Source organism: Sphingobacterium alkalisoli (assembly GCF_005049105.1).
Lineage (GTDB): Bacteria > Bacteroidota > Bacteroidia > Sphingobacteriales > Sphingobacteriaceae > Sphingobacterium > Sphingobacterium alkalisoli.
This window is the reverse complement of the sequence record NZ_SUKA01000002.1, coordinates 634387-692057: the sequence shown is the minus strand read 5'-3', so window position 1 is coordinate 692057 and position 57671 is coordinate 634387. Positions and strand designations below refer to the sequence as shown.

Genomic DNA, 57671 nt, shown 5'->3' with positions numbered 1-57671 from the left:
CCTCCGGATCACTTTGGTTGGGTTTTTTCCCCGCAAAAAAATTCCGGGCCTGTTGATAAATTTCTCGCGTAATACCGCGATCATCTCCGATAGCCGTGGCAAAATCGATAATAAACTCCAAATAACGTAACACATCATCATCCCAAACGGCTGTATTACCAGAGGTCTGATAAGCAACATGGACATGATGACCTTGGTCTGCTAATCGAATGAAAGTACCTCCCATCGATATCACGTCGTCATCGGGATGGGGAGAAAAGAGTAACACATTTTTGTAAGCAGGCGTCGCTCTTTCCGGTCTATTGGAATCGTCGACATCGGGTTTTCCTCCCGGCCATCCTGTAATCGTTCGTTGCAATTCATTGAAAACGCGAATATTAATGGTATAAGCTGGACCTTTTTCAGTGATTAATTGTGCCATCCCATGTGTATTATAATCATCGTCTGTCAGTTTCAAAATAGCTTTTCCAAGATGCAACGACAGCCATAACACGGCTTTTCTAATCAATTGGTCGGACCACAGGACATCTTTAACGAGCCACGGTGTATCAAACCGTGTCAATAATGATGATGCTTCTCTATCTAAAACAAACTCAGCGTGATTTGACAACTGCAAATATGATGCTGGAACTTCCGTCGAAACATCGCTTTCCACGGCTTGCTTCACGATGTCCGCTTTATTCGCTCCCCAAGCCATCAAGATAATTTCTTTCGCCTTGAAAATCGTTCCGATTCCCATCGTGATGGCTTTTTGGGGTACATTTTCCTTACCACCAAAATAGGCCGACGCATCCCGTCTTGTCAAATCGTCTAACGTCACTAAGCGCGTTCCTGAATTCGGTGCGGATCCAGGTTCATTAAAACCAATATGACCGGTACGACCAATACCTAGCAGTTGGATATCCAGTCCTCCATACGTACTTATCTGTTCTTCATATTCTATACAAAACCGATGCACATACTGTGCGGTCCCGTCAGGAATATGGATATTTTCCTCAAGAATATCTACGTGATCAAACAGGTGTCTGCGCATAAAAGCTACATAACTCTGATCCGCTGCAGGTTGCATAGGATAATATTCATCGAGATTGAAGGTAACCACATGTTTAAAACTTAGGTTTTCCTCTTGATGAAGCCGTACAAGCTCCCTGTAGACAGGAATAGGAGTAGCACCTGTTGCGAAGCCTAGAATAGCCTTTTCACCTTTCTCCTTTTTTTCGAAGACAAGTCGAGCAATGCGCGCCGCTACAGCTAGAGAAGCCTGCTCTGAAGTTTCAAATACCTGCAAAGGAATTTTTTCGAAACGTGTCTCTTCCAACAAATTAAGCCTTTTCATTACTATCTTTTTATTGCGGTACAAATTGGGGTTTCTTGTAAAACAGAATACACTTTATGCAATGCACGCGGCACGTGGAAACAACCTTTCCATTTTCCGCCTTTTAACGTTAATAAAGGTTCACCTTGGCGATTGAGATACCCAAACCACTCACCATAGGTTGGGTCGGAAAAATTAGCAAAAGAATAGGCATCTAACTTTTCAAACCACACTCTACATTTCTCATTACCTGTGTAGGCATATGCTTTTGCCATACAAACCAACGCCTCTGCATGCACCCACCACAATTTTTGATCCCATTCAAGTTGCTGAGGTGGTTTATTGTGAATATCCTTAAAGTATAGAATACCCCCATATTGCTCATCCCAACCAAATTCTAGAGCCTGTAAAGCGATATCGATACATCTATCCATCAATCCCTTATCAGATTTGCGATCGGCGATATCCATCATAAACCACATTGCTTCGATAATATGTCCAGGATTAACCAATCTCCCTTCAAATGAATCAGAAAAAGCTCCGTTAAGCTGTACATTTTCCATGATGAGACCGGTATCGGACTGATAGAAAACCTCCATCACTTCATACACGACTTTGTCAATCAACGATTCTACCGTAGTAACATCCACAATATGCTCTAATTCCAACGCTAAATTGCTCAATATCATGGGCAAAGAAAACCCTTTTAAGGAACGTGTACCCGGGTATATCTTATTGTATTTTCCCTTTGGATTATCTTGCCGTGCTAGAATACGCTTGAAAGTATCAAAAGCTACTTCTGCATGCTCATCCTTTCCCGTTACTTTATAAAGTGCTCCTAGCCCCATGCTAGCGAAGCAGTCGGAGAAGATATTATAAGACTGCATTAATGGACGTCCACTCCTATCCAAAGAAAAATACCAATCGCCCTGTGCGTCGCGGCCATTTTTCAACATAAATTCTGCCCCCTGTTCGGCCATTTCCTTCCACACTGGCTTTTGTTCCATTTGATTATACAGCATCGAAAGTGTCCACACCTGTCGTCCTTGTAGCCACATGAATTTATCGGTATCAAAAACTTTTCCATCGCGCTCCAAACAGGTAAAAAATCCACCATGCGTCTCGTCCTTTGAGTTCCGCACCCAGAATGGCATTACATTATCCACCAATTCTCTCTTATACCTTTCAGCAAACTCTTTCATTACTTTTACTACTATTTCAACGTTTCTAAATATTCCTTGTATCTATTATATAAATGACCTGCTTGCAGATAGGCAGATTGTGGACTCATAAAGTGAGAAAACTCAAAGGTTATTGCCTTGTCGTACCCCGCTAGACGGGCTGCTTCCAACTTTAATCGCAGTTTTTCAAACTTGATTGGTAAAAATTTGATAGGCATATCCCGATCGAAGGATTCGGCATTAGTCCAGCATGCTAATCCATATTGATCGGCCAATTTCTTATTGACTTCAAAAAATGCGGGCAATTCATCATAATCGATATGTCCGTCTTGAAAGGCAACGGCGTCCACTGCTCCCGATATGCCTTCAAAAATTTCGCTCCATTCTCTTTCATGTTCGATTACTGATACCGCATCCGTCTTATTCAATTGAGCAGATGAGGCCATCACTGCTTTCTTTCCATCAATCCAGGGAGATATAAATGTGGGTAAACCTCCACTCACAGCTTTACATTGCATGCCCAAGGTTCTGAATGCATGCGTTGCACCTTTCGTTTTCCTACTGATTTCCGTGCTGATATACCAACCTCCAAAACTTTTCCAATGCCCATACTTTTGCCAGACCTCCTCAATCACGAATTGATTGGCATCGATTTCGTGTTGCAGATTACCCGTATCCCAATAGAAACCACTATCGTACAAACCAAAATAAAATTTCATTTCGTATTTCAACGCCAGTTCAAGGTATAGTTCGACCAGATCGACTGGCGGCTTGTAACAACCATATTTATCCATCAGATATACCGAGGGATACGTAATAAACTTACGATAGCCACTTCGTATCATGATGACGGTATCGATACCGACTGCTTTCATATACGCAAAATCTCTATCCCATTCTTCCTTGCCCCAATTTTGATGAGGAATATCGTGTGATATTTCGTCAATAAAAGTTCCTGTTATCTTCATAAATATTTCTTGTCTTTTAACAATTTCACCCATTTGATATACGCAGTAGGTATCAAGTGTACACCATCTACAGTATATTCTTTACTTAGTCTTCCTTCATCGTCCTGAAACAAGGGACATAGATCGATGAAGACAACATCTTCCTCCTTTGCAAGTTGTGATAGTTTTTTATTAAGCTCAGGCACTAGCTCATTCCGCCCCCTAGTGTAATCTTCCGTTGTGATCATTTCATTGATTGGTAGCGCGCTTTGGATATAGATTTTCGTGCGCGGAGATTTCATTTTTATCTTTCGGACGATGCGGCGATAATTCTGAATAGATACCTCATGTGGCAATTTTCGGAATTGGTCGTTAATACCATCCATAAGAAAAACGGCACGCGGCTTATTTCGCACTACATCGTCTATTCGCGCCAGTATACCGAAGGAATTGTCGCCCCCTATACCCCTGTTTAGCACCGGATAACGGTAATCAGCCAGCAGTTCCTGCCACTCTGCGCGTTCGGTAATACTATTACCTAAAAAAATTACAGCTCTCTGAATGGTTGGCAATTTTTCAAAATATGCCATACGCTGCTGGTAATACCAATTGGCGTAACTGCTATCTATCTTGGCCTGTTGTGCAGTAATCCCGCCAACAGAACCAGTTAAAAAAATAAAAAAAAGGATGTATCTATTCATTTTGTACAGATTGTTAAGTGTGTTTAAATCACCTTTATCTTCTTTAAATAGTCTCCCCAAAGAATATAACTGACTTGCCAAAGATGGAGTCCATCTATACTTAATTCTCTTTTCATACGACCCTGACTGTCTGCAAAAATCGGATACAGGTCGATATAGGTTACCTTTTTCTCACGACATATTTGCTTTAACAGATTATTAAAAGCCTTAATTTTGGGATTGTTCAATTCTTTATACGATGTGGGAAGCATCTCCTCGTTGACAGGTAGCAAACTCTGTACATACAATACGGTGCGAGGTGATTCCAGTTTAACGCGCATGATGATACGCTCGATATTCCGAAGTATCGTCGCATTGGGGATGCCCCTCTTCATGTCATTTATTCCGCACAGCAAAAATATTTTCCGAGGTCTTGCTGTTAATATCTCCTCTAATCGAGCTAGTATTCCATATGTTACATCTCCACTTATACCTCTATTCACGACGTGGTTTACCTGCAACAATTCCTGCCATTTCCCTCCTTCCGTGAGGCTATTTCCCACAAAGACAATTTCCTTCTTTCGATTGGGCATAGCGGTAAAAAAATCGAGTCGAAGTTTATACTGTTGGTTCATATAACTCGAATCAACAATAGCATGCTCTTGGGCGGTGCAGGGCGAACACGCTGCATGACCGAACGACAGCAATAAAAAAAAACCGTTTACAACTATTTTTTTCATCATTTAATTTTTCTGTTCTTCTTTAATTTCTTCTTTTCCTTTCAACGGTACGAGCCACGAGACAACAAAGGCAGGAATAGTGGCAAATAATACCCAAATAAAGAATTCCTTATAACCTAAATAGTCACTTAGCACACCGCTGATCATAGAAGGAATCATAAATCCTAAGTTCACCAAGCCACTTCCAAAAGCATAATGGGCCATTTTGTATTTACCAGGAGCAATATTTTGCATGATAAACAAGATGATTCCGATAAAGCCGAAACCATATCCAAAATATTCGATTGCTACGGCAGCGGCAATGATCCACAGCTGAGTTGGCACGAAAATGGCCAGAAGCGCATAAGCTACAAAAGGTATATTGAAAAAAGCACATAAGATCATCAGTCTCGTTCGATCCAACCCCTTTTTCGAGACAAAATGTCCCGCTACTATGGAACCTAAAACAAAAGCTACTGCACCAAACACACCATAAAGCAGTCCGATCTCCGAGGTGCTTAATCCTAATCCTCCCTCACTTCTAGCTGCTTTAAAAAAGAGTGGGGTGATCTTGATTGCCTGTCCTTCTGCGAATCGATAAAAAATGATAAAACAAAGACTGAACACAATATTCTTTTTTTGAAAAAAAGTAACAATAACATCCTTCAGTGTTGCTAAACCCTCCTTTAAAGAAGTTTCCTTAAGCCCTTCTTGATTTGAAGGCAGTATTTTAATACTATATAGACCGATGCACAACATAATGAGTCCGTAGACAAACATGACGATCATCCACGCGGACTGTATTCCAATACGTTGCTCAAGTTCGCCGGCCAAGTAGACCAGCACGCCGCCCGAAAAAACCTTGGCTATATTATAGAATGCACCTTGCCAACCAACATATTTTGCTTGTTGTGTAACATTTAATTCATTGAGGTAAACACCGTCGGCTGCTGTATCATGTGTAGCACCACTTATAGCTATAATCATAAACAGCGCAATAGAGGTTGAAAAAAACTGATCAAGCTGTAATGTTAACCCAATCATGCCAAAAACAAGACCGGTAAATAGCTGGGTGGTGTACACAAAAAACTTTCTTGTTTTATATAATTCTAAAAATGGTCCCCACAACGGTTTTAATGTCCAGGGTATCATGATTATCGAGGTCCAGAAGGCGATTTGTGCATCCGATACTCCCAGATTTTTATACATGATTGAACTGGCGCCCGACAGGGCCACAAATGGCAGTCCCATAGCAAACCATGTTGTTGAAATCCAAAAAATAGGATGCAAAGGTGCCATATTGCCTTTCGTCATGTTCCCTTCATCTAAAGTATACTTCATATGTTGTTTTTTCTTATTCGTTACCCACTAATGCAGTCGCGTAGTAATGTATTATTTCTTCGCTTTATCGCTTAAGTAGGGTGCGATCAAGGGTTGCCATATCTGATAGCCCTTTTGGTTGAGGTGTACCATATCTTCAGCAAACAGTTCTTTACGCAACCTTCCTTTCTGGTCGTACATCGATTGGGTAACATCAATATAATGTACTTGTGCTTTTGTATCGGCGAAGTCGCGCATCATCCTATTAGCTTCCAGATATTGTGCCTCCCATTTCATCCGCGCGGGACTTGGCTTGATAGACACCAAGGCGACTTCCGTGCCAGGAAGTTTTATCTCCACCATCCGGACAAACGTAATCACATCTTGCAAATATTCCTGCGTCTTCATTCCTGAGGGAATATCGTTGTCGCCTTCATAAAGAAAGATCTGAACAGGGCGATAGGGCACAACTAAAAGATCAAAGAACTGGAGGACATCGTATAGGTGTGAGCCCCCAAATGCGCGATTGAATACCTTATGATTGGGAAAAGCATCTTTGATACGATCTCCCCATATCCGAAAGGACGAGCTCCCGATAAATAAAATTGCTCCCGTATCGGGCATATTCACAGCATCCGACTTAAGGTAGGCATCAACTTGTGATTGATATCTATCCATTCGTTTTAGATGGGCTTCGTGCCATCTCTGCCCAAAAGAAACCGTACTAAATACGACCAAAAACAAACCCAACGTAAAAATTCTCTTGTACATTAAACTTAATTTTATGTTAGCAAACTATGATATCCAAACCCATTTCTTATTCTTGGCGTAATTCGCTATCAAATGTGTAGCCTGATCCATTAATCGTAATTTCCTCCGCACCCCTTGCCTTTTCGCGATCTGACACGATAACCAAAAAGAATGCTGTGGTCGGACAATTCATTTCTGTATATCTACCACTATGAAATGGAACCTTCAATATGTTACCGTTTTCCATACGCAACAAATCAGTTCCTAACCATTTACCCCCACTTACTTTTGTTTTGGTAACCTGTACGGGCTTCCCTTCATTGCCCATTTGATCTATCGCATTCACCCTTTTAAATTCGCCTTTCGTATCCAGCGCATAGCCAGCGCAGGCAAAAGTTGTTTTATACTGCTTGCCGGCACCTTTCACAATAAATTCTACCTGCCCTTTCGCGATTGTTTTCAATGACATGAACACCTCTTCTCCTGGATACCAATAGAATTCTTCTTTAGCAGGTGCGTTGAGAAACACGGCCTGCTGCCCTGACTGATGTCCTGTTCGGCGTAGAAAAGGTCTAAAGGCCATACGTGCCTTTGATACTTGACCTTGCTTGTCTCTTATAACTTCCCAACTTAGCCCAATATCTGTTTCTTGTCCTCCCATAAGGCCACCTAAATAAATCGATGGATTGTCAAGGTACTGCGCACTATTTTTTGGATTTATTCTCGTTTCGTCAAAGCTGAGCTGAGGTAATACAACTGTTCCACTGATGCCTACCCAGGTATCTACACTCGAAACCAATTTCCGATAGTAGGCACCTTCAAAACACGGTTTAGAAGCCACCGGACGAACTTCATGCGGAAAATGAGCAACATGCTTTTTTATTAAATTGGTTGAAACACAGCCTAACGTAAAGAAAGACAGTATCGTATATAAAACAATTTTCATCTTACTTTAAATCGATAGGTACTAAAATTAACGGTGTGGGTAAGCATGATGCTCCCGGCGGAGAATAGGTGAAATGTATCTCTTGAATCTCTTTTGTAGAATCAGGGTTGAATATTCCAATTAAAATAGCCTCGGGTGCTGCTTTAGTAATCAATGTATCCGTAGGCAATTGGCGGATAACTTTATTTCCGTTATCCTCAAAAAGCTCCATTGTTAACCCCATTCCACCACACCACTGGTTGTCAGCGGATCGCGAATTCCAAGTAATCAAAGCAAGCCCTTTTCCTTCCGTACTCTTCCATTTAATCTTGGTGTCATAGAGTACTCCATAATTACCGGCATTTCTTGCATAGGCTTTATCGGCACCTATTGTTCCTTCTATCCATGGGTCATCTTTTCCATCTGCTATGATTAATTGCGAAATACCATTTTTTGTATCCACCACATCTGTACTCTTAATCGCATAATTGGATACGCCGAATAAGCCACGACCGGCATTGCCATGACTATGTGGAATAACCTGTGTGATTTTAGAAAGCGCGACGGGTCCACTTCGTTCAGGAGCAGTCTGTAACACGCTGATCTGTGCGGGCTGATCGATAACAAACTCATAAAAACCATGAACCAATTCATCATATTCGACTACATTTGTTTCCAATTTCGGATCAATTGCAATCACTTCTCCTGGCTTTACAATACGGACATCGTTGGACACTTGTGAAGCAAAATAATCTGCTAATCCCTGTTTACCGACCTGAAAATAGTTGGTACTCGGCTTTTGTGACGAATATTTCAACATGCGGAAAGACATATTTTCTTTCCCTATATTTTTGATCACAGCCGTGATCTTTCTCCTGATCTTTTGGGGTTCTTTTACGCCATTTACATTATACACATATAACCTCACCGATCCCGGTACCACCTCTTCCTGCAAAGCGACAGCTTCAGGTACGCGGATATATTCAGGATCATCCGAGATAATAAACTGAGGTCCGGGCATTACGGTCTTCGTAAAATCAACCTTTGGAAAATCCGTACGCAAGAAGTCGTCTAATACGACAATACCACCAATCTTGGTTTTCCTTAGCAGATCCTGTTGCTCGCTATTTGCGACATATCTTGATCCGTTTTGTGCATACAACGCTGCTCCTTGCGACAGCAATATAGCTATGGCAAAAAAAGAACTAATTAATTTGTTCATCATATTACTCTACTGTTACTTTCACTGTTTTAATTTGTTCCTTAGCTCCCTTATAGTTACCATTTACAAACACAAAACTCACCTCATACTCCCCAGGCTCCGAAAAAGCATATTTATAAATCGACATATCATCATCAGGGTATTTTTTGATGGCTACACCGTTGTCCGGAGACACCCTATTAGGATCAAATCTCTTCGTGACAATCCATTTTTCAACATCTTCTAAATTACTTTCAGGATTATAATACGTCATGGTGGCATTGGTTAAAAACCAGATACCTTTATTAGCAGGATCGTTGATGGTCACTGCTGTCCAACCGGCATTAATACGATCTGTAACCGGAATAATTTCAGTCTCCGAAAATTTATTCTGTACATTAAACTGATAAATACGCCAAGTCCTCTGCTGCGCGGCCCCTGTGGTAGATGGTAGGCCTACGTATCTAAATGCAAAATAAACAGGCTTACCTGCTTCTACAAGATCAGCTACGCTGGCGTAGTCGGATATTGTCCTTACCCCTACCCCGCCAGCATTCGCCGTTCCAAATGTCAGTCTGTTGCTAATGTCCGTCCACGTGGCAGACTCCATACCTTCTTTGTTATATTGTCCTGAAAAATCCGTGGACATAAATAATTTTAGATTGTCGGCTTGAATTCCGTACAGCACCTGAGTTTCTATATTTAAAATAAGGTCTCCTCCTTCGAGCTCAACCCGATTGCGATGCTTGTATTCTTGCCCGCTCTCGCCCGAATAGAACGTGATCATATCCGCATATCCCGAGAATCGAAATTCCACAGAATCATTAACATTATACGTCTGTTTGTCCGTCGTGACCTCTACAACAGGATCCATCAATGTGTCCCGGGAGCAGGCACAAAAAACTATTCCCAGTACCGCTACCAATAGTATTGGTATTTTTGTCAATCTTTTCATAAACATAAAATTTTAATTACCAACCCGCATTTTGTTTCATCAATTTGTTTACGATCATCTCATCCCTCGGTATGGCATAGAGCGTATCCCGTTCACTAATATTTTCTGCCGTCCTAAAGCCATATTGGTAGTTGGCATTAGCAGAAGCCTTATAGGAAAGCAAATTCTTCATAGTCAGTATATAATTGTTCCATCGTGTCAGATCAAATCTCCTTAAACCTTCAAAAGCCAACTCCCACGATCGTTCCTTTTGAATGGCTTCTTGAAATTCCAGTTCGTCCAAACTAGAAGACAAATCTGCCTCTTGGATATCGGTAGCACCAACTTTCAACTTTCCAAATGCTCTCCTACGCACTAGATTAATGTATTCATCTGCTTCGGCACTACGCGCTCCGGGCAGCATATTATCTGCTTCGGCATACATTAATAACACATCTGCATAGCGTACCAAAGGGAAATTGACAACTGTGGTATTGGTACTTTTGACTGGTGTTACTTCAAATTCCCTTCTGAATTTGGACGCATATCTATTGTAATAGATTGTAGCCGTACTCCCTGTATACGGAACTCGCTCCGTGCTTGGAGCCGCTGCATACGTATAATCATTAATATTCCAATCGCGACGCTCGTCACCAGTAACAAAAGAATCGTAATACGGTCTCATAACACGCATCGCACCATAACTGTAGCCAACCGTCGTGTTGGATGTACCTATTCCATTTATCGATCCCACCATACCTTCTTCATACTGATTACCAGATTGATAAGAAAATTCGACTTCCCATATTGATTCTCTCGTATCGTATACCTTCTGTGCGTAGTTCTTGAACACTTGACTATAATCTGGATTCAATCGATGATAACCGTACGCGATAACTTTTTTCGCCCACTCCTTAGCCTCCGCATACCGAGCTACATCACGGAGCGGTGCACCCGCCATTTTCAAATTGACGCGAGCCAATACTCCCCACACGGCAGATTTGGATATCCTTCCAGCATTTGTGTAGGTCGTTACATCGGCAACTTTTTCAGCGGCAGCCTCCATATCCATCACGATCCGTTGGTAAATATCTGCATACGTCGATGGTACCATATCCACTTCGCTTGGCGATTTGGTGGATTCCAAACGCAGTGGAATCTTCCCCCAATTGGAGGTCAATACAAAATAGTAGTACGCTCTCAAAAACAAAGCCTCTCCTCTGTAGACTTCTCTGGCCCCATCGGACATATCCGCCTTATCGATGTTTTCCAACAGCATATTCGCACGATTAATTCCTTCGTACAATATTGTCCATGTGTTCAGCAACTTGGTATCACCAATATCATAATTATATAACGCGATATCCTGTGTATTGCTGGATAATCCAAAAAAGCCTTCGTCACTGATATCCATTTCAAAAAACAGGTATCTGCCGTAAGCAGAAGTTTTTCCAAGTACATCATATATACCAGCGACGGCTGCAGATACATCTTTTTCATTGGTGTAATAGTTGACAGGGGCCACAAAATCTGTCGGCTTCACGTCCAAAAACTTATTGCAAGCGCTTAAAAGAAGTATTGTCCCTATAAATCCGCTTAATATTATCTTTTTCATGTTCTTTCTTGATTAAATATTAAAATGTGATATTTAGACCAAAAGTGTATGTTTTTGCTCGTGGATAAGCGGAGTAATCAAAACCAGAGACCAACGCACTCGCACGAACAGAAACTTCCGGATCATAACCCGAATAATTGCTCCATGTATGTAAATTCTGGGCGGTAAAGTACATCCTCACTGTAGAAATCTTAGCTTTCTTAAGTAATTCACTAGAGAAGTTGTAACCCAACGAAACTGTCTTCAACCGCAAGAAAGAACCGTCTTCTACAATCCTATCCGAATAGGTTTTGTAGATTGCACCTCGCGCAGCAGGCAAGGTACCTTCTGGATTACTTGGCGACCAACGGTCTCGATAGGATGCAAATTGATTCGTATTATACTTGTACCCCGACTCCATAATGATCCTGTTAGCATTTAAGATGTCATTGCCAGAAGACCATTGAAGAAAGACATTTAGATCAAATCCTTTGTACGCGAAGTTATTGGACCAGCCACCAAAGTACTTTGGTATCGGATTACCGATCACCACCTTGTCATCATCGTTGATCTGCCTATCGCCGTTGAGGTCTTTATATTTGATGTGTCCGGGCTGTACAGCAGTTGTCCCATTAGTTGTTAGTGTAGGTTTTAGCGTATAGTTAACCCCATCGAAGTCAAAATCGTCATAGTTGTATACACCATCCCAAATCAAACCATAAAATTGGGATACAGGCTGACCAATTTTCGCTACATAGCCCGGTACGGTTCTCCAGTCATCTCCCCATCCAACAGAAGTAAGCCTAGAAGTTTGATTGTCTACCAGTGCGAGCACCTTATTGCGGTTAAAAGAAATGTTGAAATCAGATGTCCATGTGAAGGCTTTTTTTACCGGGACAAAACCCAACGTCAACTCAATACCATCGTTCTGGATTCTGCCAATATTCTTTATTGCCGAAGAATACCCTGTGGATGGCGACAGTCCGGCATTCATCAATAGATCGTGGCTCTTTTTACGGTAGACGTCTAGCACCATGGTAATCCGTTCGTTAAAGAAACCTAGATCGATACCAAAGTCCGTCTGTTCCGAAGTCTCCCACCTCAAATCATAATTACCTAACGAAGTGGGTATGACGCCACGAATAATAGTACCTCCAAAGCCATATCCCGAATTCGTTAGGCTCTGAAGGGCGGAATGCGCAGCAAAATTACCAACGGCATTATTTCCTGTACGACCCCATGAAGCTCTGATCTTTGCATTAGAAAGCCAGTCTGCCGTCTCCATAAACTTCTCGTTATTGATACGCCAAGCCGCTGCGAATGACGGAAAGAATCCGTAGATATTGTCGCCCAAAAATCTGGACGAACCGTCTAATCGGTTAGTTACTGTAAACAAGTACCTAGAATCATAAGAATACATCACACGTGCCAAGAAGCTAGCCATTGTAGCTTCTGTAGTGGACGATCCGATGCTACTAGGTTCTCCTTCATCTAGTCCAGATAAACCTAGATTTTCGTTTTGCAGTCGTATGGCCGATGCACCAAAGCTCAGCCCCGATGTTCTTTCAGCCGTAAAGCCCGCCATCGCATTAATATAATGTTTCTTGGCCAAGGTCTTGACATAGGTGAGTTGGTTGGATATATACCAGCGGTCCGAGTCGTAGAATGTGCGTGAGCCATTTAGCTGTGAATTGGTAAATTCATGACCTGTGCGAGAATTTGCACCGTTATACGTATCATATCGTCGATTTCCTTTATAAAATGTACCAGACAATTTATACTTGAGGCTTTTTAGTAATTCATATTCCGCATAGCCGTTCACTGTAAAAGTCGTCCCATAGTTTTCTCGCAATTCATTCTGCGTCGTCATAATAGGATTGAAACGATGCTCTTGGGACTGTTCGATTTCTGGATCTAACCCTTCTTCCAAAAGGTTTGTATTGGTCACTGACACAGGTCTAAAAGCCCAAACACTGAACAGCAGGTTTACTTCATGATTATAGCTTGAACTGGATGAAGGGGTACCGTAGTTTTTGTAATTGGAGTACGAAGCATCTAATCCCACTTTGAGCTTCTTATTTATCTGCTGATCCAATGTCATCCTACCTTGGGTTCGGTTAAATCCAGAGTTTAGAATAATACCTTCTTGATTAATCCGCGATAATGAGGCACTATATTTAGTTTGAGCAGTCCCCCCTTTGAGCGACAAGTGATGATTGGACATTGGAGCGACACGCATCACCTGATTTTCCCAATTGATGCCGTCCAAGAGTTTATAATCTTCTATATCGACACTGCCCCCCTGTAAATACAGTCCGCTCGTCCGAACTGGATCAATATCCCATTGTAGTTTTACAAATTCATAGGGGTTCAATACCTCCTGTCTTTTAGTGCTACTTTGCCAACCATAATAGGTATTATAAGCAAGTTGTGGGGCAGATAAAGCACCTCGCTTTGTTGTGATGATGACAACACCGTTACCTCCTCGAGCACCATATATAGCTGTTGCTGAAGCATCCTTCAGGATATCGATAGACTCGATGTCAGCCGGATCCAGAGCATTGATAGGATTAGCAGCCATATTGCCATCATTAGGACTTTCGACAGGCATACCGTCGATTACATACAATGGCCCTACATTCTGCGTGATCGAACCAATACCCCGAATCACAATATCAATCGTCGACCCAGGCTGCCCTTCCGAAGATGTAACCTGCACACCCGCCACACGACCAGCCAACGCCTCGTCGAAAGACTTTACAGGAGCCTTTTGAAGATCTTCCATCTTAACACTGCCTATAGAACCAGTGAGGTCGGATCGCTTTTGCTCGCCATATCCGATGACAACCACGTCTTCCAACATAGAACCACCTTCCAGTAAGGTCACCTGTATATTGGATTGATCCTTTACTTCGACCGTCTTCGTCAAATAACCCAAATAGGAAAACACTAAACTCTGTTGCTCCCCCTCGACTGTGATGGAGAATTCACCTTTATTATCTGTGCGCGTAGCCATGGTGCTACCGGCGACTTTTACGGTCACCGCCTCTAATAGTTCTCCCTTACTATTGGACACCTTTCCAGCTACTTGCCGACTTTGTCCATACACTAACGATACGGAGCAGGTGATTAACAAGCAACTTAATCTCAATGAGACCCATTGAACGATTCTATGCATAATCAAAAATTTAGGTTAAAAATTATCTTTTAATATTTCCGTTAAAATCTACTTCTAGGTTGAATAACTGCAAATGCGCATCGATCAAAATTGCCGCTAATCTTCTATTCAAAGCAGTCGTACCATTTATTTGATCTTTTATACCGGCGCGATGTAATATTTCGATTACCCGTGCCAGCGATATCTCTTTCTGTGCTGCCGCAAAAATTTCTTGTAAACTTTCCACCGTCAATGGCGCCCCCGAGGCGGTCCAATTGTCCTTCAGCATGGGATAATAATCGCGCAGTCCAGTCAATAACTCAAATTCACTAATCTCTCGTTCAGGGTAGAACCAGGTCTGATTAGCCCATTTGTAGGGAACACCGAAACCTTTTAATACGCCCGTAGCTCCCATCTTATGCAAGGTCTTAAAATGTGGGTCTGTTGGCGGCACATCGATATATGGCATTACATACGCCTTGTAATCGAGCAGGGTCGACTGTACATCTCGGATGGATACCTGAGACGGTGGTATATTTTTCCGCACAGCTAACGCCGCGAGTACGCCCGAAGCCTGTCCGATCCCCAGCACAACAGGTTGTAATCGAGTGGCGCCGTTGACAATATTACTCACACCTATACTTTTCTCGGCAACAATCAAGCCTTCAAAATCTTTCGGAATCAAGCTACCCATTGGCACATTGTAAGAGGGCACACGAATCTTAACAAAGTCTATCTCAGGCACATTACCGTATTTATAATGATGATGATCGATCGTATAATCTCCTACGATGACCCCCGTTCGGTAGTATGCCTCCGGGGTCTCGAAAGGCATCATCACATGCTGCAAGGCAAATAATGATTTAGCGTCAAGACGTCGTGATTCACGGTGATAGGGTATCATCGGAAAACCATCCTCGGTCGGGTATTCGTCGTAATCTATTCCTAGGTTCTTATAGCCCAACTCTTTTTGGATGTAGTACACAAACCGTAGCGTCATCTGTTTAGCTTCTTCCAACATCTTCATGCGCTCGGTAGGCGTCTTTTCAACAATATTCAAGTAGATGTCATTGCCTTTCTTCGGCCAATTGATCATGAATTTATTATTGGGTAGACGACCATAGGTTAACATTTTAAAGCAATCGTTATTATCTTGGTTGAAGGTAGCGGGATCTGACACATCGCAACAACCCGCAAATTCGGCAATATCGTAATTTTTAGGCTTCTTGATCGTCTTGTCCACTCCTTTGCCAAAATCTTTGAGCGTAATCACGTAGGTAAGGTCTTGCAAAATATCATTTCCTTCCGTCAAAGCATAAGATTCCTTTGTCAATGATTTACTATCCATACCTAAATAATAAGGTATTTTCAAAGCGGCCATTACATCTCCTAATTCTGTTGCGTCGATCAACACGTTACCTTCTATAAGGGAGTTTTTGCCCGATTTGGATTTGATCCCCACTGACCAACCATCTTTATGCTTCTTAATATTTTCCCATCTTGTTTCATAAAGCACCTGAATATTGCTCTCATTAGCAACCATCTGCTGCAAGATGCTATTACCCACCGAAGGTTCGAAGAGCGTATTGCTTACCCACCCTGTCTCAACGTTCTCGGGACCACCATAGTGTTGGTACAGATGTTCTCTAAATTCTCCCCACAAACCTGAAGGTAGTCTATGGTTTCCGTCTATTGCGGAGACACCTGCAGAAGTCAACATACCTCCCAACCAAGCTGTTTCTTCGATCACAACTACAGTTACACCTAAACGGGAAGCCTGGATAGCCGCCATTGTTCCGCTGGCGCCTCCGCCAACTATAATGACATCAGTTTTGATTTGGGCTATGCTTATACATTGAATGATAACAACCAAAGCCAATAAACAATAATATCGCATATATACTATCTCTTTTTTACGATTAATGCACTCACAACATTTCTTTCACCAGCAGCATCGGATGGTACGACTGTCTTTTGACCATCCACCACCAACGAGGTCGATCCTCCACCATCTAAGTTAACCGCACCCATGCAACCGACAGCTAACATTTCCTCAGCCAGCTCCTGCATTGTTAAGCCAGGTATTTCTGTAGATCCACCCTGAGCAGCTACTATCACCACGTTACCATTTTTCAGATAACCTATAGCTGAACGCGGTCTAGCGGATGAAGGTGTTGCACTTGCAGTCACCATCTCCGCTACATCTGTAATATTAATAACGGAATCCATTACCAACATGGGAGATCCACCAATCGACGTTTGTTTGTCCCAAAGTACACCGCCGGCAGGAAAGGCATTAGAAGGTCGCGCTTGTGGTGGTGCACCCTCAGCATTAGGACTAGGTATCGAATAAGCATAAAGCCCCCCGGCCCCAGCCGTGACATTATACACCCAAGCCACTGAAGGTACATAACTACTGCTCAATCCGAAAGCGGCCCGAGTAGGATAGTATGGAGTTGACACGCCGTTATAACTGCGATTCAGTGAGGCTACGTTCGTCGCATTCACAACCCCATTGTACTGCACTAAGCTCAGACTACTTGTTCCAAAGAAGTATCCACCATTGATACAGGCATACACATCTCCAGATTCATCGTTATAAAAAGCGGTAGGTGTTTTAGCAGAAGAGGACAACACTGGCTTCAGCTCAATATTTAGCTTTGGATTGAACGCCAACAAGAATAAGCTCGCTCCCTTAGCATTTATTGCAGCAGTTCTTTTATAGACTTCAATACCTTTCGGAAAGGTGGTCATCAAATTGGATTGTTTCTCCCAAACCGTGGGATCCAATTCGATTACAGGTTTATCCTGTTTATACTTATCCAATTGATAGATGGAATAAAGTCCGACTTCTTCGGCTTTTTGACATGCATACTGCGATCCGATCAATAGACTAGTAATTGCGATCGTATAGAGTTTTCTAATCATAATTATTGGTTTACTCATACAAATTAGGTAAAACGTTAAATTTAGTGTCGCTGTAACCCATTGACGACACTAAATTATTAAAATATTTTAATAACGTAAACTTTTTAATAATTTTTTTTAAAATTAACATTTCAATATTGTGCAATTATCTATATACTCATGTTATTTTATATATAATATTCACAACTTAAACCTATATTAACAATATTATTGTTATACTTGTATTACAACTAAAGCCTATTAGGCCCGTTTATATATGACTTTTTTTGAAGATCTAGGTGCTGAAAACGTTTCTGGAGTTGCTTACAAAAACAATTCTATTAAAAAGGAAATTGTCGGCATACTCTCGATTTCTAGTAACACAACAATTTCTGAGTTGAGTAAACAGCTAAAACTTAGTGTTCCGAAAGTGACCAATTTGATAAACGAGCTTATTGAGGAGGGATTAGTAAAAGATTTTGGAAAATCAACTACCCTGAGTGGAAGAAAGCCCAATGTCTATGGCCTTGTACCTACTTCTGGCTTTTTCATCGGGGTAGACGTTAAACACAACCATGTAAATATAGGTCTCATTGATCTTAACAAGCAAATTGTTGCTATAAGTGAAAATCTGCCTTATAAATTAGATAATAACCGTGAGTCGCTTGAGGAGTTGTGCTCCATTATTAAGTCATTTATAAAAAAAACCTCGGTACCTCGAGAGAAAATATTGGCTTTAGGCTTAAATCTTACAGGTCGAATTAATTATAAAACGGGCTACAGTTACAGTTTTTTTCATTTCAGCGAAAAACCATTAAGCAAGTATCTGGAAGATACTTTACATATCAAGACTTTTATTGAGAACGATTCCCGGGCGATGGCCTACGGTGAGTTTATGGCAGGTGTCGTGAAGAATGAAAAAAACGTCCTCTTTCTGAACCTTGATTATGGCATTGGTATGGGCACTGTGATAAACGGTCAGATATATTACGGAAAATCTGGTTTTGCTGGTGAATTCGGGCACCTTCCACTTTTCGATAACGAAGTAATTTGCCAATGCGGCAAAAAGGGTTGTCTTGAAACCGAAGCATCTGGCCGGGCGTTGACCCAACTATTTGCACAAAAAATCAAAAACGGCTATACCAGTAGCTTGACAAATTACATGCAACCTGATCAAATAAAACTTAAAAATATTATTGAAGCAGTCAACAATGACGATGTGCTTGCCATTGATCTCATAGCCGAGATTGGCGAAAAAATAGGTAGAGGCATCGCGCTTTTAATCAACCTATATAATCCAGAGCTAATCGTTCTTGGTGGTCCGCTATCCCAAACCAACGACTATATCTTATTGCCAATAAAGAGTGCTATAAATAAGTATTCGCTTAATTTGGTTAATACTGACACTCAGATAAAGCTATCTGTACTTCAGGAGAAAGCAGGCGTTATTGGTGCTTGTCTTTTGGTAAGAGACCGCCTATTAGACATCAAATACGCGTAATACAAAAGAGGAACTCCCGCCCTTGGAGAAAAATCAGAACAACTAGTCGTTCGTTCAGACAACTATATGGAAGGCTTTGGTTGCTAGCAGTTATGGAAATGGTGACCTAATGTAGACGCAAATCATGAAATAATAAGATATATGATCAATTATTTTTTTTATTTTAGTTCCGTAATTAATCTACACTATGAACGTCCAAACCTCTCCTAGCTTTAAAAAAGAAGCAAAAAAAACGGTTTTTTCCATTCTCGTTTTTGCCTTCACCTATCTTCTGTTATTTATTCTTAGCATCGGCCTCACCGCAGCCTGTGTCTACGCAGGGATCGCACTCATCGCCTTCACACCTTCTATCCCCACGCTTGGATTAGGATTGGCGTTAATCGCTTCGGCATTTACCATACTCATTTATCTAATCAAGTTTATTTTTGCGTCATCCAAAACCGACTTAAGCCATCTAACCGAGATTAGCGCTAGCGATGAACCTAGGTTATTCACACTCATTACCGAAATTGTCCAAGAAGTGGACACCAAATTTCCGAAGAAAGTGTACCTATCACATGATGTAAATGCATCCGTCTTTTACGACTCTAATTTTTGGAGCATGTTTTTACCGATTCAAAAGAATCTTCAGATTGGAATGGGACTAGTTAACTCCGTAACACAGCAAGAATTAAAAGCTATTCTCGCACACGAATTTGGTCACTTCTCCCAAAAGAGTATGAAACTAGGCAGCTATGTATATAATGTCAATCAGATCATATACAATATGCTATACAAAAATGAGTCCCTGAATAAAATGAATGAGAAATGGGCATCAATAAATGGATATGCAGTGATCTTCATTGGCGCATCAGCTTTTGTTATCAAAGGAATCCAAAAAATTCTTCAGCAGCTTTACGCCTATATTAACATCAATTATATGGCATTATCCAGAGAGATGGAGTTCCATGCCGATGAAATTGCTGCAAATGTTGCGGGATCTAAAGCACTATCAGAGTCTTTACTGCGTCTGAGCTTTTCTAATTTTGCGCTGGAGAATGTGCTAAGCTTTTACGATGAACGTGTGAAATTAAACGTCAAAAGTCAAAATTTATATACTGAGCAGCAGTTCGTTATGCAATTTTTAGCGACAAAGAACAAATATCCCTTTCGTGGAGCATTCCCCGTCATAGAATTAGAACAAATTAAAAAATACAACAAATCTAAACTAAACATTGAGAATCAATGGGCCTCACATCCCTCCGATGAGGATCGGATCAATGCCCTCAATAGGCTGAATATTATCAAAACCAACACCGACGATTCGCCAGCAATTACCCTATTTGAAAACAATGGTGCAATTGCCAAACAGATTTCGAATGCATTATTTGCCCATATACAATATGCGGAGACGCCAAATGAATTAAATCCCGAAAAGTTTACCGAAGAATTTATCGCTGATTTTGAAAAAAACGCATTCGATGAGTTGTACAATGGCTTTTATGACAACAATAACCCGGTAATTGAAGGTCTGCCCATGATCGATAAATCAATTTTTGAAATCGAAGTACAGGAATTATTCAACGACGAAAAAGTCGAAGCGATATACGAGTTAGTTGCACTGAAAAATGACAAAGAAATACTTCTAGCAATCCAAAAAGATGAGATTAAAATAAAAACCTTTGACTACAATGGCATCAAACATCGAAAAGACGAAGCATATCTTGTGCTACAAAAAGTCGAAGAGGAGATTGCAGAAAAAGAAACGGAGATCAGAAACAATAATATAGCAGTTTTTCGATTCTTTTACACACTTGCTCGACTACAAAATAGAGAAGGAGAATTATATACACTTTATTCTGAATTTGTAAAAATTGACAAACAGTACGACGAAAAAATCAATTTTTACAACTCGTTAATAGAAACGACCAATTTTATTTTTCAGACCACTCCATTTGATGAAATAACGGCGCACCTAGAAGATTTAAAAAAGCTAGAACCAAAATTAAAAAATGAACTTACCGCACTACTAAAAGCACCTCTGATCGCAGAGAAGTTGGATGAAAGTGCAAAAATTTCGCTCCAAACATATACACAAAACACCTTGCATTATTTTAATGTAGATGCCTATCATGATGACAATCTTGCTCATCTCTTCTCGGCCATCAACTATTATCACCAACTGATGGCAAGACAGTATTTTCTCAAGAAACAAACAATATTAAGATTTCAGAAAGAATTGTTATCCAGTGGAGGTTTAACGTAAAAAAACGGGCTACCGATATTACATTTTGAAAATTGGAGTTGGCAGCCCGCTAGGTTATCAATAATAAGTATATCTTCTTACTCCGGCTATATGCCGAGCTAGTCGCATGACTTGATGCGTATAACCATACTCATTGTCGTACCAGATATATAGTACAATATTTTTACCATCGCTGGAGACGATGGTTGCTGGAGCGTCTACGATAGAAGAAAAGGTAGTCCCTATACAGTCGGACGATACGAGTTCATCATTATTTGAATAGTTAATCTGTTCTACAAGATTTCCATGTAAGGCGGCATTTTGCAGTAAGCTTTTGAGTTGCTCAATGGAAGTTTTATTTACTATTTCCAGATTTAGAATAGCAAGAGATCCGTTTGGCACGGGCACGCGAATTGCATTTGAGGTTAGCTTTCCGGCCAAAGAAGGAATCGCTTTTGCAACGGCAGTACCTGCCCCCGTTTCTGTAATCACCATATTAACAGCTGCCGCACGCCCGCGCCTTGCCTTCCTGTGCATATTGTCAACCAAGTTCTGATCATTCGTGTAAGAATGAATAGTTTCTACATGGCCCTTTATAATTTTCAGTTCGCTTTCGATCAATTGAAGGATCGGCGCAATAGCATTTGTGGTACACGAAGCCGCAGAGACGATACGATGTGAATCCATCGTTACGGATTGTTCATTAACACCAAATACCACATTCGGAATGCCCTTTCCCGGCGCAGTAAGTAATACCTGCGCGATTCCCCCAGAAATTAAATGCCGTGACAGTTGCTTTTCGTCCCTAAATGCTCCGGTGTTATCAATCAATAAAGCATCCTGAATTCCGTACGCATAATAGTCGATATGCTCAGGTTCCTGTGCGGAGATAACATGAACCGTAATCCCATTAACGATCAACGCATTACGAGACACATCTACTTCTACCTGTCCATCAAACCGACCATGAATAGAATCATTCCGCAGCAACGCTGCCCGTTTTTCCAGCGTTTTCACATCGATATTATCACGCGTCACAATCGCACGCAATCGTAGTTGTTTGCCAGCCCCAGCTTTAGCAATAAGTTCACGTGCCAACAAGCGTCCAATTCGTCCAAAACCGTATAGCACCACATCACGTGGTACGAAGGAATTATGCGGCTTGGCAAGTTGTAACTCTCCTATCAAGAAATGCACTATGTCGGTATCCTCTACCGATTTTTCGCGCAACCTTAGTATCAGTTTTCCAATATCTATCCGAGCAGGACATAGATGTAACTCCATCAAAACTTTAACGATTTTAACAGAGTCAAATACAGAAATAGATTGTCCGGTTAATTCTTGGGAAATGCTGTGTACATTCAAAATATGACTGACCCTGCGATCGACAAGTTGGTTCCTAAATAAAACCAATTCGACCGCGTGGTTATACCATAGATTGCTGACCATTGCCACCAATTTGGTTGCAGCGTTTTGCTTTGTCGTATATGTTTTGATTTCCTGCTCTAAAACAGCGTTAGTTGACATCTTCGTTTACAATTGATAATCCGGATGCAAACATATATAATTATTTCAATACAAAATTGTAAAAATTATAAAAATAATAATCCATAGAGATAAATACGGTATTTTATTGCCATATTTAAAATTTTACACAGAAAAAAATATAATTATTTCAAATTAATTTTCAACCAAAAAAGAAAGAAGAGGATTTAACCTCCTCTCCTTTACTCTTCTTTAGCTGGTACTTCTTCCTTTTTAGGTTTTTGATTTTTCGCTCCGGGTCGACTATTACCATATGACCCCATCACTATTTTACCTTTCCTGGTCTTTTTATCACCTTTTCCCATTATGTTATGTTTTTGTAAATTAAAGATTAACTACTATAACCTCACAACAAGAATAGACGAACAATGTTTGTTTTATTTTTATTACCACCGTCCGCCTGCGCCTCCACCTCCAGAGGAGCCCCCCCCGAAACTACCACTACTACTTGAAGAACCACCGCCTGATGATGATCCTCCTCCCGAAGAACTTCCGGAAGAGCTACGCACGCGCATCGGAATCACATAGGTCCCTTTTGAATCCTCATAAGAACAATGACGGCAGATGTCTTTCTGTTCACCCTTACCTTCTGATGAGTAGGTAGCCGCTCGAAGTTCTACTTCAACGCTAGTCTCTAAGGTCTTGTATGCACAAGAAGGACAAAGTGCATAACGATTACTCCCGTCCCACCCTATAATACGTGATTCATTTGTATTGGAATTAAGCCATATTTCATAAGTCTGGCTATTCAGTTTCTCTTCCTTCTGTTGTCCTTTATCCAAATATTTAGCCAACTTGACGTTACGCTCATCCCTATCCACCCGAGTCCAGTTGCCACTATCATCGGGCGGGTTTAAGCGGGCCTTATTTTGGCCAGCACGTTTCCATATCATCCCCAAATCATAGTATGCAAGCGGTGCCAATAACGCAGGGAAAAAACCCCAAAGCATGAATTTGTTAAGCGCTTCACCTCTATTCCCTACATCTTTATAGGAATCGGAGATAGCTGTTCTACTGGCATGGAATTTCATCGCTAGAACAAGGCTTCCTAAGATCGCAATAAAATAAGGCAGATTTGCAAATTGGTATACCTGGCCTAAATTATTGAAGATAAAAACAAATACAAATAAGGAAAGAAACATCAGCAACCCCATACAGCCGCAACCGCTGATTATCGGATGCAGCTGTCCTTTCTTTTTCTTTACTTTCCCTCGCAGTCTGCGTGTAAGCCACTCCAACCATATATATAACCCGGTGAACAAAGACAGGATTAAAAGTGTATTTTTGGTGTATGGCTGTTGGATACTCCAGAACGGGACAGGTTTCGGCATCATACGTTCTAGTTCAGCTCGCGCATCTGGAGATTGTAAAATATGATGCACAAACCGAGAAGCTTCCAATATGCCACTATCGTATTCACCTTCCCGAAAATGAGGAACCAAATATTTTTCTCCAATCCGCTTAAGATAAGCATCGGGCAATATACCTTCCATTCCATAGCCTGAGATAAATCGATATTCCCGTCTGTCTGTTGCGACAAATAAGAGCAGACCAGTATTACTTGTCTTCTTTCCTATCCCCCAATGATTAAATATACTTAATGCAAATTCAAAATCACTATCCCCTATGTAGTCATTTACTACCACAATCGCATATTCTGCCGATGTAAGGGAATCCGTCTCTTGTGCTAATCGATTTAAATCTGCAACCGTACCTTCTGACAGAACAAAATCAGGATTACTCACGAAATACTGCTGTCCATGGTTCTTAGGATGGGGTATATTTTCGACGTTATATTGACCGTGGACGGGAAGCGTCCATACTAAGAACAAGAAAAACAACCAACTATTCATATGGTGGGCGGGTTTGCGGAAGATTAAAAGGTTCATAAAAAAAAACACTCAAAATTTAAGCCAAAAAGCCTTTTTCGTCCTTTTATGCTACGATATTTTCGAACTCCGTATCGGAAAAACGACACGGGCTCTTGTGAACAAACACCAAGTTACCTAAGTTTGCAAAAAAAACAGATGCCGGATTATAAATCTACTTCTCAGCGTATTTTTAAGTTCATTTCAGGAGAAAACAGCGGAGACGCCCTACGGAATGTCTTAACAAGTATCGTACCCAGCATCGTAATCTTTTATTGGGGATATCTCGATATTGCCATAACTGTGGGGATAAGCGCCTTGTTGTCCTCATTGACAGATCTACCAGGGAATCGCAAAGATAAATGGAAGTCTGCATTCTGGTGTATTCTCTTATTTTTTGTCGCATCGATGGCTACAGCTTATGCACTTTCTTCTCCTTGGCTACTTCTACCCCTCCTTATTATAGGGGCTTTTATCTGTACGATGCTTTCGGTATTTGGCATGCGCATGGGAATCATCGGCACGTTGGTACTCATATTAATCAGTTTTACCATCGGCTTATGGCCCGCGGATCCTATGACATTTAGTGTACAAATCACATTAGGAACAATGTGGTACTATGTAGTCAGTATCGTTCAGGTCTACATTTCTCCCTATCGTTCATTACGTCATGCCATGTCTGATGGCTTTCGAAGCATCGCGGCTTTACTCCGTGCCAAAGCACTTTGCTACGATGAACGTATCCCGATAGAGGCGGCATATAACGAACTTGGCAGGTTGCATATACAGGTAAGTGAGCAACAAGAGACTATTCGATTTTTGCTCCTGCGGGAAAAGAACTTGATGAAGGCTGAAGACGGAAAGTTTTGGCTCAATCAGGCATATGGATTAATCGATCTATACGAATTGCTAACCGCACTGGATTACGACTATGAATCAATTCGCAAAACCTTGGGTCCAGTTGGAGGACTGAAAGAGATCCGACAGTTAATTGGAATGATTGCCGATGAAATAGAATCTCTTACTAAAAACTACAGAAATAAAACACTTAACAATGTATCGCATAAATCCAGTATCGACCAAGCTTTAAATCAACTTATCGCGGTGCGGGACCAACAGGATATAGAAGCCACATCCATTCTAAGCGCCATAATTGAGAATATTCGGTCCATCCTTGATTTTATCTTTCAGATCCGCACCGCATTTAATACAGGTACAGTGCTTCAAAATGTAGTCAAGCAGCACGAACATAAGTATTTTCTATCCCTGCCGCCCAAAGGATGGAGAGCACTGAAAAAACAGATCACCTTTCATTCGACCATATTTCCCTTTGCCTTACGCTTAGCGGTTTTATTTGGTGTGGGTGGACTAGTGGGATTAGCCTTTCCCGAATACAGGTATACCTATTGGATCCTTCTAACTATTGCTATTGTAGCCAGACCAGGCTTTGCTACTACTCAAAAACGAAACTATCAACGTATAATCGGTACACTGACTGGGATTTTATTGGGTCTACTTCTGTTATACACGATAGCCGACGGAGCTACCCTACTTATTGTTGCTGCAGTTTGTCTTTACGGTTTTTTCCTATTTAACAGACCCAACTATCTTATCAGCGTTTTATTTATCACCGCCGCAATTGTAATCGCATTAAACAGCTACGAAGGAAATATCGACGATATCTTAGGAAGTCGGATCGCATTTACGCTAATTGGATCACTATTGGCTGCGATTGGCTATTTTTTTATCCCGACACGGCAAAAAAAAGGAATGCTAAATTTAGCGGGATCAGTAGTACGTAGTAACAGTGCATATTTTCAGGTCGTAATGGCGCTGTTAAAAGCATATACTGTTGACATGTATTCCCTTCGCCTAGCCCGAAAAAAGGCGCAGACGGCACTGGCTGCTTTTTCTGACGCGACTAACCAGTTACAAAAAGAACCCGGCAGTAAAAAGAAAGATTGGTCCGAATTAAATAAATTTCACATGTTAGCCTATCGGATTAATTCGCTAATCGTGGGTCTTTCCCTGCATATTTCACTACAAAATCAGTCCGATTTAAAATCATATCTACTAGAGGATCGTGGAAAAGCTATCGGTAAATTGTTGGTACAGCTAGACGAGTTATCAACCGCATTGCTAAACAAACCCACTTCGTAAAATCGCTAAATCATCCGCAAAATATGCGATATTAAAATCGGAATGCTATCTTTATGGAAGACAGCCATATTATCTAAATAATAAAAAAATAACAATGAAGAATCTCACATTCAGAGATGCCACACAAAACGATTTGGAAAGAATCGTTGAAATATATAATACGACCGTAATGTCTCGAATAGTTACTGCAGATACGGAACCGGTGACTGTGGCAAGTCGACAAAAATGGTTTGAGGAACACAGTCCGACAAAACGTCCTTTGTGGATAGTACAGAACAGCGAGGACGAAATTATCGGTTGGGTAAGCTTTCAGTCCTTTTATGGACGAGCGGCTTACGATGCCACGGTAGAAATCAGTATCTATCTGGATACCGTGGTAAGGGGTAAAGGTCTAGGAAAAGAAATATTACAATATAGTATAGGGCGTGCACCAAAATTCGGAATTAAGACACTGCTTGCATTCATTTTCGCGCATAACGAGCCTAGTTTGAAACTGTTTAAACATTTCGGGTTTGAAGATTGGGCCACCTTACCCCATATCGCAGAACTGGACGGTCAGGAACGAAGTTTAAAAATTTTAGGAAAGAGGATTAGTAGTTTTTTTCAAGATAAATAAGTAAGTTTGCACCATTAAATTTCCACTCCATGTAAGAGCAACTTCTTTCCCATTGTATATAAAACATGATCATACCCGAGAAGGGTGTATGTATTTTTTATTAATCGCTGAAAGAAACAATATGCTTATTTTACAAAACATCTCCTATACACATCCCAATAAAGATCTGTTGTTTAAAAATATCGATCTCACTATAAATGATCACGAGAAAATCGCGTTGATTGGAAACAATGGTGTCGGGAAGTCTACACTATTACGCATAATAGTAGGCGAACTAGAAGCTACCGCAGGTACTGTAATTACATCAGATCTCGCTTACCATATTCCTCAAATATTTGGACAGTTCAACCATCTCTCGGTAGGCGAGGCACTGAAGGTCGCAGATAAGATCGCGGCATTTTATGCTATTTTAGAAGGTAACGCGACAGACGAGAATCTGTCCATTTTGGATGACGACTGGACTATTGAAGATCGTTGCAAAGATGCACTCCGGTATTGGCAACTTGATGATATAGCATTATCAGATTCGTTAGCCGATCTGAGTGGCGGACAAAAAACGAAAGCTTTCTTAGCAGGGATAAGCATTCATCGACCGAAATTCGTGGTAATGGATGAACCCAGCAATCATCTCGATGAAAATAGTCGCCAATTGCTTTGCGATTTTATCACAGAACAGACGGCTACAATGATTATCGTAAGCCATGATAGAAGATTACTGAATTTACTGGACAAAATCCATGAGTTGCACAGCAGCAACATCGCGAGCTATGGTGGCAACTATGAATTCTACACGGCACAGAAGGAAATAGAAAAGGTGGCTCTCCAACATGATATCAAAAGTCATGAAAAATCACTAAAAAAAGCAAAGGAAAAAGAACGCGACACCTTGGAAAGACAACAAAAGCTAGATGCCAGAGGTAGAAAGAAACAAGAAAAAGCAGGTCTTCCGACGATTGTCATGAATACCCTTAAAAACAATGCGGAACGGAGTACGTCGAAGATTAAAGGTATTCATACCGGAAAAATAAACGGTATATCACAGGAACTTACTAATCTTCGAGCAGAACAACCCGATATAGATAAGATGAAATTTAACTTCAGCTCGTCTAGTTTACATCAGGGAAAAGTGCTATTCGAGGCATCGAATATTAATTTCGATTATGATAAGGGGCCTATTTGGCAGCCACCGCTCTCCTTCCGGATTATAAGCGGCGAACGTATTGCCTTATGCGGAACAAACGGATCAGGTAAAACAACCCTGATAAATATGCTGTTACACAAACTCAACCCGACAACAGGAACCTTGTTCTGTGCAGACAACAAAGCAGTTTATATCGATCAAGACTATTCTCTTATACAACCCGACTTATCTGTTTACGAGCAAGCACAAGAATATAATAGCTCTGCTTTGCTCGAACATGAAGTAAAAATTCGATTAAGTCGCTTTTTATTCAGTAAAGACACGTGGGATAAAAACTGTTCATTGCTCAGTGGTGGAGAAAAAATGAGATTATTGTTATGCTGCTTGACACTCGACGACAAATCCCCCGATATCCTAATTCTCGACGAACCGACTAATAATTTAGACATCCAGAACATTGAGATTCTGACAGCTGCAATAAATGCCTATCACGGAACATTAATTATCGTCTCGCATGATGTAATCTTTAGACAGCAAATTAACGTAGAACGCGATTTAGTATTGAGTTAACTTTCACTCGATCAGTTTTCAGCAATGGGTTAGCAGTGGCTATTATTGATGCTTTCAATATTTGAAAGCATCAATCGGTTTTAGCGTCTAACTACTTCGTAATTTGAGAAAAAACATGCGACATTTCAGCCGCTATCTGCAAACTTCGTTCGCTGTAAACTTCTGTTTGCTCCGGAGTATTGTCGGAGATTTTCGGATCTTCAAATGTAATGGGTATTCTTTTCTCGGCCCCCGCAATAAAAGGACATCCCCCATCTGCCTGTGAACAGGTCATTACGGCTGCAAATGACGCCGATGGATTAAACAGGCTATCGTATTTCTTGGAAAAGCCAATAACGGGCAAAGCGCTATCGTCATACTTTACTGCATATACCGGATTATTACCTTCCGCAATTTTAAAAATTGTAAATCCCTGATTGGATAATGTCTCTGCTACTTTGGGAAAGAGAGCGGTTTCCTCTGTTCCACCAGAGTAACAATATACATTTGGAATATTATAATGGAAAGCCGCGGCCTGTGCCCATATTTGGGCGAAATGACTTCTACGGGAGTTATGCGTACAGATGAAATTGATATTTACATTCTCCCCCTTTTTTACTTTTAGTTGTATAAAATCTACTAAAGGTTGTAAAATTTCTTTTCGCTCTTCACTAACAATCTGTTGTTGAACGCTTTTGATCGTTTGAGATAATTCTTTATACATTTTTATACGATTAAATAGGGTATAATAAATAATCCCACATCGCACTACCAATATGACTATAGGTGCAATGTGGCTTATTTTTTTAACAACATCCCGAATTTGGGGTACAACATGAAGATTGATTTACGCTTAGTTCGATTAGATTTTTCTTCTGTTTCTCCGACGGAATGCCACAAGCATCTTCAGCCAGGCAAGCTGTCGTTTTATTTTTCAACACAAATATCTTTCCATTGAAATCTAAATCATATTTTCCGATGGTATCACTTTGGTATTCTACCTCAATTTCTGCATCTTCAATACCCAACTTATCTTCAGATAGTTGAATAATCTTCAATAGCTTTTCGGGCTTCAGTCGGTGCTCATAGTCATCAGCATTCCATAGTTGGAAATTGACGACCGTTTCATTGCGAACAATACCGCCACAGTCAATAAATTTCTTATCGATCTGTCCCACTTCGGTAACGTGGAAATGCTCAGGAATCCCTGTTCCATCTTCTAGTTGAAATTCAACATTGTTCAATTTCGGTAAGATTTCTTTAATCTGTTCAAGTGTCATACTGTTTTATTTTTAAATGTTGTTAAGAACCAAAACGGTTTCTGATAACTTTATAAGTATTGAATATTATACTGCGATCTACTAACTAGTTCACAATATAATATAACATTGCAATATTACGATAATATACTCAAACAAACAAAAAATTAGAAATATATTTCTAATTAGTATCTAGCATAACTATAGTATATGCTAGATACTTAAATAACAGCTTTAGCTTTTGTTGCGAATGTGAATATCACGTTGCGGGTAAGGAATTTCTATGCCTGCATGATCTAAAGCAGCTTTGCAAGCTATCAGCAGCTGCTCATTCATTGTCCAAAAATTTTCGTTGGAGGTCGTCGCCCGAACAGAAAGATTAATGGCATTATCGCCAAGCTCCGTAACAACCACTTGAGGTGCAGGGTCTTCAAAAGCAAACTCATTATTTTTTATAACTTCCAGCAAAATTTCCTTTGCTTGCTTGAGATCCGCATCATATGAAACCCCTATATCAAACCACGTGCGACGGGTACCCATCTGCGTATAATTCGTTATACTACTATTAGATAATTCGCCGTTCGGAACAACCACCAATTGATTCTGGGGTGTTACCAGTTTCGTATTGAAGATATCTATTACCTGTATAGTGCCTGATATACCTGAGCTGGATGAAATATAGTCACCGACTCTAAATGGTTTAAGCAAAAGAATCAAAATCCCTCCTGCAAAATTAGAAAGAGAGCCCTGAAGAGCGAGTCCGATAGCCAAACCAGCCGCACCGATTATCGCAACAAAGGCAGATGTTTGTACGCCCAACTGCGTAACGACGACAATAAAAAGCAATATGTTTAAGCCCCAACTAATCAAATTACCCAGAAAGCGTTGTAAAGAAACATCCATCTCACGCCGCTCAAAAGTCTTTTCAGCCGTACGCTTAATAATCCTAATTAACCAGGAACCAATTAAATAGATAAGTATCGCTGATGCTACCGCAATTAAAATTCGGGGTACCCAGGCAACCGCTGATGCCAAGAGTTTGTCCCAATGTTGTTGAACTTCATTAAATTCCAAGTTTTCCATAGTATCTTCCGTAAATAGTACAGCTTCAAAACTAAAAAATAAATACACGAATACCAACCTGATTCCTCTTATGTTAGAAATCAGGCTAGTATTGTTGAAAAAAATGCCGTTGGGAGACAATGGGTATTACTTTAATTTAAGAGCTACACCACAGTTAGAACAAAAACGCGAATTCGGATCGTAAATAGGGCTTTGGCACATCTTACATTGTCGCTTCGATCCCTCCGTTGCCTTAGCCATTTCCACAGACACAATACCGGTAGGAACGGCAATTATTCCATATCCGATAATCATCAATACACTTGCGAGCAGTTGCCCGGCAGGACTTTGAGGAGATATATCACCATACCCAACCGTAGTAATCGTGACGATTGCCCAATAAATAGAAACCGGAATACTTGTAAAACCGCTTTCTCCGCCTTCAATAACGTACATCAATGTCCCGATTATCGTAACCAATGTAAGTACGCTGGATAAAAATACCGTGATCTTATACATACTCGCTTTCAGCGCAGTTCGCAAAATATTGCTTTCTGAAAGAAAACGGGTGAGCTTTAGTATTCGAAAGACCCTTAACAACCGGAGTGCTCTAACCACAACAAGGTATTGTGTACCCGCAAAAAATAAACTTACGTACGCTGGTAAAAAAGCCAATAAATCAATTAGGCCATAAAAACTAAAGATATAACGCCTCGCCCGATGTACGCTATAAATACGAAGCGCGTACTCCATCGTAAAGCAGGCTGTAAAAAACCACTCCGCTATACGTATGGCAAGTAGATGCTGGTTTCTAAAACTTTCCACACTTTCTAACACTACAGAAAGAATACTCAAAACAATAAGCCAAAGTAATACCACGTCAAAAAGCTTCCCCAAAGCGGTATCTGACCTAAATATCACGATATAGATCTTTTTCCTTAAAATATCATTTCTTCTTTTTGCCATAACTACTATCCTTCAACACAACACGCATATCTTATTTTGGTTGCAACAAAAGCTATATATCTACATCATATGTTTTATTTCAAAAAACGTTTAATATGATCATTATGTCCGTAGATTGCTAATATATCTCCTTCCTGCAACTTCGTATCAGGTTTAGGTATACCATGTAAAACCGTGGTTACAATGCGATCAACACCAAATACACTATTTTTTTCACTATTTTTCAATATGGTTAAAATCAAGAGCTCGTATTTCTCTCTAAATCCTATTTCCTGAATAGTGCGACCAACATATTTTTCAGGTACCACCACTTCGACAATAGAATATCGATTATTCAACTCAAATGAGTCGATAAGCCCCGTCATACAAAGCTTCTTCGACCACCGCTCAGCCGACTCTTCCTCAGGATGTGCAATTTCGGTTACGCCAAGCGCGTATAACACCTTTTCGTGGAGATTATTCACCGCTCTACTGATAAGCCTTTTGACATTCGCCTCCCGACATAAGGCAGTCACCATGATATTTGCCCCCTCATCCTCACCAATTGCTACGATAACAACGTCAGTATCCTTCAACGGCAATTTACGAAACGCAATTTCATCTGTAGCATCAATACTTATAGTATGGGTAATCTTTTCTTTTAATGCGGTAATTTTTTCAATTCGCTGGTCTACACCTATTACCTCGTTGCCTTGAATAGTCAATTTCTCTGCTAAGGATGCACCATAATTTCCTAGTCCTATTACAATAAATTTCATCTATAATTATTTAATTCCTATTCTTCATCTTATACGTCCACTTTCGCTCGCTTTCAACCCTAGAACCTTTTAATTGATCGTCAGCTCCTCTGAAGCATACCGATAATGCGTAAACTTCATTTTTTGAATTAAAGCAATTAAAATAGTCAACATGGTAACACGTCCGATAAACATGGTAACGATTAAAACCAACTTGCTGGCCGTAGATAACTGCGCGGTAAGGCCTAAACTCAACCCGACGGTACTATATGCCGAAAAACATTCAAAAACAATATCAAGAAGATGTAGTTCCGGCTGAAAATAGGATATAGCAAACACCGCAGCCCCAATAACCAGTAGGGACAAAAATATAGTTGCAAAAGCCCGTTGCACGGTCTTTGTCCCAATCTCTCTTCTAAATGCTTCTACCCGGTCAGCTCCCCGAATCAACGTCGTTACATTCAAAAAAGCCACGGCAAAACTACTTGTTTTTATTCCCCCTCCGGTAGAGTTGGGAGAAGCACCTATCCACATTAAAAAAATAATAAGCAAAGTGGAAGAAAATTGAAGCTGCGAAAAGTCGATGGAATTATATCCCGCAGTACGTGGTGTGGTGGCCGTTGCAAAGGCGATCACGATCTTACCAACTGTACTATGTTCGGCAAACACGTGGTCCGCTTCCTTAAAGTATAATATCGCAGTAGCTATTAGGGTAATTAAACCTGTAGTAATTAAATTAACTCGGCTATTAAGCGTTACCACCCAGGGAAGATGAGCCCGCTCCCGCGTCGTAATGAGCTTAAATATTCTTTTTATTAGATGCTTAACATATTTTAGCACATTGATCACGATCGGAAAACCAAGCCCACCAAATATATATATCACCGCTATAACGAATTGGAAATTATAATTAAATAACACACTATCTTCCATTAACCCATTGGATAGTGTCGAGAACCCGGCATTACAAAATGAGGAGATGGCATGAAATAAAGAAAAGAATGCCTGCTGGAAAAAACCTTCATCAGAATACTGATATGTGGTGATATAAATCAACAATGCTCCCACCAGTTCGATCCCAAATGTGATGATCATAATCCGTCTCAAGAGGACCCAAACTTCGCCTAAACGATCTGTACTAAAAAAATCCTTGAATACAAGCTGATCGGCATATGTACTGGACCCCGTAAAGAAATAACTAAAGAAACTTGCAAAACTTAATATTCCAATTCCACCAGCCTGAATCAGAAGCATGATAAAAAACTGCCCATATATCGTGAAATGTGTAGCCGTATCTACAACGATTAGTCCGGTAACGCAGACCGCACTCGTCGCGGTAAATAAAGCGTCGATAACCGAAATCGGTTGATTTAAGGAGATCGGTAGTTTTAAAAGTAAAGTCCCTATGATGATTAATCCCACAAAACTATAGATAAAAAGCTGTGCGGGATTCATTAATCTTTTAATAATCACGTATATACTATTTTAACAGGGGGTAAAGGTAGGAGTTTTTTGGGATTTCAAGCTTTTATTTCACAGGGAAAATTCGATTTTGTAAACGATATTTAAAATATAAATTGTATTTTGGAGCCTTCTCAAATTATCCTTAAACTAATGGAAAATATCATTAATGCAATATACAATATAGTCTGGAGTGATGCGCTGGTATACTTGTGTATGCTATCGGGTTTATACTTTACCATTCGATTTAAATTTCCACAAATCCGGTATATCAAAGATATGATAACTCTTCTTTTTAAAGGAGGTAAATCTGAAGACGGAAGCGAATCTGAAAAGGGGATTTCTTCGTTTCAGGCATTTTCTTTGGCCATCTCTGGACGTGTAGGAACTGGAAATATTGCCGGAGTAGCTACAGCAATTGGGATGGGTGGACCTGGAGCTGTTTTCTGGATGTGGATGATAGCGATAGTTGGAAGTGCCTCCGCAATTATCGAGGCGACACTCGGGCAATTATACAAAGAAGTAAAGGATGGTCAATACCGCGGTGGACCAGCCTTTTATATTTTAAAAGGTTTAAACAACAAACCTTTTGCTTGGGCTTTCGCTATTGTAACGGTTCTGAGCACAGGTTTTCTACTCCCTAGCGTACAAAGCAATAGTATTTCCATCGCTCTCGAATCCTCCTTCAATTTTTCTCCGATTACGACAGGTTTATGTTTAGTTTTCTTTTTGGCGATTATCATTATAGGGGGCGTAAAGCGGATCTCAAAGGTCGCCGAGTTTGTCGTACCCTTCATGGCAGGGTCTTATATCCTCATGGCAATTGTCATCATCGGTTTTAATATTTCACAGATTCCAGCTATATTTTCATTGATACTAGACTCTGCATTCGGTGGGCATGCTGCATTCGGTGGTATCGTGGGGACGGCCATTTCATGGGGTGTAAAACGCGGAATTTACAGTAATGAGGCTGGCCAAGGTACGGCTCCTCATGCTGCTGCAGCAGCAGCGGTATCTCACCCCATTAAACAAGGGCTTGTACAAGGCTTTTCGGTATATGTTGACACCCTATTTGTATGTACCGCTACGGCGTTTATGATCCTGTTTACAGGAATGTATAATGTGGAAAATCCGGCAGGCGGATTTATTGTGCAAAATCTACCAAATGCGCAGATGGGGCCGGAATTCACACAGTATGCCGTATCCCAGCATTTCCCGAATATCGGAAGTGCTTTTGTCGCCTTAGCGTTGACATTCTTTGCTTTTACAACCATCATGGCTTATTATTATATTGCAGAAACCAATATTAGTTTTATCAGTGGAAAAAGAAAAAACACACTATTACTATGGGGTCTACGAATTTTAATATTAGTATCGACTTACGTGGGCTGCGTCACTACGGCAAAAGATGTATGGACATTAGGTGACATAGGTGTAGGTTTGATGGCCTGGCTCAATATAATTGCTATTATTTTCCTGCATGGAAAAGTGTACAAGTTAATGCAGGACTACGACAGTCAGAAAAAACAAAAAATAGATCCGAAATTTAACAACTCTCTTTATCAATTCAAAAATGCTAATTTTTGGAACAAACACGATTAAAATATGGCTAAACTAATTAATTTACGCGTCTTCAACGATTTCTTGCGATCAAGTAATGCAGGTGGAATCATTCTTTTTGCAGGTGTGATATTGTCTATGATTATTGCTAATTCTCCATTTGGAGTTACATTTGCTAACTTTCTAGACACCGAGATCGGATTCGAGAACGAGTCTATACACCTCAATTACTCCATCCTTCTCTGGATTAATGACGGCCTCATGGCTATATTCTTTTTACTTGTAGGACTTGAAATTAAAAGAGAGCTCGTAGAGGGAGAATTATCTTCCCCTAAACAAGCACTACTCCCTATTTTAGCGGCCATAGGGGGTGCTATAGTACCCGCGTTGATTTATGCCTTCATTAATAAAGGTACAGATACAGCAAGTGGGTGGGGGATACCGATGGCAACAGATATTGCATTTGCGCTGGCAGTTATTACGATGCTAGGCAATAAGGTACCAACATCGCTCAAGATCTTTTTAGCCGCACTTGCCATTGTAGATGATCTACTTGCCATATTAGTCATCGCACTCTTCTACAGCTCGGATCTGCATACCAATTACTTATTTATTGCCCTTGGTATCTTCGCCTTTCTTATCTTGCTCAATTATTTAGGGGTAAAAGCAATTTGGGCCTATCTAATTCCGGGCGTATTTATTTGGTACTTCGTACACCATTCCGGCATACATGCCACCATTGCCGGGGTATTAGTCGCGCTAACACTTCCTACAACACCCGATGCAAAGGAATCGGCTCTCGAAAAACTGGAACACGCATTGACCAAACCTGTTAATTTTTTAATTGTCCCCATCTTTGCAATAGCGAACACAAATATCACCATTCATTCAGAGATGATGGCGGGACTTACCTCCGCTTTAGGAATAGGCATCATGACCGGCTTAGTAATTGGTAAATCAGTTGGTATTCTGGGAATATCTTTTTTAGCAAAGAAGCTTGGTTTATGTAATTTGCCGGAAGGAGCTAATTGGCGACATATTCTAGGTGTAGGATTTTTAGGTGGAATCGGATTTACGATGTCAATATTTATATCTATCTTATCTTTCTCCAATCCGTTATATGTTGAAGAAGCCAAATTGGCCGTACTTTTAGGTTCTTTGCTATCAGGACTAATTGGATATCTCTTATTATCTGTACGATCAAATGCAAAAGGAGCTTCTTAAGCAAGCTCCTTTTGCATTATATCTTAAGATTATTAACTACCTCTTGAGGACAATAACGCTATCCTTAGGGTATTGATTCTTAAGCCAACCCGATAATTTAAATAGTTCTGCTTCCTCTAATTCTGTATTCGCGTCATAGATTAATGCGATGGACTGTATGCTGCTGTCTGCACTAACGTACCCAGTCTGTCGACCTATTGTATAACTTGTAATCTGCGGGAACAAGACTTGTATATTTTTGTTCAGCTGTGGATGATCGAGTTCAAATCTTGAAATTCTGTTACTGAGATTTCTAATGGTAATATCTTTTTCAGACACCACATAAGATTGTTTATTTATTTCCTTCAAGATATCAGCCTTGAGGTCTAAACTATCCTGTCTAATGATAAGTTCTGTATTACTAATACCAAAATTTTTTAGACGCTCTTGAAAGGTCTGTATTTCCCGATCATCCATTTTTTTAGACAAAAAAGCCAATTCTATCTTTTTGGGTTTGGCATTAAATTGCAAACGCTCATATATGATGGTATACCCCCTATCTACGAACTCCTGTTGAATAAATTGGTTTACTTTATTCACATACTTGCGCTCTTGCAGAAGGATATACGCAAAATAAAAACTGGGCAACACCAATACTAAAATCAAGAAGGTAATACTTCTTGTAATTCGCTTCTCCTTTTTTGCGTCGACGAAATTGATTTTCGGATATTTTAAATACTTTACAATAACAAAAGTCGCTAAGCAGATAAAAAAACAATTGATAAAATACAGATATATTGCACCAGCAAAGAAGGCTAGATTGCCGATGGCTAAACCATAGCCCGCTGTACATAAAGGAGGCATTAATGCGGTTGCAATTGCTACTCCCGGAATGGGATTTCCTTTATTTTCGCGCGTGATTGCAATGACCCCCACCAAGCCACCAAAAACAGCGATCAAGACATCATATATATTAGGTGATGTACGCGCCAACAATTCTGACTGCGCATCTTTAAAGGGGCTCAACAAAAAGTAAATAAAAGAAACTACCAAAGAAATCAGTGTCGCGATACCTAAATTCTTCATTGACTTTTTAAGCAATGGAAAATTATAAGTGCCCAACGCGAAACCAGCACCGATGATTGGTCCCATTAAGGGGGATATTAGCATCGCACCAATAATAACTGCCGTTGAGTTCACATTAAGACCTACCGATGCGACAACGATCGCACAGGCTAATATCCAAGCATTTGCACCTCGGAAAGAGATATTTTTTACTACACTCTCTAATACATTCTCTTTATCATCTTCACCTTCGTGAAGGTTAAAGAAATACAAAAATTTGTTCATAGATTTTTTTTGCCCATATAATGATACCATATTTATTTCATTTCTCAAAAAAAAATGAACTTACGAAGCAAAAAAAAATAGCTTGAAAACATTTTCCAAGCTATTTTCTATTATATCTGTACTATTTTTAACCTCGACTATTGTAGTTAGGAGCTTCTTTCGTGATCTGAATATTATGTGGATGCGACTCACGTAAACCTGCGCCTGTGATACGTACAAACTGTGCTTCCTGAAGTTGTGCTATAGATCCGGCTCCACAATACCCCATCGAAGCGCGTAATCCACCTATATACTGATATACTACTTCTGCTAAAGTACCTTTATAAGGTACACGCCCCACAATACCCTCTGGCACTAACTTCTTAATATCATCCTCTACATCTTGGAAATAACGATCTTTAGACCCTTTCTCCATCGCCTCTACCGATCCCATACCCCGATAAGATTTGAATTTCCGTCCCTCTAATAAGATGGTTTCTCCCGGAGCCTCTTCTACCCCAGCGAAAAGAGAACCTGCCATTATGGTATCCGCACCCGCGGCAATTGCCTTTGCGATATCACCCGTTTGCTTAATACCACCATCCGCAATAACAGGGACGCCCGTACCTTTTAATGCTTTCGCTACCTCGTATACGGCATACAATTGTGGCACACCCACACCGGCAATGATGCGAGTCGTACAGATAGATCCCGGACCAATACCAACTTTTACCCCGTCTGCTCCGGCATCCGCTAATGCCTTAGCCGCTGCCCCTGTAGCGATATTTCCGACGATCACCTGCAGTTCCGGGTATTTTGATTTCACCTCCTTCAGCTTGTTGATCACTCCCAAGGAATGACCATGTGCCGTGTCAATAGTCACCACATCAACCCCAGCCTTTACCAGTGCATCCACACGTTCTACTGTATCTGGTGTAACGCCGACCGCCGCACCAACCAACAACCTACCATGTCCATCTTTGGCCGCATTGGGATAATGTTTATATTTTTGGATATCCTTAAAGGTAATCAAACCTTTAAGGTTATAATTAGCATCGACAACTGGTAGCTTTTCTATTTTATAGTTTTGAAGTATTTCTTCTGCTCTGACCAGATCCGTACCTTCCGGGGCGACAACGAGGTTATCCTTCGTCATAAGTTCGCTAATAGGTCTTGCCATATCTTTTTGAAAACGAAGATCTCTATTGGTAACAATTCCAACCAATCTACCATCCAGGGCGATGACAGGGATACCACCTATTTTGTGCTCCTTCATAATAGCAAAGGCGTCACCCACTGTCGCGTTTTTCAATAAGGTAACGGGATCCTGAATCATTCCACTCTCCGAGCGCTTTACTTTACGTACTTCCGCCGCCTGCTGATCAATGGTCATGTTCTTGTGCAACATCCCTATTCCACCAGCCTGCGCTATCGCAATAGCCAAATCAAACTCCGTAACAGTATCCATAGCCGCTGATACCAACGGTATATTGAGCTTGATTTTTTTGGTAAGATATGTACTGGTATCTACGTCTCTTGGTAGAATCTCTGAATATGCTGGGATCAATAAGACATCGTCATATGTAAGTCCTTCAGCTACGAATTTTTGTGGATCTAATTGCATGGCAAATACGTTCTGGGTTTTCTATTTGCCAGGCAAAATTACAAAAAAAAACGTTTTCATCAAATAAAAACTACTATTTCAAGAGAAATGACAATCCGATTATAAAGGCATATGGTACGTAATATAATGTTGAACATTCTATTTTGGCAAGCTCTTTGCAAGGTTTCATTGAGAAGAAAAATGATTAAAACACAAATTAGTAAAAATGAAAAAAGTAATTCTATCATTATTTTCGGCCTCAGTGCTGACACTAGCAACCTTTGAGGCAAATGCGCAGGCCTATAAAACGGCCCTAGGACTGGCTATCGATGCTGGCGACGGCGCTACACTATTTGGCCCCCAAATAAAGCATTCATTCGATGGAACCAACGCGGGTAATGCCCAGGTATTATTTGGAGATCATGTAACCATAATCGGAGCCGACTATTCTTATAACCAACCTTTCCGTGGAACGAATGGTTTGGGATGGTATGTAGGGGTTGGTCCACAGATTGCCTTTGTTGACCATTGGGGCGACGACGATCATGCGCATTTTGCCGTACGTCCAGCTGCAGGTCTAGAATACAAAATTCCAACCGCACCTTTAGCTTTTCATTTTGATTGGAAACCTTGGTGGAACCTTTCGCACGAGTCGGATTTCGAACCCGCCCGTTTTACGCTAGGTTTTAAATTTACATTAAAATAATTATTATTTTCGCGAATTCGCTAACAACGAATTCGCGATTTTGCTAATCAGCAAAATCCGCCCTTCCCCTATCTGTTAATTTTTCAATAGATATCTTCAATTTTAGTTTTCTTTATACAAAATTTTTATACCTTTGCGGTTCTTGGTAAATTATATTTTATCAGCTAAAAAAACAATTAACGAATAAACTATCAAACTAATACACGAATACAAAAATGCAGAGTAAAGGGCTGATTAAATTTTTGGTAATAGTGGTATCATTAGCATGCCTCTATTCCCTATCATTCACATTTGTGACACGTAAAGTAGAACGTGACGCTGCAGCACATGCAGTTGGCGATATGGCTAAGGAAAAAGCCTATTTGGACTCTATAGCTGGTGAAACCGTATTTAACTTAGGATTTGCTAAGTATACGTACAGAGAATGCAAAGCGTACGAGCTAGCATTAGGTCTCGATCTTAAAGGAGGTATGAACGTTACGATGGAAATCGCACTAGACGAATTAATCAGTAACCTCGCCAATAAGACAAAAGACGAAAAATTCAATACGGCATTACAAAGTGCTGTTCAAAAAAGTAAAACTGCGAACAAATCTGTCGTAGATTTGTTTATTGATGAATACAAAGCAACAGGAGCTTCTACTTCGCTGGCAACTTTTTTTGCTACAAAAGACAACGCAACTTTAATAAAAGCGACTAGTTCCGATAATGATGTTAAAAATTTCCTGCAAAAGGAATCAGACAATGCGATTCAAAATTCGTACAAAGTATTGCGTACACGTATTGATAAATTTGGTGTTTCCTCTCCAAACATCCAAGTTCAACAAGGTACTAACCGTATCCTTATTGAACTACCAGGTGTAAACGATGAAACCCGTGTACGGAAACTATTACAAGGGTCGGCAAAGCTAGAGTTTTACGAAACGCATGACAATATACAGGTATATAGTTTACTTGAAAATGTAAATCGTACACTAGCAGGAACATTAAAAGCAACTGAGGCGTCTACTAGCACTGCAACTGTTAACACGGGAGATTCTACTGCTGTGGATTCAACAAAAAATGAGGATAATTTATTAGCAAATCTTGGTGCCAATAAGACTGAAAGCAATGATTCCTCGGCAATAGCTGCAAATCTTGCTGCCGAAAATCCGTTGTTTAGTGTTCTGGAACCTGCGGTATATAGAGGCGAAAATGGTCAGCCTCAATTGATTCCCGGCCCGATGGTGGGTCGAGCCAACCTAAAGGATACTGCTAAAGTAAATGCCTATTTGGCACGGCCTGAGGTGAAAGCCATCATTCCATCAAATATTGCACTATTATGGGCTGTTAAACCGGAACAAAGTGCACCAAACGTCTTATCGCTATACGCCATCAAACCAGCTCCGGGCGACAATCCTGCTGTGCTAACTGGTGAAGTGATTACAGACGCCAGAGATGAATTTGACCCACAAACGAATGCACCTGTTGTCTCCATGAGCATGAACTCCGCTGGAGCGCGTGAATGGCGTAAAATCACGGCCAAAGCTGCACAGACCAAAGCATCTATAGCTATCGTACTTGATAATGTCGTGTATTCGGCTCCTTCTGTTTCAAGTGAAATAGCAGGCGGTAATTCTTCCATTTCCGGGAGCTTTACCATTGAAGACACCAAAGATTTAGCAAACGTATTGAAAGCAGGTCGCTTACCGACTACAGCAAAAATCGTTGAAGAGGCCATTGTCGGTCCTTCACTCGGTCAAGCTGCTATTGATGCCGGCGTTAACTCCTCAATTATTGGTATTGTCATCGTCATGATCTTCATGATCGCTTATTACAATCGTGCGGGTATTGCTGCAAATATTGCCGTTCTTATCAACGTCTTTTTCCTGATGGGTGTACTGGCTTCGTTGAACGCTGTACTTACCTTACCTGGTATAGCTGGTATTGTATTAACGATGGGTACCGCCGTTGATGCCAACGTGCTAATCTATGAACGCATACGGGAAGAACTACGTTCGGGCAAAGGAATACGCCAAGCAATAGCTGATGGCTATAAACATGCTTTGCCGTCTATTCTCGATTCGCAAATTACGACGTTTTTGGTCGGTATGGTACTGTTCTTTTTCGGCAGCGGACCAATCCTAGGCTTCGCAACGACCTTGATGATTGGTATTGTCACTTCGCTATTTACGTCAATATTTATCTCTCGTTTGATATTCGAATACATGTTGGATAAGAATATGAAAATTTCGGTTTCTTTACCATGGTCAGCAAATACGTTGCAAAATGCAAAGTACCAGTTTATTAAAAAGAGAAAAACTTTTTATATCGTTTCAAGCGTAGCGATTGTCATTTGTATTGCCTCCATTTTAACAAAAGGATTTACATTGGGTGTTGATTTTCAAGGTGGCCGTACGTTTACAGTAAGTTATGAGAACCCAATCAACCTGGAAGATGTGCGTAAAAACTTGGATAACACATTCAATTCCACTACGGAAGTAAAAATATTCGGTAGTGCGAATCAAGTACGAGTTACCACAACTTACCATATCAACGAAACGTCAGATGAGGCGGATCAAGAGGTTTTATCCAAATTAAATGAAGGTCTCTCTAAGATAGAAGGCAATAAATATGAAATTCTATCTTCCCAAAAAGTGGGTCCATCCATTGCCACTGATATCAAAGATAGAGCGTGGTGGTCAGGTATTATCTCAATATTAATCATCGCTGCTTATATATTAGTTCGTTTCCACAAATGGCAATACGCTGCAGGTGCGGCTTTGGCGACGATACATGATGCTATAATCATTCTAGGACTGTTCTCTATTCTTGATGGAATTGTTCCATTTTCTTTAGATATCGATCAGCATTTTGTCGCAGCCCTTCTTACCGTATTAGCATATTCCGTGAATGATACAGTTGTGGTATTTGACCGGATAAGGGAAGATCTTAATAAGCCAAATGCGTTAAATAAAAATTTTGGCGATACGATAAATCATGCCATTAATACCACCCTAAGCCGTACAGTTATTACATCATTGACTGTCATCTTTGTATTGTTGGTATTATTCTTATTCGGCGGAGAAGTAATTAGAGGGTTCTCTTTTGCAATTTTAGTTGGTATCGCGGTAGCAACCTATTCTTCGATTTTCTTAGCAGCACCTTCTGTGTACGACTTAAGTGGAAAAAAACATTTCACAAAGGCTGTGGACACGAAAGCTAAAGTAGTAACTCCATAATCGGATTAATATACTAATTTGAGAAGGCTACCTTTTGCAGGTAGCCTTTTTTATTGTATACCTGTAGCCAATGGATATTTCCTTCATTTATCAGATGGATATCAAAAAAGTAATCTTAGCTCATTACAATGCAGATTTTTTTTAGCTTTGCGTAAAATATCAAATACCATACGCTCATGAAGAATATAAAAATCGTAGTCTATGTTACACTTGGAGGCACTCTGTTATTGGGAGCTTGTACGAACAACGCAAACACAAAAGCGCCTGCAACAGTAAATAACCATGAAGATCACGATCATAGCCATGGACATGATCACGACCATGAAGGTCACGAGCATAATCACGTCGTGGAATCTACCGCTGATTTACAAAAACAAACGTCTACAACGGATTCAAAAAAAGCAGAACCAATTCCGAATATACCTCCATTCACTTTTTATAAAGTAAAATCAGGCATTTCTTTTACCAATGCAGACCTTCCAAAAGGAAAAAAAACCATCTTTGTTCTTTTCGATCCGGGATGTCACCATTGTCGCGAAGAAGCTAATGCACTCGCTAAAAACTACCATAAACTCAAAGATATTAACCTCTACTTTGTCTCCATGAATGACCCAGCTTTGATGGCCTCATTCTTGGAATCGTTTGCAAAAGAACTGGTAGATAAACCGAATGTTCAGGTACTGTACGACAGAAATCAGGATTTTATCCAAAAATTTCATGTACCCAGTCAATTCCCAGCAAATTATGTTTACGATGTGAATGGTAAACTTCAATCCTATTGGGAAGGTGATAAAAACATCAATGAAATCATTACTTTATACACGAAGTAAATGAGAATTGCCATAAACGGCTTCGGACGTATCGGTAGGCATACGTTACGGAATCTAATCACGAGAGGAATTGAAAATGTAGAAGTGGTGGCCATTAATGACCTCACAGATGCAAAGGCACTTTCCCATTTATTCAAATATGATTCTGTTCATGGTCCCTTTCCGGGGACAGTGAGCTATACAGAAAATAGTCTACGCGTTGATGCGCACAGCATACGCACGCTCAACATTAAAAATCCAACTGATTTACCGTGGGGAGAGCTGAATATCGATGTCGTAATAGAGTCTACCGGTTTGTTTACAACAAAAGAAAAGGCTAGCCAACACCTAGCGGCGGGAGCGAGACAGGTCATCATTTCTGCCCCTTCTCCCGACAAAGAGATTCCGACTGTTGTGTTGGGAATAAATGACTCAAGTTTCGACTGGAATGCGCCTATCTTTTCAAATGCCAGCTGCACTACCAATAATGTCGCTCCCCTAGTGAAAATATTAGACGAAAATTGGCAGATACAAGATGGATATATTACTACTGTACATTCGATGACAGGCGATCAAAATCTGCATGACTCCCCTCATCGGGACCTCCGTAGAGCGCGGGCAGCCTCCTCTTCTATTATCCCCACAACAACAGGAGCGGCTAAGGCCATCACAAATGTATTTACGCACTTAGAAGGTAAATTAGGGGGAGCAGGCATCCGGGTACCGGTACTCAATGGATCACTTACCGATTTTACATGTACGCTTTCAAAAAAAACGACGGTAGCCGAAATCAACGCTAAATTTAGAGAAGCAGCAATGCACGAACTAAAGGACGTATTGTATTATACCGAAGATCCCATTGTATCTGTCGACATCATTAATAATCCATATTCTTGCGTATTTGACGCACAGCTTACGTCTATCGTTGGTGGACTGGTTAAAGTGGTCGGCTGGTATGACAATGAATTTGGCTATTCCAACCGATTGGTTGATATCTTGGATAAGTTGAGCAAAAGATGATTCGTTTTATAAAACCTGAACAGACACTGCCCTTACGTTCGCTTGTACTACGTAGCGGACTTCCAGAAGATCAATGTATATTTGATCATGATCTCCTGCCGACAACCTTCCATATGGGATATGTTGACGACAGCGAGAGATTAGTCTGTGTACTGACCTGTATGAAAGAAAATCATGGCAAATTACCTAAAGCCGGCTACCGTCTAAGGGGAATGGCTACACATCCCGATCATCTACGGAAAGGTTATGCCGGAGATCTTTTGAGATCTGCAGAATTACATTTAAAAACGCAATTACAGGTAGATTACCTGTGGTTCAATGCCCGAACTATTGCCTTTCCTTTCTATGAAAAATTAGGTTTCGAGTTTATGTCGGATGAATTTGATATTCCCGGAATCGGCCCACACAAAGAAATGTTCAAACTCTTGTAAATTACATCTCCCGTTCCACGCCTAATCCAAATAGAGCGAAATCGTATTTGACAGGGTCTTGTGGATCCAATAATCTTAGGTTTTCTGTTAGTTCGATTGCCGTTTTCCAATTTACTTTTTCTAACGTAATCAAATGAAATTTGCGTGCCACGCGCTCGACATGGACATCACAGGGCGCAATTAATTGACTGGGTAAAATACGGTTCCAAATTCCAAAATCGACACCGCTTTCATCCGTGCGTACCATCCATCGAAGAAACATATTCAGACGCTTACAAGTAGACTTTTGAAGCGGTGAACTGATATGTTTACGTGTTCGCATGGGATAATCGGACAAGGAAAAGAAATAGTTTTTAAACTCGTTTAAAGCCATCTCTACAGAAACCGCTTTATCTTCTTCCTGCCCTATTAAGAAAGCATCTTCCAACGAATCAAAGTGACTATAATGATACCGAAAAAACGAAATAAAGTAAAGTAAATCGGTATCATTAAATGTGCGATGCTTAAACCCCAAAAGACTTTTGAGGTCCTCTTCTTGATGATTAAGCACAAAGTGGTATGGATTACCCTTCATTAGATCAATAAGCTCCCTGCATTTGTTGATGATCGTCTTGCGTTGTCCCCAAGCTAGTATTGAAGCAAAAAAGCCCATTATTTCAATATCTTGCTTCAGTGTAAACAAGTGTGGAATACAAATTGGATCATTAGTGATGAAGGCTGGTTGATTATACTCCAACACCTTTTTATCTAAAAAATATTTTATGTTAAAATCTGACATCATTAATTAAAATAGAAATTCCGATAGTACCATACCATTATTTTGATTAAAGAAAACCGGAATGGAGACATCTAAATAAGGGGTTAATGCCATTTCCCTAACTCGTAACCCATTTTAACGTTAGGACAATACCTCTTTTAAATCCTCAATCAGGTCTTCCGCATCTTCTATACCCACCGACAAACGCAATAAATTATCAACTACTCCGGCTTTTTCACGTATCTCTCTGGGTATAGAACCGTGTGTCATGGTAGCAGGATGATTAACTAAAGATTCTACACCTCCTAAAGATTCAGCCAGGGTAAACACCTTAAACCGCGAAGCGATTCGAAAGGTCTCCTGTAGATCAGCGTCTTTTAATACGATGGAAATCATGCCACCAAAATCTTTCATTTGCTTCTTCGCAATCGCATGGCCTGGATGGTCTTCAAACCCTGGCCAGTAGATTTTCTCTATTTTTGGATGGTTTTTCAAGAATTCAGCAACTTTTCGTCCATTCGCGCAGTGAGCTTGCATCCGCAAATGCAAAGTTTTAATTCCGCGGAGCGCTAAAAAGGAATCTTGAGGCCCAGGGGTGCTACCGACGGCATTGTAAAAGAAGAATAATTGTTTATATAATTCTACCGAATTCATAATTAGTGCGCCCATTACAACATCAGAATGTCCATTTATGTATTTAGTCGCCGAATGCATAACGATATCGGCTCCTAGATCCAGCGGATTTTGCAAATAGGGAGAAGCAAACGTATTGTCGACAACATATAGTATATTATTTTGCTTCGCAATCTTGCCAATTTCTTCTATATCCGCTAATTTCAGCGTCGGATTAGTTGGCGTTTCGATCCAAATTAATTTGGTCTTTTCGGTTATCCCGCGACGCACCGCTTCACTGTCCGATGCATTCACGAAAACAAATTTGATACCATACTGCTCGTACACCTTCGTAAATATACGGTAAGATCCACCATATAAGTCGTCTCCAGTAACAACCTCGTCTCCCGGCTGTAACAAACGCAAGACACAATCTGTAGCAGCCATACCACTGGCGAACGCTAATCCAAACTGACCATTTTCGAGCGCAGCCACACAATCTTCTAAAGCCTTACGAGTAGGATTAGTTCCTCGCGAATATTCAAAGCCTTTATGATTGCCTGGGGAAGACTGTCTGTAAGTGGAAGTTTGATATATCGGTGTCATCACCGCACCTGTGCTAGGATCCGCATGCTGACCAGCATGAATAGCCTTTGTCGCAAATTTATATGCCATTTCTTTAACTTTAAGTGCTTAAAACCATTAAAAATTTAAAGGAGAAGGATAAATAAAAGTATAACCTAATGCTTGAATAACTCGATCGGAAGAGACGATTTTTCGCGTTATGCGCTCCGGTTCAAAAGAGATCGGCAATTCATAGCCGTATTTAGCTGCCGATGCAACGATCACCTCCTTTTTTAGAGGATGCGCAGGGCAAACAATATTAAACAAATTATCTTTCAAATCTGTCGAAAAAACGTCAAAAAGTAGTCGTATAACGTCTGTTAAATGAATAAAGTTTGTGGGCTGATCACCTGTTGTACATATTTTTCCAGCAAAATACTTTGCAAATATTCGGTTTTTCCCGAAAAGGCCTCCTAAACGAAACACCGTTGTTTGAGATAGGGATCTCATCTTATCCTCCGCTAAAAAGAGTAACCTATTTAAAGAATCTTTATCACTGAAATTTTCGTCGATCGGCCCTTCTACATCAGGATATACACCAATTGAACTTAAGAAAATGTGCTTATCATACTGTAATAGTCGAATAAAATGCGAAACGTTATCAAATCGCTGCGAAATGGTTGTTATCGTATTCTTTTTGCTGGCAGGAACACTTGTTAAAACATAGTCAAATGTATCGGGCAGAAAATTGGGCACCTGATAGTCCTGATCAAAATTCATCAAGAACGCAAAAATACCATCGCTCTTCAAACGATGGTATTTTTCTATATTAGTGGTACTTGCCCATACTTCTATTCCCTGATCTCTACATTGGATAGCGAATTCCTCCCCTACCCAACCGCAGCCTAAAATAAGCATCCTCGTTGTCTTCACATTTTCTTTTTTTTGGACCAATCACTAGTCACGAATCACTATTCACGATCACTAGTCACTAGTCACTAGTCACCAATCTAATAAGCCTTTGCAAAAAGTACCCGTTGTACGGATGGCTTTCCTGTAAAAATACAGATTCCTTCTTCCTTTTTACTATCTAAAGGAATACATCGAATAGTAGCTTTTGTTTCCTCTTTTATCCGCTTTTCCGTTTCTACACTGCCGTCCCAATGACAGGAAATAAATCCACCTTTCTTGTCAAGTACTTCTTTAAATTCATCATAGGAGTTCACCTCGGTAATATGACTGTCTCTAAAATTTAATGCTTTCTGATAGATATTAATTTGAATTTCATCTAACAAGCTTTCTATCCTTGCGGAAAGACCTTCCTGCGAAACCGTCTCTTTCGTTTGTGTGTCACGTCTAGCTAACTCCACTGTACCGTTTTGCATATCACGTGCACCTAGCGCCACTCGTAATGGCACACCTTTCAGCTCCCATTCTGCAAACTTAAAGCCGGGCCGTTGTGTATCTCGATCGTCAAATTTTACCGATACACCTACATTTTTAAGTTCACCCATCAGATGATCGACGTAAGTATCTATGGCCGCTTTCTCTTCTTCTGTTCTGAAAATGGGGACAATCACCACCTGAATTGGTGCTAATTTAGGAGGAAGTACTAATCCTTGATCATCTGAATGTGCCATAACGAGTGCCCCCATCAAACGGGTAGAAACACCCCATGAAGTTGCCCATACGTGCTCTAGCTTTCCCTCCTTAGAGGTAAATTTGACGTCGAAAGCCTTTGCAAAATTCTGCCCTAAAAAATGGGAAGTTCCGGCCTGCAATGCTTTACCATCTTGCATTAACGCTTCTATACAATAGGTGTCTAAAGCTCCTGCAAATCGTTCATTTTCGGTTTTACGACCACGAATTACCGGTACGGCCAATATATTTTCGGCAAATTCGGCATAAACGTCCAACATACGTTCTGCTTCTTCGATAGCTTCCTGCTCCGTGGCGTGCGCCGTATGCCCCTCTTGCCATAGGAACTCAGAAGTGCGCAAGAACAACCGCGTACGCATTTCCCATCTCACGACATTGGCCCATTGATTTACCAAAATAGGAAGATCTCTATAGGATTCTATCCAGCCTCTATACGTATTCCAAATAATCGTTTCAGAAGTCGGTCTAACAATTAATTCTTCCTCTAGTTTGGCCTCTTCATCCACAATGATATTGCCGTTGCCATCGTTTTTTAAGCGGTAATGTGTCACTACGGCACACTCCGTTGCAAACCCTTCAACGTGTGAAGCTTCTTTCGAGAAAAAAGACTTAGGAATAAATAGTGGAAAATAAGCGTTACTATGGCCTGTTTCCTTAAACCTTTTATCTAAAATAGCCTGCATTCTTTCCCATATTCCATAGCCATAGGGTTTAATGACCATACAACCCCTCACCGCAGCGTATTCAGCTAAATCCGCTTTTATTACCAAATCATTATACCATTGCGAATAATCCTCACTACGGCTTGTTATTCCTTTACTCATCTAGACTTTTACTATTTATTTTGTAACAATATGTTATAGATTCTCGTTTAAATAATGCTTCTTTGACAGGTCAAAAATTAAATTAAGATTTTATTTATATTTTTGTTAACCGGTGTTAAACCCTGATTTAAAAACTGCGTCTAAGATAATAAATAAGACTGGATTATCTAAAGACTCTGGAAGGAAAGATTATCATGAAAATGAAAACAAATAGATTATTAATAGGCGGATCGGCATTAGCAATTGTTGCGGCATTTGGCTCTTGTTCCACGAATAAGCAAATAGCTTATAAGGATGACGTATACAACAATCAATCCCAAGCTGTTGCTGAAGCAACTTATCAAAGTCCTGATTACTATTATACAGATGAAACCTATGTAGAAGAACAATCGGCTGAAAATCAAAACGGATATTATGCTGACGAATATTCTGATCAAGAATATATGGAGGGCGAGTATGAAGATTTAGAATACGCGAATCGGATAAACCGTTTTTACTATGCCGCACCGGGTATGGGATATTATGATCCTTTTTTTGACCCTTGGTATGGTTACGGCGGATTCGGATTAGGCTTTTCAAATTGGGGATGGGGATCTGGATGGTCTATGGGCTTTGGATGGGGGAATCCTTATTTTGGATATGGCTTTGGAAACCCGTATTATGGAGGTTTCGGATATGGAGGGTTTGGCTACGGCGGCGGCTATTGGGGTCACAACTCGTTTTATAATCGTTGGGGTCACCCCTATTATGGATACGGATACGGTGGATACCCAAGCTATGGTTATTCAGGCAGATCCTCACGCGTATCAGACAGATCGGTTTCAAGAGACCGATTCAATACACGTGCTAGAAGTTCTAATGTGAGATCCAACAGTGCAGTAAGCCGCGATGCAAGTGGCCGTATCGTGACTGGTACGAGAAGTGCCTCAAGACGAAATACGGAAGGTGTTAGTTCATCAAGAACAACAAATGGAACGCGGGTAGGAACAACGCGCACAAATAGCAGAAATACGATCGGAAGTGGAAGAACAACAAATGGTACACGTACTACGGTTGGGTCAAGAAATACGACAGACGGCAGAAGATCTACTGTAGGCTCTTCAAGTCGGACACGTACGTCAACGGCTCCAACTGGAACGAGAACCTCTACAGCTAGGCCAAGTACACGAACATCTACAACTCCACCACCTTCTAGACGTACGGAAGCTGCACCTCAAAGAAATTCGACTCCACCTAGATCCAACAGTGGTGTGTCACAAAGTCCTCCGAGTAGAAGCAGTGGATCTTCTATGTCTAGTGGAGGTGCATCCAGAGGAAGTTCTGGCGGCGGTGGTGGATCAAGATCATCGGGATCATCGAGACGATAGCGCATTACATAAAATATTCAATAGCCAATATCTGTTAAATTATATTGGCTATTATTTTAAAACATATTATCAATAAATAATGACATTAAAAAAAATTATATTATCGGCATTCGTTACAAGTGCATTTTGGGGAACTGTTCAAGCGCAATCCGTTGGTGATGCGATTCTATTTTCCCAAGAAAGCAATGGCGGATCCGCACGCTTCAAAGGACTTGGGAACGCTCAAACAGCATTGGGAGGAGACATCAGCACCATTACAGGAAACCCCGCTGGATTAGGCTTTTTCGGACGATCGGATGTTTCAATTACATTTAACTACTTACAGAACACGAATAAAACTACATTTGAAGGGCTTAATACAACGAGTAAGAAAGGCAACTTCGGCATTGATCAAGCGGGTATAGTTTTTCATTTTCCTACACGTAAATCTGGTAATTTAAGTAGTGGTATCCTAAATTTCAATGTAGGATTAAGCTATGACAAAACTCAAAATTACAACAACCACTTGACGTACGAAGGCAACAACATGAATTCGTCTATCGTAAATGCACTGACGGACATCATGGACGGAAATACTGAATTTAGAAGTGATTTCGCCGGATCGAATATGGTTGAACAATTTGGAGATGCGACGTTGGGGTACTTTCCACTAGCCATAGAAAACGGTTCCAAAAATCAATATAACGACATTCTCCAAAAAGGAAACCGCTCGAAAACAGCTATCGCTTTTGGTGCAAATCATAGCAATAAATTTTATTTCGGGGCCACCTTAGGCCTTACCTCTTTTCGTTACGAAAAGTCCGCACAATTTATAGAAAATGGATGGACAAAGGACAGAGCAGCTATCTTAGCCGACAATCCAAATTCTGATTTTGCAGATCCTACTAACGATAAATATGATTTTGTAGAGGCGAGTTACGAATTGTTTGATAATTTTTCCCAGATAACCGAAGGTTCTGGTATCGACCTAAAGTTAGGTGCGATCTATAAACCTACTACCGACTGGAATATTGGACTGACCATCACTACTCCTACTTGGACTACCGTACAAGAAGATACAGAAGCCTGGACGGACATCGACTTTTACGACGATGAAGAAGCAGCTAATTCCTTTGCTTATTATGAATCCAAACTTTACAGCAGTTCTTCGGATCACCAATTAAATACACCCTGGAAATTTGCTTTAGGTGCCACTAAATTCTTCAGTAGAGGATTGATTACAGCCGACGCAGAATATATTGATTACAGCACGATTAAATATAACACGCTTGGTAGTAGAGTACCTGCAAATGGCAGCATATACAATACACTTAACGAGGACATCAAGGATGAATACCAAGGTGCTGTAAACTTACGTGTAGGTGGCGAATATTTGTTTAATAACATTGTAAGTGGAAGAGCGGGGTTCAATTATTTTGGCAACCCATACCAGTATGCGGATGACACAAACTACAGTGGCAGTTTAGGGTTGGGTTTCAAGCTAACGAGCTCAGCTTATTTAGACGTTGCCGTAGTACATCAGGTAAATTCATACAAACAAAGCCCATACGTCATTGACGAATCCTTTTGGGGAGTACCAAGTCCGGTAGCGAGTATTGACCATAACCGTACCAATGTACTTTTAACATTAGGTGCAAAGTTTTAAGAAATACCATAAATAGCAGAGCCAATCCGTTCGGGTTGGCTCTGCTATTTATCGAAACCTAGAAATAATTAACCCGTTCATTATCTAAATCAGTTTCTACTTTTATATTTTGATATTTGGATAGACAGTAGCTGGTAGAAGGTAGAAGAATAAAAACAAAAACACCCCACCAAAAGCCAAGTAAATTACCAACTAGTATACTTAGTAACAAAACTAAAATGGGATACGAAAAGAGTAAGGCTCCAAAAAGCAATGAGTCGTAAAAGATCGTTCCCTCAGTCTTTTTAGCAATATAATTCTTCCATAATTTATAAAACCAATATTGGATATAATAACCGATTTTAGCGGGCACGAATAACATCTTCTTCGTATTTTCCGCCAATACATCTGGATGCACTGGGACTCCCGGCATATTCTTTTTTAGCTCTTCTTGGGTAAGTGAAATGATCGACTCAACTTGTAAAAAACCGTTTTCAATATATTCTGTCGAATCCACAGTGTGCAATGCCTCAATAGACACGCTCTTAGGAACGCTTAAAAACGAATTATAATTTAAGGCATAAGCTTGTACCTGTAGAGGAATGTTCCGTTTAAAGGATCGTTCTAAAAGCATAGAAATTCCGTTTTTCATAAATTGCTGGAGATACCAAAGGTTGTGCGATTTTCCTTCTGGAAAAATTAGGATATGCTTACCGTCTCGTAGAATCTGCATACATGTATCATAGGTGAATTCATTTTTTACTACGTATTCCGGGTCATCCGACTTTTTGTAAATCGGTAACATATATAAAGACCGTAATATGAAATTAGCAAAAGGGTGTCGAAAAATATCTCCTCTTACCAGGTAATGAATTTTTACCGGAGCATAAGCTGCAATAAGTAAAGCATCAAAAAATGAATTGGGATGATTGGAAAGAATAAGTGTAGGCCCTTGAAACTTAGCTCTTTCTAAATGTACTACCTGTGCATCAGCAATATACCAATGCAGTCCGATTTTGATAAAATTTCGCAACAATGAATAAAGCATATTTCAACATTATGTTACAAACATAAATAAATTTATGTAAATTAAGTTTTTGTAAGATTTCGTAAAGGGAACTATCTTTTTAAACAACTGCGATATCGTCATACTAATTAAACATATTCGTTGATTAATGGTTTAACTCGTTGCGCATTACCCCTATTCAGGCCTACATATTATCGTTTCTATACCTAACGAATCAAACAATTCTTTAAACTTTGGTGGAATATCATCACTGATTATCATATCTATTTTAGAGAAATCAACGATTTTCCCAAAACTTTTACGTCCGAATTTACTTGAGTCTGCAAGAACAATGACCTGTTGTGCTACGTCGATCATTTTCATGTTCAATATGGCTTCCTGCGCATTAGTGGTAGAAATACCAAAGTCTAAGTCTATGCCATCTACACCCAAAAATAGCTTCGAACAGAAAAAATGATCGAGTATACTGTGCGCATATTGCCCTGTCACGGAAGTCGAAGTCTTTCGTACCGCTCCCCCCAATTGAATAATCTCTACATTATCATGTTTAATGAGTTCCAAAGTTACATTCAATGCGGATGTCACTACGGTAAGATTGCCCTGCGGAGCCAATTGACGTGCGAAAAACTGTGTGGTGGTTCCCGATCCTATAATAATCGAATCGTTGTTGATTACCAGGTTAGAAGCCGCCTTTGCAATCCTTATTTTTTCGGATTCATGGATTTTTTCTTTTTCAAAAACGGTTCTATCGGTTTGGTATGGATTCTGCGAGGTCGCACCACCATGTGTACGATATACGAGGCCGCTATCTTCTAAGAATTGTAAGTCCTTTCTGATTGTTACAGAAGATACTTTTAAATTTTCGCATAAATCCAGCACAGTAACATGCCCGTCCTGCTTTATCTTTCGTATAATATATTGATGGCGCTCAACATTATTCATATAATTATGTCTCTGTTTTTAAAGGTTACACGCAATACCCGTGGGTATACCGTGTGTTGACACGTGGTATATCCACGGGTATTTTACATTTCTAATGTAAGGAACTTCTTTAACAAAAAAGATAAAATTCTTTTTCTTTCATAAAGTTTCGTTTGTTTACGATTTTTAATATATTTACATCATAAACAAAATAAAATAACCATCAAACAAAATGAAGTTCACAAGAAACGAAGCTTATAGTTCTATCAATACGACAGAAGAATGGGATGTAACCATAATTGGAGGTGGTGCTACAGGACTTGGTATCGCTGTGGATGCGGCGTCAAGAGGTTACAAAACTTTGTTGATAGAAATGTATGATTTTGCCAAAGGAACCTCTAGTAAAAGCACAAAGCTGGTGCATGGCGGTGTGCGTTATTTAGCTAATGGTGATATAAAACTCGTAAAGTCTGCATTGAAAGAAAGAGGATTGATATTTCAAAATGCGCCACACGTCTCCTTTGTACAGAGCTTCATAATACCTTCCTACAGTACATTTAATAAATTAAAATTTCTTATCGGATTGAAATTTTACGATTGGATGGCCGGGAAATTAAGAATTGGAAAATCAACACTACTGAATAAAAGCGAAGTAATAAGTAAGTTACCGAAAGTAAAAAAACAAGGTCTAAAAGGTGGTATTCAGTATTATGACGGTCAATTTGATGACGCCCGATTGGCAATAAATCTAGCACAAACTGCTGTAGAATATGGAGCAACGGTCCTCAATTACGCAGAAGTCACACAAATAGCCAAAGACAGTTCGGGTAAAGTGAACGGACTTTCGTTTTTGGATAGGACGACAGATAGACCTTACACCGTTAAAACCAAAGCGCTCATCAATGCTACCGGTATTTTTGTAGATGAAATATTAAAATTGGACACGGCCACCCATCAAAACCTCGTAAGACCGAGCCAGGGAGCCCATATTGTAATTGATAAGAAATTCTTAGGAAATGATGATGCGCTGATGATTCCCGAAACAAGCGATGGCAGGGTTTTATTCGGTGTGCCTTGGCACGGAAAGGTACTGCTTGGCACGACAGATACACCTCTAGATGAAAATCAAATCGAGCCACGTCCTTTAGAAGAGGAAATTCAATTTATTTTAAATACGGCAAATGACTACCTGGAAAATGCACCTACCCGTCAGGATGTGTTGAGCATATTTGCTGGATTACGCCCCTTAGCTGCACCCAAACATGGAGATGGGAATAGTACAAAAGAAATCTCACGCGACCATAAATTATTAAAAAGTAATTCCAATCTAATTACAATTACTGGTGGAAAATGGACCACCTATCGTAAGATGGGGGAAGAGACGGTTGATATGGCGATAAAGGCTGCGGGGCTAGAATACAGGAAATGCCAGACAGAACACCTTCCTATACATGGATCTACACAAGAGAAAAGAAAAGGGCATTGGCAAGTATATGGTAGCGACTTTCCAGCGATACGGTCGTTGTCGCAAATGGATCCTACCTTATATGAAAAACTTCATGAAAGTTATGACTACACCGCAGCTGAAGTGATATGGGCATGTCGAAACGAAATGATCGTCAAAATCGAAGACTTCTTGGCTAGGCGAACGCGTCTGTTATTGCTGGATGCAAAAGCTTCGTTAGAAGCTGCACCTATCGTCGCTCGAATCATGG

At 40.3% G+C, this 57671-nt stretch carries 46 protein-coding genes (2 of these 46 only partly in view); 15 read left to right on the top strand and 31 right to left on the bottom strand.

Features of this window, described 5'->3' with window-relative positions; translation table 11 throughout:
- The 14 genes in view from nagB to FAZ19_RS08585 are tightly spaced (at most 51 nt apart) and all read right to left on the bottom strand, a layout consistent with a single transcriptional unit that may run on beyond the window.
- A protein-coding gene (gene nagB / locus FAZ19_RS08650) for a glucosamine-6-phosphate deaminase (RefSeq protein ID WP_136820305.1) crosses the window boundary here: on the bottom strand, positions 1 to 1336 show its 5' portion. Its footprint begins 584 nt before the window's first position; 1336 of the gene's 1920 nt are visible here — the first part of the coding sequence; its start codon is at positions 1334 to 1336; the stop codon falls past the left edge of the window.
- A gap of 2 nt (positions 1337 to 1338) precedes the next feature.
- Entirely contained in the window at positions 1339 to 2517 is a 1179-nt protein-coding gene (locus FAZ19_RS08645; protein WP_136820304.1) for an AGE family epimerase/isomerase, read from the bottom strand.
- Positions 2518 to 2528: 11 nt separating this feature from the next.
- Complete coding sequence (locus FAZ19_RS08640) at positions 2529 to 3464, bottom strand: DUF4434 domain-containing protein (protein WP_136820303.1); 936 nt, start codon at positions 3462 to 3464, stop codon at positions 2529 to 2531.
- Entirely contained in the window at positions 3461 to 4144 is a 684-nt protein-coding gene (locus tag FAZ19_RS08635) for a GDSL-type esterase/lipase family protein (RefSeq protein ID WP_136820302.1), read from the bottom strand. Before FAZ19_RS08635 ends, FAZ19_RS08640 begins: the two co-directional genes overlap by 4 nt.
- 23 nt (positions 4145 to 4167) lie before the next feature.
- Positions 4168 to 4866 carry a GDSL-type esterase/lipase family protein gene (locus FAZ19_RS08630; protein WP_136820301.1) on the bottom strand — a complete coding sequence of 233 codons (699 nt, stop codon included), beginning with the start codon at positions 4864 to 4866 and terminating at the stop codon, positions 4168 to 4170.
- Positions 4867 to 6183, bottom strand: coding sequence for an MFS transporter (locus tag FAZ19_RS08625; RefSeq protein ID WP_229707376.1), 1317 nt, complete (start codon positions 6181 to 6183; stop codon positions 4867 to 4869).
- 51 nt (positions 6184 to 6234) lie between these two features.
- Positions 6235 to 6933, bottom strand: a complete 699-nt coding sequence (locus tag FAZ19_RS08620) for a GDSL-type esterase/lipase family protein (protein ID WP_211245462.1) — start codon at positions 6931 to 6933, stop codon at positions 6235 to 6237.
- Between the two features lie 46 nt (positions 6934 to 6979).
- The gene (locus FAZ19_RS08615) at positions 6980 to 7858 is read right to left on the bottom strand and encodes a hypothetical protein (protein WP_136820300.1); all 879 of its coding nucleotides are present in this window, start codon (positions 7856 to 7858) and stop codon (positions 6980 to 6982) included.
- Between the two features lies 1 nt (position 7859).
- Positions 7860 to 9062: a copper amine oxidase gene (locus tag FAZ19_RS08610; protein WP_229707377.1), complete on the bottom strand. Its 1203-nt coding sequence runs from the start codon at positions 9060 to 9062 to the stop codon at positions 7860 to 7862.
- 1 nt (position 9063) lies between these two features.
- Positions 9064 to 9993, bottom strand: coding sequence for a DUF5017 domain-containing protein (locus FAZ19_RS08605; RefSeq protein ID WP_169305612.1), 930 nt, complete (start codon positions 9991 to 9993; stop codon positions 9064 to 9066).
- 16 nt (positions 9994 to 10009) lie between these two features.
- A complete protein-coding gene (locus FAZ19_RS08600) occupies positions 10010 to 11587 on the bottom strand; it encodes a RagB/SusD family nutrient uptake outer membrane protein (RefSeq protein ID WP_136820298.1) in 1578 nt (525 codons plus the stop codon).
- A gap of 19 nt (positions 11588 to 11606) precedes the next feature.
- Complete coding sequence (locus tag FAZ19_RS08595; RefSeq protein ID WP_136820297.1) at positions 11607 to 14744, bottom strand: SusC/RagA family TonB-linked outer membrane protein; 3138 nt, start codon at positions 14742 to 14744, stop codon at positions 11607 to 11609.
- Positions 14745 to 14766: 22 nt separating this feature from the next.
- Positions 14767 to 16620, bottom strand: a complete 1854-nt coding sequence (locus FAZ19_RS08590; RefSeq protein ID WP_136820296.1) for an FAD-dependent oxidoreductase — start codon at positions 16618 to 16620, stop codon at positions 14767 to 14769.
- A gap of 5 nt (positions 16621 to 16625) precedes the next feature.
- The gene (locus FAZ19_RS08585; protein ID WP_188876090.1) at positions 16626 to 17651 is read right to left on the bottom strand and encodes a phosphodiester glycosidase family protein; all 1026 of its coding nucleotides are present in this window, start codon (positions 17649 to 17651) and stop codon (positions 16626 to 16628) included.
- A 256-nt stretch (positions 17652 to 17907) separates the two neighbouring features.
- Between FAZ19_RS08585 and FAZ19_RS08580 the strand changes: the two genes are divergently transcribed.
- Complete coding sequence (locus FAZ19_RS08580) at positions 17908 to 19131, top strand: ROK family transcriptional regulator (protein ID WP_136820294.1); 1224 nt, start codon at positions 17908 to 17910, stop codon at positions 19129 to 19131.
- Between the two features lie 187 nt (positions 19132 to 19318).
- Positions 19319 to 21376, top strand: coding sequence for a M48 family metallopeptidase (locus tag FAZ19_RS08575; RefSeq protein ID WP_136820293.1), 2058 nt, complete (start codon positions 19319 to 19321; stop codon positions 21374 to 21376).
- 57 nt (positions 21377 to 21433) lie between these two features.
- Here the strand turns inward: FAZ19_RS08575 and FAZ19_RS08570 are convergent, their stop codons facing one another.
- The 3 genes from FAZ19_RS08570 to FAZ19_RS08560 form a co-directional block, all read right to left on the bottom strand.
- Positions 21434 to 22882, bottom strand: a complete 1449-nt coding sequence (locus FAZ19_RS08570; protein ID WP_136820292.1) for a glyceraldehyde-3-phosphate dehydrogenase — start codon at positions 22880 to 22882, stop codon at positions 21434 to 21436.
- A gap of 200 nt (positions 22883 to 23082) precedes the next feature.
- Positions 23083 to 23205: a 30S ribosomal protein THX gene (locus FAZ19_RS08565; protein ID WP_136820291.1), complete on the bottom strand. Its 123-nt coding sequence runs from the start codon at positions 23203 to 23205 to the stop codon at positions 23083 to 23085.
- Between the two features lie 81 nt (positions 23206 to 23286).
- A complete protein-coding gene (locus tag FAZ19_RS08560; RefSeq protein WP_169305611.1) occupies positions 23287 to 24753 on the bottom strand; it encodes a TPM domain-containing protein in 1467 nt (488 codons plus the stop codon).
- Between the two features lie 174 nt (positions 24754 to 24927).
- On the opposite strand from FAZ19_RS08560, the gene FAZ19_RS08555 reads away from it, so the two are divergent.
- From FAZ19_RS08555 to FAZ19_RS08545, 3 genes are all read left to right on the top strand, one after another.
- Complete coding sequence (locus tag FAZ19_RS08555; RefSeq protein WP_136820289.1) at positions 24928 to 26928, top strand: FUSC family protein; 2001 nt, start codon at positions 24928 to 24930, stop codon at positions 26926 to 26928.
- A 94-nt stretch (positions 26929 to 27022) separates the two neighbouring features.
- Entirely contained in the window at positions 27023 to 27544 is a 522-nt protein-coding gene (locus FAZ19_RS08550; RefSeq protein ID WP_136820288.1) for a GNAT family N-acetyltransferase, read from the top strand.
- Positions 27545 to 27665: 121 nt separating this feature from the next.
- Complete coding sequence (locus FAZ19_RS08545; protein ID WP_136820287.1) at positions 27666 to 29255, top strand: ABC-F family ATP-binding cassette domain-containing protein; 1590 nt, start codon at positions 27666 to 27668, stop codon at positions 29253 to 29255.
- 91 nt (positions 29256 to 29346) lie between these two features.
- On the opposite strand, the gene FAZ19_RS08540 is transcribed toward FAZ19_RS08545, so the two are convergent.
- From FAZ19_RS08540 to FAZ19_RS08515, 6 genes are all read right to left on the bottom strand, one after another.
- Positions 29347 to 29958 (bottom strand): arsenate-mycothiol transferase ArsC, encoded by a 612-nt coding sequence (locus FAZ19_RS08540; RefSeq protein ID WP_136820286.1) that lies wholly within the window; start codon positions 29956 to 29958, stop codon positions 29347 to 29349.
- An 82-nt stretch (positions 29959 to 30040) separates the two neighbouring features.
- Positions 30041 to 30514 carry a DUF6428 family protein gene (locus FAZ19_RS08535; protein ID WP_136820285.1) on the bottom strand — a complete coding sequence of 158 codons (474 nt, stop codon included), beginning with the start codon at positions 30512 to 30514 and terminating at the stop codon, positions 30041 to 30043.
- Between the two features lie 213 nt (positions 30515 to 30727).
- On the bottom strand, positions 30728 to 31576 hold the full coding sequence (locus FAZ19_RS08530) for a mechanosensitive ion channel family protein (protein WP_136820284.1): 849 nt from the start codon (positions 31574 to 31576) through the stop codon (positions 30728 to 30730).
- A gap of 126 nt (positions 31577 to 31702) precedes the next feature.
- Positions 31703 to 32521 (bottom strand): ion transporter, encoded by an 819-nt coding sequence (locus FAZ19_RS08525; protein WP_136820283.1) that lies wholly within the window; start codon positions 32519 to 32521, stop codon positions 31703 to 31705.
- Positions 32522 to 32595: 74 nt separating this feature from the next.
- On the bottom strand, positions 32596 to 33279 hold the full coding sequence (locus FAZ19_RS08520) for a potassium channel family protein (RefSeq protein WP_136820282.1): 684 nt from the start codon (positions 33277 to 33279) through the stop codon (positions 32596 to 32598).
- Between the two features lie 69 nt (positions 33280 to 33348).
- Positions 33349 to 34731, bottom strand: a complete 1383-nt coding sequence (locus FAZ19_RS08515) for a TrkH family potassium uptake protein (RefSeq protein WP_211245461.1) — start codon at positions 34729 to 34731, stop codon at positions 33349 to 33351.
- A gap of 141 nt (positions 34732 to 34872) precedes the next feature.
- Between FAZ19_RS08515 and FAZ19_RS08510 the strand changes: the two genes are divergently transcribed.
- Positions 34873 to 36321: an alanine/glycine:cation symporter family protein gene (locus FAZ19_RS08510; RefSeq protein ID WP_136820281.1), complete on the top strand. Its 1449-nt coding sequence runs from the start codon at positions 34873 to 34875 to the stop codon at positions 36319 to 36321.
- A 3-nt stretch (positions 36322 to 36324) separates the two neighbouring features.
- A complete protein-coding gene (nhaA, locus tag FAZ19_RS08505) occupies positions 36325 to 37503 on the top strand; it encodes a Na+/H+ antiporter NhaA (RefSeq protein WP_136820280.1) in 1179 nt (392 codons plus the stop codon).
- 36 nt (positions 37504 to 37539) lie between these two features.
- On the opposite strand, the gene FAZ19_RS08500 is transcribed toward nhaA, so the two are convergent.
- A complete protein-coding gene (locus tag FAZ19_RS08500) occupies positions 37540 to 38832 on the bottom strand; it encodes a DUF389 domain-containing protein (RefSeq protein WP_136820279.1) in 1293 nt (430 codons plus the stop codon).
- 127 nt (positions 38833 to 38959) lie between these two features.
- The gene (gene guaB, locus FAZ19_RS08495; RefSeq protein ID WP_136820278.1) at positions 38960 to 40435 is read right to left on the bottom strand and encodes an IMP dehydrogenase; all 1476 of its coding nucleotides are present in this window, start codon (positions 40433 to 40435) and stop codon (positions 38960 to 38962) included.
- A 205-nt stretch (positions 40436 to 40640) separates the two neighbouring features.
- On the opposite strand from guaB, the gene FAZ19_RS08490 reads away from it, so the two are divergent.
- The 5 genes from FAZ19_RS08490 to FAZ19_RS08470 all read left to right on the top strand — a co-directional run bounded on the left by FAZ19_RS08490 (position 40641) and on the right by FAZ19_RS08470 (position 46601).
- Positions 40641 to 41120: a hypothetical protein gene (locus FAZ19_RS08490; RefSeq protein ID WP_136820277.1), complete on the top strand. Its 480-nt coding sequence runs from the start codon at positions 40641 to 40643 to the stop codon at positions 41118 to 41120.
- A gap of 215 nt (positions 41121 to 41335) precedes the next feature.
- Positions 41336 to 44341 carry a protein translocase subunit SecDF gene (gene secDF, locus FAZ19_RS08485; RefSeq protein ID WP_136820276.1) on the top strand — a complete coding sequence of 1002 codons (3006 nt, stop codon included), beginning with the start codon at positions 41336 to 41338 and terminating at the stop codon, positions 44339 to 44341.
- A gap of 176 nt (positions 44342 to 44517) precedes the next feature.
- Positions 44518 to 45171: a peroxiredoxin family protein gene (locus tag FAZ19_RS08480; protein ID WP_136820275.1), complete on the top strand. Its 654-nt coding sequence runs from the start codon at positions 44518 to 44520 to the stop codon at positions 45169 to 45171.
- The gene (gene gap, locus FAZ19_RS08475) at positions 45172 to 46170 is read left to right on the top strand and encodes a type I glyceraldehyde-3-phosphate dehydrogenase (protein WP_136820274.1); all 999 of its coding nucleotides are present in this window, start codon (positions 45172 to 45174) and stop codon (positions 46168 to 46170) included.
- Positions 46167 to 46601 (top strand): GNAT family N-acetyltransferase, encoded by a 435-nt coding sequence (locus FAZ19_RS08470; protein WP_136820273.1) that lies wholly within the window; start codon positions 46167 to 46169, stop codon positions 46599 to 46601. The genes gap and FAZ19_RS08470 overlap by 4 nt, the downstream gene beginning before the upstream one ends.
- 1 nt (position 46602) lies before the next feature.
- On the opposite strand, the gene FAZ19_RS08465 is transcribed toward FAZ19_RS08470, so the two are convergent.
- The 4 genes from FAZ19_RS08465 to proS form a co-directional block, all read right to left on the bottom strand.
- Positions 46603 to 47379 (bottom strand): TIGR02757 family protein, encoded by a 777-nt coding sequence (locus FAZ19_RS08465; protein WP_136820513.1) that lies wholly within the window; start codon positions 47377 to 47379, stop codon positions 46603 to 46605.
- A gap of 120 nt (positions 47380 to 47499) precedes the next feature.
- Positions 47500 to 48645 (bottom strand): cystathionine gamma-synthase, encoded by a 1146-nt coding sequence (locus FAZ19_RS08460; protein ID WP_136820272.1) that lies wholly within the window; start codon positions 48643 to 48645, stop codon positions 47500 to 47502.
- A gap of 27 nt (positions 48646 to 48672) precedes the next feature.
- Positions 48673 to 49467 (bottom strand): Rossmann-fold NAD(P)-binding domain-containing protein, encoded by a 795-nt coding sequence (locus FAZ19_RS08455; protein WP_229707379.1) that lies wholly within the window; start codon positions 49465 to 49467, stop codon positions 48673 to 48675.
- A 77-nt stretch (positions 49468 to 49544) separates the two neighbouring features.
- Entirely contained in the window at positions 49545 to 51017 is a 1473-nt protein-coding gene (gene proS, locus FAZ19_RS08450; RefSeq protein WP_136820271.1) for a proline--tRNA ligase, read from the bottom strand.
- A 200-nt stretch (positions 51018 to 51217) separates the two neighbouring features.
- Here proS and FAZ19_RS24390 point away from each other — a divergent pair, with 200 nt between their 5' ends.
- Together FAZ19_RS24390 and FAZ19_RS08440 are read left to right on the top strand one after the other, a co-directional pair.
- Positions 51218 to 52384 carry a hypothetical protein gene (locus FAZ19_RS24390; RefSeq protein WP_308423957.1) on the top strand — a complete coding sequence of 389 codons (1167 nt, stop codon included), beginning with the start codon at positions 51218 to 51220 and terminating at the stop codon, positions 52382 to 52384.
- A gap of 79 nt (positions 52385 to 52463) precedes the next feature.
- Positions 52464 to 54029, top strand: coding sequence for a hypothetical protein (locus tag FAZ19_RS08440; protein ID WP_136820269.1), 1566 nt, complete (start codon positions 52464 to 52466; stop codon positions 54027 to 54029).
- A gap of 58 nt (positions 54030 to 54087) precedes the next feature.
- On the opposite strand, the gene FAZ19_RS08435 is transcribed toward FAZ19_RS08440, so the two are convergent.
- Together FAZ19_RS08435 and FAZ19_RS08430 are read right to left on the bottom strand one after the other, a co-directional pair.
- Positions 54088 to 55056: a 1-acyl-sn-glycerol-3-phosphate acyltransferase gene (locus FAZ19_RS08435; RefSeq protein WP_136820268.1), complete on the bottom strand. Its 969-nt coding sequence runs from the start codon at positions 55054 to 55056 to the stop codon at positions 54088 to 54090.
- A 153-nt stretch (positions 55057 to 55209) separates the two neighbouring features.
- Positions 55210 to 55977, bottom strand: coding sequence for a DeoR/GlpR family DNA-binding transcription regulator (locus FAZ19_RS08430; protein WP_136820267.1), 768 nt, complete (start codon positions 55975 to 55977; stop codon positions 55210 to 55212).
- 211 nt (positions 55978 to 56188) lie between these two features.
- Here FAZ19_RS08430 and FAZ19_RS08425 point away from each other — a divergent pair, with 211 nt between their 5' ends.
- Positions 56189 to 57671 carry the 5' portion of a glycerol-3-phosphate dehydrogenase/oxidase gene (locus FAZ19_RS08425; RefSeq protein WP_136820266.1) on the top strand. It continues 83 nt past the right edge of the window, so only the first 1483 of its 1566 coding nucleotides appear in the window; the start codon lies at positions 56189 to 56191; its stop codon lies off the right edge, out of view.

Excerpts from the sequence above, each read along its gene's own strand:
- FAZ19_RS08645 (WP_136820304.1), bottom strand. The coding sequence starts at position 2,517 with ATGAAAGAGTTTGCTGAAAGGTATAAGAGAGAATTGGTGGATAATGTA.
- FAZ19_RS08640 (WP_136820303.1), bottom strand. The coding sequence starts at position 3,464 with ATGAAGATAACAGGAACTTTTATTGACGAAATATCACACGATATTCCT.
- FAZ19_RS08635 (WP_136820302.1), bottom strand. The coding sequence starts at position 4,144 with ATGAATAGATACATCCTTTTTTTTATTTTTTTAACTGGTTCTGTTGGC.
- FAZ19_RS08630 (WP_136820301.1), bottom strand. The coding sequence starts at position 4,866 with ATGATGAAAAAAATAGTTGTAAACGGTTTTTTTTTATTGCTGTCGTTC.
- FAZ19_RS08625 (WP_229707376.1), bottom strand. The coding sequence starts at position 6,183 with ATGAAGTATACTTTAGATGAAGGGAACATGACGAAAGGCAATATGGCA.
- FAZ19_RS08620 (WP_211245462.1), bottom strand. The coding sequence starts at position 6,933 with ATGTACAAGAGAATTTTTACGTTGGGTTTGTTTTTGGTCGTATTTAGT.
- FAZ19_RS08615 (WP_136820300.1), bottom strand. The coding sequence starts at position 7,858 with ATGAAAATTGTTTTATATACGATACTGTCTTTCTTTACGTTAGGCTGT.
- FAZ19_RS08610 (WP_229707377.1), bottom strand. The coding sequence starts at position 9,062 with ATGATGAACAAATTAATTAGTTCTTTTTTTGCCATAGCTATATTGCTG.
- FAZ19_RS08605 (WP_169305612.1), bottom strand. The coding sequence starts at position 9,993 with ATGAAAAGATTGACAAAAATACCAATACTATTGGTAGCGGTACTGGGA.
- FAZ19_RS08600 (WP_136820298.1), bottom strand. The coding sequence starts at position 11,587 with ATGAAAAAGATAATATTAAGCGGATTTATAGGGACAATACTTCTTTTA.
- FAZ19_RS08595 (WP_136820297.1), bottom strand. The coding sequence starts at position 14,744 with ATGCATAGAATCGTTCAATGGGTCTCATTGAGATTAAGTTGCTTGTTA.
- FAZ19_RS08590 (WP_136820296.1), bottom strand. The coding sequence starts at position 16,620 with ATGCGATATTATTGTTTATTGGCTTTGGTTGTTATCATTCAATGTATA.
- FAZ19_RS08585 (WP_188876090.1), bottom strand. The coding sequence starts at position 17,651 with ATGATTAGAAAACTCTATACGATCGCAATTACTAGTCTATTGATCGGA.
- FAZ19_RS08580 (WP_136820294.1), top strand. The coding sequence starts at position 17,908 with ATGACTTTTTTTGAAGATCTAGGTGCTGAAAACGTTTCTGGAGTTGCT.
- FAZ19_RS08575 (WP_136820293.1), top strand. The coding sequence starts at position 19,319 with ATGAACGTCCAAACCTCTCCTAGCTTTAAAAAAGAAGCAAAAAAAACG.
- FAZ19_RS08570 (WP_136820292.1), bottom strand. The coding sequence starts at position 22,882 with ATGTCAACTAACGCTGTTTTAGAGCAGGAAATCAAAACATATACGACA.
- FAZ19_RS08565 (WP_136820291.1), bottom strand. The coding sequence starts at position 23,205 with ATGGGAAAAGGTGATAAAAAGACCAGGAAAGGTAAAATAGTGATGGGG.
- FAZ19_RS08560 (WP_169305611.1), bottom strand. The coding sequence starts at position 24,753 with ATGAATAGTTGGTTGTTTTTCTTGTTCTTAGTATGGACGCTTCCCGTC.
- FAZ19_RS08555 (WP_136820289.1), top strand. The coding sequence starts at position 24,928 with ATGCCGGATTATAAATCTACTTCTCAGCGTATTTTTAAGTTCATTTCA.
- FAZ19_RS08550 (WP_136820288.1), top strand. The coding sequence starts at position 27,023 with ATGAAGAATCTCACATTCAGAGATGCCACACAAAACGATTTGGAAAGA.
- FAZ19_RS08545 (WP_136820287.1), top strand. The coding sequence starts at position 27,666 with ATGCTTATTTTACAAAACATCTCCTATACACATCCCAATAAAGATCTG.
- FAZ19_RS08540 (WP_136820286.1), bottom strand. The coding sequence starts at position 29,958 with ATGTATAAAGAATTATCTCAAACGATCAAAAGCGTTCAACAACAGATT.
- FAZ19_RS08535 (WP_136820285.1), bottom strand. The coding sequence starts at position 30,514 with ATGACACTTGAACAGATTAAAGAAATCTTACCGAAATTGAACAATGTT.
- FAZ19_RS08530 (WP_136820284.1), bottom strand. The coding sequence starts at position 31,576 with ATGGAAAACTTGGAATTTAATGAAGTTCAACAACATTGGGACAAACTC.
- FAZ19_RS08525 (WP_136820283.1), bottom strand. The coding sequence starts at position 32,521 with ATGGCAAAAAGAAGAAATGATATTTTAAGGAAAAAGATCTATATCGTG.
- FAZ19_RS08520 (WP_136820282.1), bottom strand. The coding sequence starts at position 33,279 with ATGAAATTTATTGTAATAGGACTAGGAAATTATGGTGCATCCTTAGCA.
- FAZ19_RS08510 (WP_136820281.1), top strand. The coding sequence starts at position 34,873 with ATGGAAAATATCATTAATGCAATATACAATATAGTCTGGAGTGATGCG.
- nhaA (WP_136820280.1), top strand. The coding sequence starts at position 36,325 with ATGGCTAAACTAATTAATTTACGCGTCTTCAACGATTTCTTGCGATCA.
- FAZ19_RS08500 (WP_136820279.1), bottom strand. The coding sequence starts at position 38,832 with ATGAACAAATTTTTGTATTTCTTTAACCTTCACGAAGGTGAAGATGAT.
- guaB (WP_136820278.1), bottom strand. The coding sequence starts at position 40,435 with ATGCAATTAGATCCACAAAAATTCGTAGCTGAAGGACTTACATATGAC.
- FAZ19_RS08490 (WP_136820277.1), top strand. The coding sequence starts at position 40,641 with ATGAAAAAAGTAATTCTATCATTATTTTCGGCCTCAGTGCTGACACTA.
- secDF (WP_136820276.1), top strand. The coding sequence starts at position 41,336 with ATGCAGAGTAAAGGGCTGATTAAATTTTTGGTAATAGTGGTATCATTA.
- FAZ19_RS08480 (WP_136820275.1), top strand. The coding sequence starts at position 44,518 with ATGAAGAATATAAAAATCGTAGTCTATGTTACACTTGGAGGCACTCTG.
- gap (WP_136820274.1), top strand. The coding sequence starts at position 45,172 with ATGAGAATTGCCATAAACGGCTTCGGACGTATCGGTAGGCATACGTTA.
- FAZ19_RS08470 (WP_136820273.1), top strand. The coding sequence starts at position 46,167 with ATGATTCGTTTTATAAAACCTGAACAGACACTGCCCTTACGTTCGCTT.
- FAZ19_RS08465 (WP_136820513.1), bottom strand. The coding sequence starts at position 47,379 with ATGTCAGATTTTAACATAAAATATTTTTTAGATAAAAAGGTGTTGGAG.
- FAZ19_RS08460 (WP_136820272.1), bottom strand. The coding sequence starts at position 48,645 with ATGGCATATAAATTTGCGACAAAGGCTATTCATGCTGGTCAGCATGCG.
- proS (WP_136820271.1), bottom strand. The coding sequence starts at position 51,017 with ATGAGTAAAGGAATAACAAGCCGTAGTGAGGATTATTCGCAATGGTAT.
- FAZ19_RS24390 (WP_308423957.1), top strand. The coding sequence starts at position 51,218 with ATGAAAACAAATAGATTATTAATAGGCGGATCGGCATTAGCAATTGTT.
- FAZ19_RS08440 (WP_136820269.1), top strand. The coding sequence starts at position 52,464 with ATGACATTAAAAAAAATTATATTATCGGCATTCGTTACAAGTGCATTT.
- FAZ19_RS08435 (WP_136820268.1), bottom strand. The coding sequence starts at position 55,056 with ATGCTTTATTCATTGTTGCGAAATTTTATCAAAATCGGACTGCATTGG.
- FAZ19_RS08430 (WP_136820267.1), bottom strand. The coding sequence starts at position 55,977 with ATGAATAATGTTGAGCGCCATCAATATATTATACGAAAGATAAAGCAG.